Consider the following 57,671-nt stretch of genomic DNA (forward strand, 5'->3'; position numbering starts at 1 on the left):
ATCGCACTCATCGTCGCTACCACTTGCGTCGTCGAGCCCGAGAGATCTTCGCAATCGCTGATTAGGATCGGCGATTTCTCAGTCAGTATCTCATCGGCGTCACGCGAACGCGGCAGCGACGCCGATAACGGAGAAGGCGCGCTTTGTGGCGAGAAACAGCGGCAAACGCGATCAATTCCCAACCAACGCGTAAGAAGGACGCCGTGAAGAGAAGGCTCCCTCAGCCACAGTATTCGCCAACCCGCCGACAAAGTGCTCTGTCCCCACGTTCTGTCTCGGCCTCCAACAACATGCGGGAAAATTACAGGGTCATTTCGCGATTGACAGCCAATTCGTTTACCAGGCCCTGGGAGAACGTCCTCGCATACCGCCGCAGCCACTTCGGGAACCAAACCCGGTCGCTCTCCCCCACGCCATCGGCAGACGCCACCGCGATCTCAAACTTCCAAAGTGTCATCAGAATGATCCTTCGAGTTAGCGAGCTTGCTTTTGCGGCCCGAGAAGACTATCGTCAACTACCACCACAGCGGCCTGCGGGGTATGGGGCAAACACCCCCACTCACCCAGGTCGTATTGGCAAAATTCCCGAATACGACCCTACTGACAAGGGTTGAAGCTATTGTTCCGCTATTAAAGTTCACTTTTGAATGCTGTGGAAACACTCAGAACCGAAACCCGTACAGACATCGATTCAACTTGATGACGATGGATTCACGATCAGAGGGAGCAATGCGGCTCGCGTGGACTGGATCACCGTGTCGCGAATCGTCGCTTATAAGGTGGACCTGTGGGACGTCGATTTGATCTGCATTGCATTTACTTTGGAATCCGAGGAAGTTTCGATTGAAACAACTGAGGCGGACCATGGTTGGAAACCGATGATCGCGGAATTGGAAAATCGCTTTGATGTGAGCGACGACTGGTGGTCGAAGGTTGCGTTTCCGGCATTTGAAGGCAATTGGACGATCTTGTGGGCGCGGAGCCGTTGAAACGACTTGCATGCTACGATGCCTTCCAATGTTCAATAACTTATCATCGCCGTCTGCGAACCGGATGCGGAACCAACGGATGCACCGCAGATCCGGTGGTGCGTTACTTGGCCACCGCAACATCTCGCGCCGGATCGCGGTGATCCTTGCCGTTCCATCTGCAAGTATATAATCGATCGCACCTACCGAACTTGGGGATCCTATGGAAATTGATCTAAACGACGGTACTCTATTTGGAAATGACGCCGCCGAAGATGAAGCGACTGACGTTTTTAACGCTTACTTCTTGCCACGATCTGAAGTCACCGACTTCATGGACGGCACGATGCAATTTCGATTTCTCCGCGCCTATCGTGGTGAAGGAAAGTCCGCGATCATCCGTCATGTCTCACATGAGAATGCAGGGGTGGGAATTTGGGGTACAAAGGTTACCGGATCATCGATTTCGCCGAACATTAGTTCGGCAGATCCGAACGTCTGGAATCGGGAATGGCAGCGTTCAATCTTAAACTCGCTTGCTGCTGAGATCGGCCGCAACATTGGATTCGCATGGAGCGATGACGGAATGTCTTTGGTTGAGGAAGCGGAAAGATCTGGTTACAAGCAACGCTCCTTTGTCTCGTCGATTCTGAGGCGCTTAAAGATTGAGGGAGTACCCGAAATGATAGAGCCGACATCGTCGGCTCATGTTCCGCGCATTCAACGCTATCTCGACGGACAGGATCCGATATGGCTGTTCGTCGATGACATTGACGAAGACTTTCAAAATACTGATCAATTTCGACAGCGTGTATCAGCATTTTTTTCGGCTTGCAGGCATCTCGCAAATGCGATTCCGCAACTAGTAATTCGAACTTCCATCCGGCCAAATGTTTGGCGAATTCTTCGTGCACACTCAGAATCGCTTTCCAAGGTGGATCAATACGCTTTAGACCTCAACTGGACTGAAGGAACGATTCGCGGGATCGTTGCAAAACGAATTGAAGGTTACCTAATAAGAAACAATCGATCTGAGCTAATTTCCCGGTTCGAAAAGCAGAAAGGACGAGTGCGCGAGGAGTCACTATGCGAACTGGCGTTCGAGAACCCAATGGAATGGGGGTACAACCGTCAAACAAGTACGCCAAAGCACCGCCACCCATCAACGGTTCTTGCCACTTTATCCAGGCAGCGACCAAGGTGGTTGGTGGAGCTTTGTCGCCTATCTACCAAGAATCGGCGCAACAGCAAGAATGTCGTCAGTCTCAAGGATATCACGGGAGTTCTAAACGAATTCGGGCGGGAGCGAGTCGAGGATTTAGCCGCAGAGTATCGATCTGAGTGTCCTCAGGTTCAAGAAATTATCAACGCATTTGCGGACACAAGTGAAGATTTCACGACGGACCAGTTGATGAAGACGATTAAGGACCGCGTACTTAACGGCTTGCCTGTAAAGCTGGCGAGTATCGGCAAAGTCACGAAGCCGATGCAAATTGCTGGATTCCTGTACGAGATAGGATTCCTAACGGCACGTGAGGATCACAACGACGGGCGGTACACACACTACTCATTTGCGGAGCAACCTGAATTGCTGCACAACCGCACTAATGTCGACAGAGGGCTGTCATGGGAAATCCACCCAGTTTTCCGCCAGACCCTACGAGTCCGAAACTCCTCTGGAAAGCTGCGAAGATGATGGAACCATGGGTATCGGGATAGGGGCCCGGTTACCCGGGACCCCTCCCACACCACCTAGCATGCGGGACCGCACTAGGCGGTTCGTCGCTTCGGAGCAAGCTCATTCCATCGGTCTGTTGAAAGCGGCCAAATGAAAGCGGCCAAATGGGTCAGGCCTCTTTGATGAACGTTTCGCCCGATGCACTGGACTGAAACGACGCTTCACTAGGACAAGATTAAGGTGTCCGGCACAGACCAACCAGGCACTGCACCCGAGATGAGCATTCGAGATGAGCATTCGAGATGAGCATTGAAACGGTAGCCTATCGGTTACCGGTCCAACGTTGCTTCGCTCCGGCGCAGAGAAGCGGCCAAATGGGTCAGGCCTCTTTGATGAATGTTTCGCCCGATGCACTGGACTGAAACGACGCTTCATTCGAGAAGCGGCCAAATGGGTCAGGCCTCTTTGATGAATGTTTCGCCCGATGCACTGGACTGAAACGACGCTTCATTCGGACAAGATCAAGGTGTCCGGCACAGATCAACCAGGGACTGCACCCGTGATGAGCATTGAAACGGCAGCCTATCGGTTGCCGGTCCAATGTCGCTTCGCTCCGGTGCAGAGGTTTGCTTATACCCCAATCGGTACCGGACACCCTAATCTCGGACGGTACGGGACACCCTAATCGTCGGCCATGCTGGGACCTGCGACCCACGTCGGGGTCGACGTTCCACGACCAACGAGACGCCGTAGGCGGCGCTGCGCCGACCTACGGCTATTCTCTTCAACGCCTCCGGCGCAGGAAGACTTGCGGGGCTCAACAGCTCGTCGCCGCCTGTTGGTTACCCACAACCAGATCCCCTGTCAGCTTGTCTGACAGAAATCCTCGTTTTGTGATTAGAAAGATTGAGCGTTCACCGCACTGCCGTGTAGGCTTGCCCCGCATGACAGCAAAAACTGTCGGCTTGGTTTCCTGTCAGACAAGCTGACAGGGGAACGCGTGTCGACGTCGCGGGCTTCTAATTTCAAAACATCGCTTCCCGTGTGACAAGCACACGGGGGAGCAGACTTATGGGGAAACGACTCGTCGCCTCCTGGTCATTACCCACAAGCATTCCGAAATCTAACCCCGGACTCGCGTCCGAGGCTACAACCTGCCACCGCTTGGGACGTCGATTTAATTATTGCATAATTTGTAGGTAATTTCTCGGGGCCGAGCCAAGTGTCCTGAGTCCCGAAAGGGACGGAAGCACTCTGCCGGGGACGCAAGTCCCCGGAATACAGGAGAACAACGAGCCAAAGTCCCGAAGGGACGACAGCCAAACCGAAATGGGCGTGCTGTCTTGCCGCTGCTGTCGCCCCTACCGGGGCTGAGTCGGAAACTGCAGGCTGGACCGGGGACTGACGTCCCCGGCAGAGTGCTGCCGTCCCTATCGGGACTATACACAATGGCTGGCAAGCCCATGCCGACATCCAATGGACACGTCCGGTGGAAAAGCGTCAGTAATTAATGCGACGTCCCTCGCGGTTACGGAACGAAAGCAGCGCCATCCAATGTGACGTCAACGCCAACTTTTTTGACAGCCGCGGCGCAGCGCCCGCCCGTCTGCGGGCACTGGGGAGTCAATGCACTTCCCACTCTCACGCCCGCAGGTCAACGGCCATGGCTACCGATGCAAAACCAAGCGATCTCACTCCACCGCCTCCTCACCCGAATCAGTCCAAGTCGATACTTGAGCGGCTGATCGACAGCTTTTTACAGGAATCGAGCATCCAGTGGATGCTCGTGGTGGGGGCGGCGATCATCTCGGCGTCCTCTTTGATGCTGGTGACTCGCCAGTGGACGAGCCTGCCGGTCACGCTGAAGTTTCTCACGATCTTGGGTTACACCGCAGTAAATTACGCGGCGGCTGAATACTGTGGGCGGCGGATGCGGCTGCATACGACCGCGCAGGTGCTCCGCTGCCTGACGATCATCTTGATCCCCATCGGGTTTCTCTCTCTGGCCTGGCTGACCGGTGACGCGGTATCGCTGAGCAATTCAGCGCTGACGCTGTTGCTACTCGTTCCCGCGACGGGATTCATGGTATTCGCTGCGGACCGCATCTTTTCACACTGGTTGCACGGTCGACAGCACGCCTTCGTCGCTGCCTACATGATGCTGTGCCTGGCTGGTGCGATGCCGGTGATCAACACCACTTGGTTGGCCGTGTTGTTCTCAACCGGTTTTTGGTTGGTGATGACCATCGGGGTGGTCAAAGTGAACCGCCACGTTTTTTGGCTGACCGAGGAACAACGCCTACCGCGCGTCTTCGGCTTCCTGCCCATTATCATCCTGGCCTCTCAGTGCGTGGTCTTGCTACTGACGAAAACACTCGATGCGGTCCCGTTTCACTGGCTCGGCCTGGGGCTCGTGATGATGGCGGCGACCGTTCTGATGACGACGAAATCGATTGTGGATGTGTTCCGGCAACGCACCGGTGATCTGGTTCATCCGCTGCCCTGGTCGATCATGACGCCCCTGCTGGCCGGGCTGATGCTGACGGCAGCGGGTGTGCTGTTCTCCTTCCATGGATTCTCGTTTACCGGATCGGCCACGCGTGCCGTCGTGCCGACTGCAACCATCGCGGCGGGCTTGATGTTCACCATCGCCCGCGATACCCGCCACCGCAGTTTCGTCTGGGTCGGTTTGATCCTCGTCACCGTCGCCTATCAATCTTGCCCCACGTTGTTGGGTGATCTCGTCGGAGCAATGAAAGCGGGAGCGGCCTCGGCCGTTGACGAGGACCGGCTACCGATTGCGTTCTACGGCTTGACCTACCTGCCGCTGCTGATTGGATTCGCGCTGGCGAGCCGCTGGGCGGGCCGGCGAGGGCTGCGCGAGTTTCAGATCCCACTCAAGCGGTTTGTTAGCGTGGTCTCGGTGGCGTTGCTCGCGCTATCGCTGACCAACCTGAAGGCAGCCTTCATTGTCAGTGCGATCGGCTCCGTCGCGTTTCTTTTCGACAGTATCATGTTTCGTGATCGCCGGTTCATGCTGGCTTCGATCGGAGCCCTCATCCTTGCCGTCGCCTCAGCGGTCCCCTTCGCCGCTGCCATGGACCTCGCCGACCTCGGGTCTCGATGGTCGTATGTCGCCCTGGGCGTGCTCGGACTCGCCATGAGCAGCCTGCCGATGTTGGATCGTTTTCTCAGCAGCTCTTGCTTTGAGGATCGCCAACCGGTGGCCTGGTTCTCGATCGTCGGCCAAGCCATCTCAGTGACGATTAGCGTCCTCTCGATGGGAGCGATTCTGACCCGCGGGAGCATGGCGACCCTGCCCCAGCTCGATGCCCTCGATGGGGTCGTCCTCAGCGTCGTGCTGACGTCTTTGTGTGTCTTTACTCTACATTGGCGGAACTACCTCAGCGGGGTGTGGATGTGGGTGATCGCACTGACGTCGGTGGGACTCTACGCTGCGAAGCTGGTCCCCAGCGAGCCGGAATTTTTGGGCTGGCTCGCCGGCGGCACTGGCGTCATCGCTTTGGCTGCCTACTGCATTTTACGTCACCTGCGCATCGACGCATCCAACCAAAGGTTCTTGGCATACTCGACTCGCGAGATCAACTTTCGCTGCCCCACGCGGCTGGCGTCGGTCCTGCTTCCGCTAGCCGATCTGACGCTCGCGGTCTTTGCCACACTCGCGAGCACCTACTTCTTGCCTTCCCTGCTGTGGGCAACGATCACACTCGACGTCACTGTGTTGCCTCTGGGATGGGCGTGGGTCTGTGCCGTCATCGCGGTGGCTGCGATTCTGTTTCGCAGTTCACTGGCAACAGCGACAACCCTGTTCTTCGCTCCCGTCGTGGCGGGCATCAGCTTGGGCCTCCTGGTCCCACACTGGTTCCATTACGAAATGCTGCCGCTGGTCTATGCAGTGAGCTCGGCGATACCGCTCGCGTTGGCAGTGCGGAACGATCGTGTTAACCGTCCGTTGGTCCTCCGCCTCAGTTCCGCCTGGCTGGTGGTGATCGCGCCGCTGGCGATTGCCTATGTTTCCCCGCTCGTACTGGCCGGCTCTATCGTCGCGACCTTCACGCTGTTGGTGGTGTACCGTGACTTCGCCAAGGACCTGGCCAAACATCGGACTGGGTTAGCGATCCTGGCGAGCGTTCAAGGGATTCAGTCGGCATCCATGCTCGCTGGCTTTCGTGGATTCATCGTCGAGTTGCCCACCAGTCCCCTGCTGGTTCCTGCTTGCGTTTGGATGCTGGCGGCTGCTGTGATCGCAGTAATCGCGGTGCAGGCCAGTGAATCGAAGCTGGAGGCGGCGACGAGTCGCCATTGGGGGCTCGTCTTGCGAGTCTTCGCTGTCCTGTTCTTTCTCGTTTGCTTGGCATCGAATCAAATTGTAGGCTACCAACGAGCGATCATCATCGCATCCTTGATCGCTTCCGTGCTCGCCGAGGGACATGCCGCCCTGCGTCGACAAGTTGAAGGGCATGTGTGGGCGATGGGCGCCGTCGCCGGATTGATGGTGGCGTGGTTCCACTGGCACCAACAGATTTCCGTGCCCCACGGGTTGTTGCGGTTGCTATGCGTCGTCGCGGCAGCAGGATTGCTGACTTTCGCTCATCGCTGCAACAAGCATTCCCGCTTTCATATCTTTGTTCGCACCGCGACCATCGCGGGCCTGACCATGCCGCTCGTCTCGGCGGTGTGGAGTCTGTGGGAGACGGCTCACGGACCGACCGAACTGCTGATTGTTTTCGGCGCGGCGGCAACTTGGTTTGTCCATGGCCGCCTGCATCAGGCACGGCAGTACGTGGTGGGCGCTGCAGTGATGCTCAACGTTGGTTTGAGCACATTGTTTGCATCGTGGTCATTGACCGATCCTCAAATGTATCTGATCCCGATCGGATTGACCGTGATCGGGTTGGTCGAACTGCTTCGCACAGACATTCCCGAATCGGCTCACGACCCACTGCGTTACCTCGGCGGCCTGGCCATCTTGGTTTCGCCTTGTTTCGCCATCCTCGGTGGCAGTTGGTTGCACATCGCCTCGCTGATGATTTTATCCGTTTTGGTGATTTTGCTCGCAATCGGATTGCGGCTACGGGCACTGATTCATGTAGGTGCCGCGTTCTTGTGCGTCGACCTGGTGGCGATGGTGATTCGATCGACGATCGATCAACCCGGAATGCTCTGGGTGGTCGGACTGGCTGTCGGAGCATCGGTCATCGCGATCGGTGCGGTGTGTGAGCACTATCGAGAGAGCTTGCTCAGCCGCATCCGCATGCTCAGCGATGAGCTGGCGACCTGGCACTAAGGACAGCGTCAGCCGTGGATTCACTCAAGATTTCAGATTGATTTTACCCCTTCCCCTTTTCGGAGAGTTCCCATGAAATGGTTTTCCCAGTTTAGTTTGATCATGCGTTCGAACGTCACCTCGCTGTGCGAGAGCGTCGAGAACCCCGAGCGGATGCTGCACCAACTCATCCTCGACATGCAGGACGAACTCGCTCGTGTGAAGCGATCGGTGGCCGAGGCGATCGCCGATGAGATCATGATGCGAAAGACCGTCGAGCGCGAACAGGCCGAAGTGCAGGTGTGGTCCGACCGCGCCGCCGCAGCGGTCAAACGCAGCGACGACGAGTCAGCCAAGGCGGCGATCAAGCAGCAGATGGCGGCCAAGAACCGGGCCGACCAGTATGCTCGAGAGCACGCCGCCCAAGCACTCGAAGTTCACAAACTGCAGGACTCCGTCCGCAGCCTCGAAGACAAGATTCGCCAGGCCAAGCAAAAGAAGACGCTTCTGAGTGCGAAGTTGGCACGGGCCTCCTCGACGAACAAAATCAACTCGGTCATCGATCGAGCCGACAGCCAATCCGCCTTTGCCCAGTTCAACCGGTTGCAAGAGCGGGTCGACCGCGAGGAAGCCGTCAGCGAAGCGTGGCAGCGTCTCGATGGTGAACAGAGCGAATGCGACGACCTGCAACGACGCTTCGAGCAAGAGGAGCAGGAACAGCAACTCAGTGATGAGCTCGAAAGCCTCAAGGCGCGGATGCAATCAACGGATTAAGCAGGTCGAGAAAACCCATCCGCGTCACTCTTCTGAGCAGATGGCGATTTAGAAAATAGCCGGTGGTTTGAGCGTCAGCGATCACCACCGGGAAGGCCTAAGCAATACCAGGACATCTGCCATCGATCGTCCAGTGGCGATCGCTTGTCATGTTGACACAATCTGCGTCCATGCCGAGCCCCGAGACGAGGTCGCGTATCTCTGACAGATTCAATGCAGCGTGCAGCGACTGACGGAGCAGCTGGGGTGGCGAAATGCCAGCCACCTCGTTGTCTGCCGCCCCACCATGCAGCGCCACGAGCCGTTCGACCTCCGCATCGCTTTCCGGTCGCACCAAATCGCGAATGAACACTCGACCGCCCGGCCGCAGCGCGCGGAGGGCCAGCCGCAAGGCAGTTGAGGGGTCGTCGAGATGGTGCAGCACCGTGTTGCAAATCACGGTATCGGCCAGGTCAGTTTGCAGCGACTCGTCATCGCTCAAGTCCGCTTGCTCGAGCTGGATTCCTCGCAGCCGACCGGCGAGCTCAATCTCCACACGGGCGAGCTCGAGCATCTCGACGCAGTTATCCACCCCCAATACCTCAAGATCAGCGAGATCGCCTGCTTTGGTCTCCTCGACATACTCGCACAATAGGATCGGGATCAATGCGGGCCCACAGCCCAAATCGAGCACACGGGGACCAACGCCGCCGCCCTCGAAAAGATCGAGGACAAAACGGCGGTTGACGTCGCGGTGATCCATCTCTCGATAGATCTCAGCTTCCTGCTTCGGGTCATCGGCAGGCGGTTCACAAACTCGGCTGAGCATGGCGGAGTCACAGACTGGAAGAGAGGGTCGAAGGCGGAAAAAGAGAACAAGCAGACGCGCGGGCAACTGACGGCCCCCAATCAGGAGAAATGATCATTCGCCGGATCACTCCGCAGCCCCGAGCCTCACTCCGCAGGCGTGAGTTCTTTTCGCTTTTCAGCGATCAGGGCGAGCAATGCACGCTGCGGTTTCGCGAACTTATCGATGCCTTCGGCCATCAAGAATTCGTGCATCTTCGTAGGGTCGACTGCGGCATCAATCTCGTCGAGCACTTCCTGAGAGGGCATGTCGTCGACTTTGCGGGTGAAGCTAAGATCGCTCTGAGCGACAGCTTCATTGGTTTCGGGCGGATTGGTTTGGATGTCGCTTCCCGCGAGCGCCTCAACGTACTTCCAAGGCGGGTCCTTTGGATCCTTCGTTCCCGTACTGGCGAAGATCAGCTCCTGCTGCAACGACAAATCTTTGTCAGCCCAGAACTTTTCGTTCTCTTTCCAAATTCGCTTGGCATTGACCAATCCAACGAGCCCTTGAGCGGCATCGGAGAGCTGCAGCTTCTTTTGCGTGTAGACGTCAATTCGTGAGATGAAGATACTGTAGACCGACTTAAACGTCGCCGGATCAACTTTGCCCTGAGCACCGCGCCAGATCGCTTCGCGAGCGATGCGGTATTGGTCTGCGACGAACATCAACGTCACGTTCAACGTGATCCCGGCAGCAGCAAGCGGTTCAAGGGCTCGTAGGCCAGCCGGTGTGGCGGGGACTTTGATCATTCGGTTGGTATGTCCGGTCGCCCACTTTTTGCCCAGTTCAATGTACTGCCGGACAACGTCGTCCTCCTTCAAATTCAACGAAGGATCTTCGAGTAGGGGATCGAGTTCAAAACTCACCCAACCCGCGTTGCCGTTGGTTTCCTGATGAATGTCGGCGAACTTCGCCTCGGCCTCGCTGACCAATTGGTCCGTCAGTTCCCACGCGATCTCTTCGTCGGTCATGCCCTCAGCCAACAGCGCCCCCACCTGCTCATCGCGACTGCCCCCGGCGACGATGGACGAAATAATGGCAGGGTTACTGGTCGCACCCACCGCGCCGTATGCCAAGTTCTTGTCGACCTCGGTCGGCTCCACCGAATCGAGATACAACTTGGTGCCGGTGTCGATGAGCGATTGAAGTGGATTGGCCATGAAGCAACTCTTTGAGGGAAAGGGAGATTTCGAAGGATGACAAGCAATCCCGCGGGGGATGCAGCATACCGCTTTGAGAAGGTGGCGACAAATGGAGTCGGGGGCACCCCTGCGACGGAATACCTACAGGATTGGACTGAATAACCTGGCAACTATTGTGCCGATACGGCCGTACCAAGGCCGCAGACGTTGCGGGGTCACGCCCGACTTCGTCGCCGCCGCAAAGTCCTGGTCTAACATCTCAGCGACCTCCGCAACCAAGCCGCTGTGATCCATCGCTAACATCATTTCAAAATTCAGATGCAACGATCGGTTGTCGAGGTTGGTCGATCCGATCATCGCCAGATCATTATCGACCAAAACGCACTTTTGGTGTAGGAAACCGCCGGTGTACCGGTAAACGGCCACCCCGAGTGATTTCAGCTCGGATTCAAAATGGAATCCTGCCAAGTAGACCAGCCATTGGTCGGCGTCGCTGGGGACCAAAATGCGGACGTCCACCCCGCGTGCACAGGCCATCGAGAGTGAGTTGAGCGTGGTTTCGTCGGGCACCAGATAAGGCGTACTGATCCACAACCGATCCCGGGCTGCTCCCGCTGCCGCCGCAAACATCATCGTGGCACGGGCACGGGGGTCGGCGGGTCCGGTCGCACAAATTGCCGCCAAACCGGTCGCCTCTGCTGAGTCCTCCACTGAGTCCTCTGCAGAATCCCCCGCCTCCAATGAATCCGTTGCTGGCTCGTGGGCCCACTGCGCCTCGGACAACCCGGTCCGGCTCGCCCAGTAGTAATCCGATGCGAATACCGCTTGGATCTTCTTCACGATCGGTCCCCGAACGGCCACCGCCGTATCACGCCAACGTTCCACCCAACCGTGGTTGCCAAGGTATTCGTCGCCGATGTTGAGCCCGCCCACGACACCCCGCTGACCGTCGATGACGAGCAGTTTGCGGTGATTGCGAAAGTTCAGCTGAAAGCGATTGACCCACCCCTGACGGGTGTTGAACGCGCGAACGTCCACACCGGCGCCGCGCAGTCGACTCAGGTAGGACGATGGCAACTTCAAGCACCCCACCTCGTCATAGAGCAGACGCACCGTCCGTCCCGCTTCGGCTTGAGCGATCAAGGCATCGGCAAACCGCTTGCCCATCGCGTCATCGCGAATGATGTAGAACTCCGCGTAGACATAATGCTCCGCCGTGGCGATCTGATCCATCAGGGAACTCACGAAGGCCTCCCCATCAATCAACAACTCGAAATGGTTGCCCTCGCAGATCGGCGTGTCGAGCACGTCGGCGACTTGATCCAGCGGCGAGATCAACGCGGTCGTCCGTGCATCGGTCCGCGTCATCGTTTCCTGTTCGATCGCATTGAGCGAAGCCAGATGCTGGCGGCCGACATCCCGCACGGCTTCGCGGTAGCCCGCGAAACGACTGCGCGCGAACACCCAATAGGCAGGCAGCGTGAAGGCGGGCAACGCGAGCAATGCCACCGTCCAAGCCACCGCCGCTTGGCTAGTCCGGGTATTTCGAATCGCGTGCCATGCCGACACCACCGCCACCGCATGCAAAAAAAGTAACGTCAACGGGACCAGAATGCCCCACCAATGGGCAACCGATTCGATAGAAAACAGTGTCAAAACGGGCTCGCGAGTTCGATTGGGAGACACACCACTTCGTCTCCATCCTAGCCTTGCAGCCCCGCGAGGCAACAAACCGCTTGCAACCCAGACGATTACCGGCAATACTAACTGAGATCAATTCGCAATAAGCGGATTGTCATCGACGACGCAGCAAGCCACCGGCGTTCTTCGCCCCGCAGCCAGCCACGCTCGATCCGGCGCTCAAGAACCGTTCTTGAGTGCTGATCCCTCTGTTCCCGTGTGCCTATTTTGCTGGAGACACCTGATGTCCTGTCTGTCTATCCGTACGTCCACTCCCAACCAAGGTGTTGGGGTCCCGCCCACTGCCGCCCCACGGCGCGCCTTCACTCTCGTCGAACTACTCGTCGTGATCGCGATCATCGGTGTTCTCGTCAGCCTGCTGTTGCCAGCGGTGCAGGCGGCTCGCGAAGCGGCGCGGCGAATGAGCTGTTCCAATAACCTGAAACAGGTCGGTTTGGCGCTGCATAACTATCACAGCAGTTTCAATACCTTCCCCGAAGGCTCGCGGCTGAGCAACTTCGTGGGCCCGTTGACCGCGATCCTACCGTACCTGGAAAACAGCAACACGTACTCGCAGTTTGATTTCAGCCAAAGCTATTCCACGCCTCACAACCAAGAGGTTGCCGCCCAATCGATTGCCACCTACCTCTGCCCATCGATGAACATGCCCCGTGAGGTCCCCGACACCAGCAATGGAGAGACAGGCGGGCCGTCGAGCTACCTGGCCTGCGAAGGCACGGGAGCCTACATGGCCAAGGCCGATGGCATGTTCGGGTTGAACTGGGGCGCGTATGGGTACAACAACCCTGCAACCGGTTTTCGCGATGTGATCGATGGCACGAGCTCAACGATCGCTTATGGTGAAACGACCTACGACATGCGGGACTACCTCTGGCCATCGTCCGCCCCGTCGGCAGGCGATGTCAAATGGGGGACCGCTCGCTGGGTCCTTGGTTACCCGAACGTTTCGCTGGGAACCTCCCTCAAAGAGCTCAATGTCCACAACGCCGCGAACAATGGTGGGTTTCAGAGCATGCACCCCGGCGGCGTGCACTTCCTCTACACCGATGGCAGTGTGCACTTCGCCGGCGAGTTCATGGATCGCACGCTGCTGAATTCACTCGCCACCCGCAACGGCCAAGAAGTCGTTGAGGACGCGCCGTGAAGCTCGCATTTCTCGTTTCCCTGTCCGCTGCAACAGCTATCATGAGTGGATGCAGTGAACCAGCGTCGCCGCCGACGTTCGCGGTTTCCGGCCACGTGTCGCTCAATCGCAAACCGCTCAACGAAGGCGTGATTCGATTTATCTCCCCAGAACGTAGCGGTGATGTCACCACCACGATCCAAAACGGCGAGTACCATTTTGACCAACCCTCCGGCCCCACTGCGGGCGACTTTGACGTGGTCGTGACCCCAGTCACGCCCGATTTGTCTGATGCTCAAAAAGCGATCGAGGCAGGCGAGCGCGACCCTCTCCAGGTTCGCGCCGTCCCCGCCAAGTATCAATCCCCCGGTGAACTCCGTGCGACGGTCGCACCGGACCAAGAGAACCAGTTTGATTTCGAACTCCGTGGACGTTAGTTCCGTCCTTCCTTTCCTCCATCCAACTTCCCCCCCCGTGGAAACTCTCCCATGAATAAACGCTATCTGCTCCTCCCCGCTGCCCTGCTCGCGGCAAGCGGCGTATTGACTCAGGCCGCCCAGGCTCACTTCGCCTGGCTAGCGACCGACAGCGACGGACACGCCGTGATGTGGTTCGGCGAATCGACCGATGACCGCACCTACCCGATGCCCGAAACGATCCAAACCATTGAGCTTCATAATGATTCCGCTCAATCGGCCATCGAGACGAAGCCAGTCGACGAGAACGACTTGGTCGGTATCCAAAGTGTCGAAGCCATCGACGCTGATTCTGAATTGATTGGCACCGCAACCTACGGCTTGTACCACGGCACGAAACTCACCTACCACGTCGAGCACCTGCCCCAAGCCGATCCTGCCGCATGGCCTGAACAAGCGAGAACCGGCGCGGCCCTGCAAACCATCATCCGTCCTAGCGACGAAGGTGGCGTCAACGTGACCGTCCTACAGGGCGGCAAACCGCTGGCGGACACCGACGTCAAGCTCTACGGCGAAGCAGGGCACGAGGAAGCGGACCGAAAAACCGATGAGAAAGGCAGCGTTCACTTCTCCGCCGACGAAGTCGAATCGGGACTCAATGCCGTCATCGTGGGCTATTCTGATGACCAAGCGGAAGGCACACTCAATGGCGAGTCCTTCACCAGCACCACTGACTACCTAACGGCAACTTTCCGCATGCCCGCTGCTTCCGACGAAGAACCTGAAGAGAAAGAGGAATCGAAACCGGAGCCTCAAGTCGATCCCAATAGCAGCGCGACGACGGGACCAGCCAACCTGCCCGAACTCCCTGAGAATCTAACCAGCTTCGGCGCTGCCATCGCTGACGGGAAACTGTACGTCTACGGCGGTCACACCGGTGGCGCCCACTCGTATTCCAAGGAAGAACAGTCCGATCGATTCTGGAGCTTGGATCTCTCCCAGGGCAAAGACGGCCAATGGAAAGAACTGCCAGGCGGCCCCACCCTGCAAGGCTTGGCACTCGTCGCCCACAACGGGAACCTGATCCGGATCGGCGGCTTCTCCGCCGTCAATGAAGAGGGCGAGGACCACAACTTGCAGTCCCAAAACACCGTCACGAGCTTCGACCCGAAGAAGCAGGCATGGACGAAATTGTCCGACCTGCCCGCGCCTCGGTCGTCTCTTGATGCCGCCGTTCTCGGCGACAAAGTCTACGTCATCGGCGGCTGGAACCTACAGGGCGACAGCGATCAGAGCGAATGGCACGACACCGCTTGGTCACTCGATCTCAGCGATTCGTCGGCGAAGTGGCAACCACTTGCCGAGCCCCCGTTCGAACGCCGCGCCCTCAGCGTCGCAGCCCATGACGGCAAACTCTACGTCATCGGTGGCATGACATCGGACAACGAAATTACCACCGACGTGGCCATCTACGACCCCGCCACCGACTCCTGGAGCGATGGCCCCGAACTACCCGTTACCGGCATGTCCGGCTTCGGATCCTCCGCCTTCGCCACCGGCGGAAAACTGTACGTCACCACTATGGGCGGATTTGTCAGCGAGCTTTCCGAGGACGGCAAGACCTGGCGCACGATCGCCAAAACCGAGCGGGAACGCTTCTTCCATCGCATGTTGCCATCGAGTGACCACGAACTGCTGATGATCGGTGGCGCCAGCATGGAAGTCGGCAAGTTCGGCACGATCGACCGTATCGAAGTCAAGTAGCCGAGTCGATTGTCGCTCGGCTCTCCGAGCCGAACGCGGGCGAGCGATTTTATTTGATTGCAAAGCAATTGTTTCAGGCCGGAGGCCGACACAACGTCTGCCGTTGCGGCGTGTTGATTTAGTCCGCGTTCTACCGGCAGTGGTGACCGGGGTAACGTTCCAGCAAATCGCCACCAAACTGCTCGCCCAGAACAATAGTCCCAAGCTACGAATTGCGTCGAGCAACTAGCGCGTCGGCAAATCCGACACGACCACACCCTCGATCGAAGGCACCTTCTTGGCGGCTTGCATCAGCACCTCTTGATCCGCTCCTGTGGCGATGAACCGACACGCGCTCGATTTCAACGCGGGCAGAATCTCACCATCGGGTTTCAACAGACTCGCCAGCGGCGCGACCAGCAAATCTGCCTGCGGTGAGACCGCGTCGATCTGCTCGTCATCCAGCTCACCATCTGGGCTCAAAATCTGAGCGACCCGTACGTTCACGTAGGGATAGTATTCGCGAAATGATTCGAGTGACTCTCGATCGGTGAACGCAACAATGCAGGAATCTCGCTGTCCCACGTATCCTTTGGTATAGCACTCGCTGGCCATATCCGCGTCGAGATCGGTTTGGTCGACGACTAAAAAGATTCCTTGCCGCTGACGATTTCCGAGGTTCGATTGACGGACACGGTTGATCGCTTGGCCAAGCGTGAGATACCCGAGATCGGATAAAGCATCCGCATCCGGTATGGGATCGGGTAACTCCTGATCGGCCGGGCGCACCATCACGCGTCGGTCGTCAGAAAGACATAGGTTCATGAGCACCCAGCCGTCTTCACCGGCCTCATCCGCATCCGAAAAAACCATCATGGGTTCCCTCGAGCGGGCAAACTGAATCGATGGCACCGCGAACGACTTCCGATTCGCAGCCATGATCTTGGTCGCTTCGCGATCGTTGCGTGCTGGATCTTCACCCATCTCGGCGGCGCGATATTCGTCAAATACTTTGCTTTGAACGGCCCGCACGTGTTTCTCAATGGTCAACAACTCGTCGGCATGCTGAAAGTCGCCTTGATCGACCGCGATGTTCTCCAGACGCTGGAGGATGCGTTCGACGCTGCCCGCCATACCGCCGAACATCAATCGGTTGGAGTCGATCAGGTGCAATCCAACACCGACGAACGCGCGGAGATAACGCACGTCCTCCTGGGGAGATAACCGATGTGAGTCGTGCAAGATTGCGCTGCCAAGATGGCGAAGCGCTGCCTCGGAAACGGAGGTGCCACCGTCAATGGCAAGAAGCTGGAAGAACAAGTTCTCGATCATGCTTCGCCACATGAACGGACTGACCGGTTTGCCAGCAAATTCAGCGGCTTCCTCGGGCAGGGACTTGGGGAAACTCAATTGAAAATCAACTGGCCAAGGTTCCTCGGGCACCCGGCAGCCTGGTCGTTGGTTGCCCTCTTCCAACGCTTCGATCACTGCCACATCCAACGGATCACCCTGGTTCGCCGTTCGCATCAGCACAATCGCCTTGGCGTAGAACGGCAGTGCGTTGTCCGGTTCTTGCTCTGCCCACGCATCGATCGCAGCGAAGGCGATTTCCCTGTCTGAACTTTCCGCGAGTCTCGCCCATGCGGCGATCAAGGATGGATCGAGAGAGACAGCTTCGAGGAAGCACGCCTCAGGCGACTTCACAACATCGGTGTTCGATTCGTCCTTGGCACGTTGTTGGAGTCGGTCGCTGATCACTTTTGCGTAGCTTCGTACGCTTCGCATTTTTTGCTCGAGAACAGGATCGGCAAGCTCGGAGTCGTCTGCGCCCGGTTCGGCTAGCTTTTTCAGCGTCTCACTGATCTGGCGAGTGATCCGCGTTCGGTCGGCAGAATAGGCGCCGAACCGTCCCCGCCAATACACGACCTTGGCAGATTCAGGATAGGCTCGGGCAGCGGTTTCGAACGCGGCTTGCGGATCCCGGGGCTGCATCGTTTCGAAGTCAACGATCGACCAAATCGCCTCGGCAACTAACTGGTCTGCCGAGCCCATTGCGGTTTCCCGCGTGTCTGCCTGCTGCGCAGACGCTGACAGGAGAGGAAAGAGCGCGATGAACGCGATAGCCGTGCGTCGGCAGATCTTAGCCATGGAGATTCCTCGGGAGACCACACGTGAAAACGGACGAGTACATCAGCTCAGACGGGCGGAGCCGTCTGGCTACATAGTCGACCGACGGCTCCGACCGTCGCGAGCAAACCAGCACTCTCTCACCCAGCTCAGACCGGCGGAGCCGTCTGGCTACATAGTCGACCGACGGCTCCGACCGTCGCGAGCAAACCAGCACTCTCTCATCCAGCTCAGACGGGCGGAGCCGTCTGGCTACTTAGTCGACCGACGGCTCCGACCGTCGCGAGCAAGCCAGCACTCTCTCATCCAGCTCAGACGGGCGGAGCCGTCTGGCTACTTAGTCGACCGACGGCTCCGACCGTCGCGAGCAAACCAGCACTCTCTCACCCAGCTCAGACGGGCGGAGCCGTCTGGCTACATAGTCGACCGACGGCTCCGACCGTCGCGAGCAATCAGCACTCTCTCATCCAGCTCAGACGGGCGGAGCCGTCTGGCTACATAGTCGACCGACGGCTCCGACCGTCGCGAGAAACCAGCACTCTCTCATCCAGCTCAGACGGGCGGAGCCGTCTGGCTACACTAACCCAATGGCTTCTCTGATTCCACCTGCACGATGATCAGCACGTCGCCGGCAGCGAAGCTGTTCATGGGGCCGCCGCTTGCCCCCGGTTGGCTGGAGAGGTTCCCTGAAATCGAGAGCACCTTCACGCCGGTTTTCCGGATCCAGCGATTGATTTGGCGTTCGAGTTCAGGCAGATCGTTGTCGACGCCTTTGAACAGTTTGATTTGCTGCACAGTTCTTTCTCTCAGTCGATATTGTCAAAATCTTCGAAATCGTCAAGGTCGTCGTCTTCCTCGTCGAGATCATCACCGGCGGTATTGAGGCCAAACTCGGCACTGATCTCATCATCGATCTCGATCTCATAGTCGTCATCGAGTTCTTCTTCGAAATCGTCGTCGAAGTCATCGTCGAAATCGTCTTCGTCAATGTCATCGAATTCGTCGATATCGTCCTCGTCATCATCCAGGTCGTCGCCGAACCCAACGTCGTCGTCCTCGTGATCGTCGTCATCGCGATCCGATGCATTCTCATCATCGTCGTCGTCATCATCGTCGTCGACCATCAGCACGGGAGAGGGCATGAACAATGGTGCTCTCACCCCTGGCAGAGGGCTCGCCGCGGTGAGCTGATGGACATCGACGAGGGGAGATTTTGGCTGGATCGTGACAGTCATGTACGGTCAATCAACGCGGAAGTCTAGAGTAGGGAAAGTGGCCAGAGCAGGCGGAGGACGGCAAAACCCATGAATCGGTTCAGGCCATCCCGGTGTCGCGACACCATCGTAGTGGACCAGATCAGGAGAATTCGGGCCAGATCCCGGAACGTGGATAGGTAGACAGAATAAATGGATTGCGGAGAAAATGGCGGTTGCGGAGAATTTATCCGCTGTTTGGGCATTTCTTGCGACACCTCGACACCATGCCGATCATTTTGCTAACTGGTGCAATCATCACAAGCCGCCCGCACCGGAATTTTGGCATTTTCATCAATTGAGAGCTCGCACCGCCATGGATGGTGAATTTCAGACCCGCAACTTGCCCACAGCCACGGCCGCCCGCCCGGTTGGCGAAGCCACAGTAGCCCACCAGGCGTTTTTCTTGTTCATGCTGATCGCATGTGGCGGCGGCTTGCTGCTCATCGCGGGCTGCGCCTCTCACCAATACGGCAAACTGCTCGCCAATGACGATAAAGACATGGTCGGCAGCCATGAGGCAGGCGCAGCGACCTGGAATCCCCTGGTCGACTCGTCCGTCGCCCAGCTACTGGGCCGCTGCCCACCGGTCTCGCCGCCGACATCCATGGGTGCCCCCTTCGCCGAGGTTCCCTACGCGGACGCGTCGGCGACGCCCGCAGCCACCGATGCGGGCACACCCGCGAAGATGGCCAGCCACAGTGTACCGGGCGACCTGCCGCTAACGGGACCTGGGACAGAACTCCTCCCGGATGCTCTCGACCCCAACTACCCCACCCAACTCGTCACCGGACCGGCTCGAGTTTGTTTCATCGGAATTGAGAACAAGAGCGCCGAGGAATTGGTCGATTTCAAAGACCAACTCTATGAACGGATCGATTCCCAGATCAACGAGAGCAGCTCTTTCCGCAGCATCAGCCGCCGCCTGATCGATGCAGCCTTGATCGAAACGCGACTGCGTCCTGACTCGCTCTTCCTACCAGCCAATCGCGCCGCGTTCGCCGCAGCACTGGGCCGCCAGGGCACCCCCGTCGACTACCTGCTCTACGCCACGATCACATCGGGCACGACCGACCGCAACAAATCGACCCAGCGCGACTACTTACTGACCCTCGAAATGGTCAATTTGGAAACAGGCGACTACATCAAGGAATCGTCAAAAATCCGCAAGGGCTACCACAAAACGCGAGCCGGAAACTGGTGGAACTTCGGCATTTTTGACCAAGCCGATGGCTAGAGTTTCCACCGTGACCGGTCAACGCGCCCCATCAGCTCAGACGGGCGGAGCCGTCTGGCTACATAGTCGACCGACGGCTCCGACCGTCGCGAGAAACGAGCACTCTCTCCAACCCAGCCAAACGGCCAGCACTGCTCAAGTCGTCGCGCCAGCGTTGAACCCACCGCCAGAACCGAGCAATCACGCCAAAGCTCAGACGGGCGGAGCCGTCTGGCTACATTGTCGACCGACGGCTCCGCCCGTCGCGAGAAACCAGCACTCTCTCCAACCCAGCCAAACGGCGAGGACCGCTCACGCCGTCGTGCCAAGGTTGAACCCACCGCGAGAACCGAGCGATCACGCCAAAGCTCAGACGGGCGGAGCCGTCTGGCTACATAGTCGACCGACGGCTCCGCCCGTCGCGAGAAACGAGCACTCTCTCCAACCCAGCCAAACGGCCAGCACTGCTCAAGTCGTCGAGCCAGCGTTGAACCCACCGCGAGAACCGAGCAATCACGCCAAAGCTCAGACGGGCGGAGCCGTCTGGCTACATAGTCGACCGACGGCTCCGACCGTCGCGAGCAACCAGCACTCTCTCCAACCCAGCCAAACGGCCAGGACTGCTCAAGTCGTCGTGCCAAGGTTGAACCCACCGCGAGAACCGAGCGATCACGCCACAGCTCAGACGGGCGGAGCCGTCTGGCTACATTGTCGACCGACGGCTCCGACCGTCGCGAGCAACCAGCACTCACTCCAACACAGCCAAACGGCGAGGCCTGTCGACAGACCTCCCCTCCTACTGAGCTGTTGCCTGCTGTTGAGCATGCTGCTTTCGTCGGGCTGCGCCACCCAGCTGGCATCGATCGATTCCGCTCGCAATGCGTTCGTGACCGGAGATCTCCACACGGCGGCGGCGATGCTCGGCGAAGTCGCCGAGTCGAACAGCCGCTTTGCGGACCCCGCTCGGCTGGACCTAGCCGTCGTTCAGCTCGCCTCGGGCGACGTTGACGGGGCCACCGAAGAGCTCCGCAGCCTGCGTGATCGGTTTGACGAAACCAGCGAAGCGGCCGCAATCGGTGGCGGGGGCGGGGGGTTGCTGACGGGCGCCAAGACCCTCTCGGGTGAGGCGCTGTCAATGGTCACCGACGACACCGCTCGCGTCTTCAAGCCTGCGGGCTATGAAGAGGTAATGATCCGTACGATGCTGTCGATCTGCTCGCTCGCTGGGGACGGCATGGACGCCGAGAGCTACATCAATCAAGCCTCGATGCATCAGGAGAAGTGGCGGAAGGTAGCCGACGCGCGTCAACGCGACTTCTTTCCCGATGCACTCGAGAGCACGCCTCACCAAGAACTCGCCCTGGCGCCGTATCTGAGGGGCGTCCTGCGAGAAGCCACGCATCATGATTTTGACGATGCGCAGCGCAACTACCGGCTCGTCAGTGCCATCAAACCCGATTTCCGGCCAGCCCAGGATGACTTGCAGAGGGCCACGGTGGGCAACCATAGCCAGCCCGACCATGGAGCCTTGTACGTGTTTGCGTTGGTCGGCCGCGGGCCGGTCTTGGCCCCCAAAGACGCACCGGTGACCTCCGCCGCGATCTCCATTGCATCGGTGCTGATGTTTCATGGTGAGGACAAGAACGACGATATCACGCGTCTTCCCAGGATCACCAGCGTCAAAGTGCCCACTGTCGTCGTGCCACCTTCCCCCATCGCCGCGGTCGCCGTCACCCGTTCGCAAGCTGCTGGGCCGCCAACTGTCGGGCCAGCTGTCGGGCCACAAGATGCTGGGCCAGATGGCTCGGGGCCACTCCCATCCGGCCCATTTCAGATGCTCGGGGCGACTCAGTCCCTGACGGACGTTGCTCAGATGGTGCAGACCCAGGCGGCAGCGGAACAGCCTTGGACGATCGCCCGCAGTTTCGCCCGCCAGGCCAGCAAGGAGCTTGCCGTGAGCAAGGCGCGCCAGAGCCTCGGCCTGACCGGCGGCGTCGGCAGCGCGTTCCAGTTCGCTGCATCAACCGCCTGGACGGCGACTGAGAAAGCCGACACTCGCTGTTGGGGGTTGCTACCACGCGAGATCCAAGTTCTCCGGGCCGAACTCCCCGTGGGCGACCATCCCATTGAACTCGCCCCGATCGGCGCCGACGGATTCTCGATCGGCCCCCAGCGATCGACGACGGTACGGATCGCTAACGGCCGCAATACCTACCTCGTTGTCGTCGCGCCCTCAGCCAACTTGCACGTCGTCGAGTAAGCCGCAGCGGCGCTGAAGCGAAAGAGTCGAAAATGCGAGGTATTGCGAATCTCCCGACCGGACAACCGGCAAAACTCGCCGTGTGGGCGCTATCGATCGCGACCCACCGCCCCGGGTAGAAAATTTTGCGGAGTGCCCCAGCCAGGCTGAACTGGTGGCGCCCGACCGCCGATACCCTCGCTATCGGTCGCCCGACCCAGCCCCTGCGGCAACGAGAATCAGACGATAACCGCGTCAACGATTCTTGTGCAATCGAGCGGCCGAGACCCCCACGACGCTAGGATGGCCGTGGGTACATCTCTCAAGGTAGCGGCCTCCCCAAGCTGCTGGGCTCTTTTTCGAAAGTTGTCGATGATCGGTTTTTCTCTCCAATCACTGGATTTGTCGCGGATGCGGCAGCAAGTTGAAACGAAACTTTGTGAATTGGGAGCACTCGAACCGCGGGAATTCCCGCTCACCCAACGGGAAGTCGTTCGCCGTGGTGAGACCTGTGCCATCTACTTCTGCCTGCACGGCCCCCGCAGCGTCAAATTGACCGCCATCGCCGACCTCAAAACCCGCTCGATGGTGTACTACGGCAGCGACGGAGTCCGCCGGGAAACCATCCGCTGGGACGCCCTGGAAGACTGAATTCTCCCACTTCACAAGGAATTTCCCGAAATCATCGAGATCCTCGGTTGTCGATGATCCCCCGGTAACGCTATGATCCTCGCTTCTCACGAGAGAGATTGTGGCCCGAGGTGCGTCAGCGACGCGGCCCCGCTACCCACAATTCACTTTCAGACAGTCCTCAAACGGAGGCGAATTTCACATGCATAAAATTCCAGACGAAGGGTTTACGAAGCGGACATGGTAAAGTTATTGGTGCGAGATCGGGAAACGATTCAAGAGGCAGTACGACGGTTCAGAAAGCTGGTAGAACGCAGCGGTATCAAGAAAGAGATGCGCCGCCGCGAATTCTATGAAAAGCCCAGCGAAACCAACCGCCGCGCCCGCTTGCGTGCCGAACGCCGCAACAAACGCACCCAACTGTTGGCCCGCTAAAGAAACTACTAGCGATTAGCCATGGGTTAGTCAGCCAGTAAACAAGAAAAAAGCTAAAAGCTAATAGCTATCCGCTAAAAGCTTCTGAGGGCGATTAGCTCAGTTGGCTAGAGCGCTTCGTTTACACCGAAGATGTCGGGGGTTCGAGTCCCTCATCGCCCATTCTCAGCCATCGACAGCCTCAGAACCGCTGGCACCGCATATTCACGGTGTTTCCAGCGGTTTTCGATGCGCTGACGAGGCTCTGCATGCTCCCGGACACCGCTGGCGACCGTGGGCTCGGTGAGCCGTTCGTAGCCATCACGTTTCGAACAGAACGGCAATCGGTAAATATGTGCGAGCATGATATCCAAATTGCCTATCAGGCATTTTTGGCACGCAACTACCACAAGCGTCGCATCAGCGAGGTGCAGCGACTGCAAAGGTCGCTCTTAACGTGAATCCGAGCCGGTACTCGCCACTGGCCTTAGTGGATCATTTGGACTTCTGTTGATTACCCGCAAGTCGTTGTACGCCGGAGGCGTTGAAGAAAATAGCCGGTGGTCGAGCGCAGCGAACACCACCGGAAACGTCGAGAAACACGCGTGCCAACCCCGAATGGCGTTGAAGATCATCCACGACGAGGTCTGCGCCCCACTTCGGGGTCGACGCTCCATCTTCCACGAACAACCACTAAGGTTCTTCTCGGAATTGAGTGGCAGGCATCTAGGATGTTGGATTTTTGAGGATCGCGGTAGGGACGGCTGTTGCCAGCCGCCCCCCGCACAGATCCGTACGTGAGCCTTGACTCATACGGCTCCTCCGTCGGGTCAAACGATCGCGACACATCGTGTCGCTACCTGTCGTGATTTCCACTTGGATCTGCGTTTGGCGCAGTCGACCGAAACGACACCAAAGTGAGAGGGACCGACCGCCTCGACTCGCTGCTGAATCACCCCAGCTGGCTTGCCGATGTAACGGGCCTGATTGGATTTTGACGATTTTGACGAACGTTTCTTGGTGGCGATTGCCATATCGGAGTTCCTTGATTGAAGGGAAAGTGAATTCCTTCAATGAAAGCACTCAGAATGCGCCCCTGGTAGTTTTTTAGGCTAACTTGGGGACATACCAGGCATGGCTCTCGTATCCAATGATCGTTCAAAAATGCGTCCCTGATGAACAAACGCTCGCCAGGGACCGACAACACCATTGGCGTACCGCTTTTGCAGGGAAACGCTGGCGACCGAGAGATCCCTTGCCAAGCCAGCACCTCTGCAGAGCTCGGCTCCGTTTCTCCCGGCAGTGCCAGTCTAACATTGATAATCACATCCCACAAAGAAATCCTTGGATACGGGAGCCATGCCTTGAAAACCTCGGGCGCACGCTTCCGTCGGATGATCCTAAATGCCTCGCCCACGACGATACGGATTGGGGGACACCGAGCGGTTTCCCGCTCCGTTTGATAGACTGTAGTAGCCCGCTACCACTCTGTTCGCAAAAGAGTCCGTCATGCCCACTTCCACCGAACCTGCTACGCGGGAAACACCTGGACCGCAGGAAACGTCTACTCCCCAAGAGACTTCGCAGCGAATTTCGCCCCATGACGTGGTGGATATGCGACCGAGCCGGTTTGACTTGACCTCAGGTTTTTTCCTGACGCTGATCCTGTTTTTGGGCGTGATCGTCTCTCTGTTGTTTTTGCTCTGGACGCTCCATCGCTGGTCTTCGCAGTCCGAAATCCGGCATTCACCGCCCGTTCGGACAACGTTTGTCGACGCGGGGAAGTCTGGTAGTGCCAACGACTTCGATGTTCCCAGTGAATACGAAGTGCAGGAGCTCACGGCACCCTCGGTGCACGAATCATTGATCGCAGCAACCCATGCAGCTGGCCCGACAGCGGCGTCGCTGGAAGAGATCGCCAATCGACGCGAGAACCTCGGCACGAGTGGGCATAGTGGTCCAGTTGGTGCCGAAAGTCACGCCGATGCGTCAACTGGGCCCGGTATCATTCCCCGCTTCGAACGCTGGCAGTTGAACTTCGCGGCGCCCGATCGAGCAGCCTACGCGGCCCAGCTCGACTATTTCGAGATGGAGCTAGGAGTCCTTGGCGGTGGGATCCAAGGCATCGACATGGCGTCGAATCTTTCGACCGATCCGCGTGCTCAGCGCCGAGACGATACGCAGAACGAAACGCGTCTGTATTTCATGTGGACAAAGCCCAATCGTCTGAGCGGTTTCGAGCACGCGATGTTGGAACAAGCGGGGATCGAGTTCCAGGGCCGCATTGTGGTGCGGTTTATTCCCTCAAGCTTGGAAAACGAACTGGCTGTGGTCGAGCTAAAGTATGCGATCCAGGCGGGCCACGAATCGGTGGCCGATATCGCCAAGACCGTTTTTCAGAGCGTGTCAGTTGCGGATGGATTTGAGTTCCAAGTCGTCGATCAACGCTATCGCTGATCGGCGGCCCCGAGTCTTGCAACCCACACGGCTCGCCTTGATCTCAGGACGGGCGAACTGGTAAACGGAGGAAGTTTCACGGCGCACCCGCATCGCGCCGCAGTCTCCACCTCCGTCCCGTCTGCATTGACCCTGGTATGAATCCAACGCATCCTGTCTCGACAAACGCTCCCGCCCCGAGGACGCAGCCGCTCTCAGGGCCATCGGCCAGCGATCTGGGGACGCCAACCGGTGAGCCGCAGCCCCCGGGGATGGCCGATGCTACGTCGGATTTGATCTCCCACATGACCAAGGGGGATTTCTCGGGGATTGCGGATTACGCCACGACGTACCTGGCGCCTGCCGTGTTTTCGGCGGGACTTGGGCTGTTTGTGATCTTCATCGGCTACATGATCGCCAAGTACCTGATGCGAGTGATCAGCCAACCGGTGTGCCGCCGGGTCGACGAAACGCTCGGCAAATTCATTGGCAAGATGGTGTTCTATCTGATCATGCTCGGCGTGGTGGGGGCTGTCTTGAGCAAGCTCGGCGCGCCCCTGGGCGGGCTGGCGGCAATGTTGGCGGCTGCTGGATTTGCGATCGGCTTAGCGTTCCAGGGCACTTTGAGCAATTTCGCCGCGGGCGTGCTGATGCTCGTGTTCCGCCCGTTCAAAGTGGGTGACTTTGTGACGGCGGCCTCCGTTTCGGGGAAGGTCAACGAGATCGACCTGTTCACAACCACACTCGACACGCCAGACAATCGCCGCATCATCGTCCCCAATAGCTCGATTGCGGGCGGCACGATCGAGAACATGACGCACCACAAGCATCGGCGTGTCGAGGTGCTCGTAGGCGTTGACTACGGGGCGGACCTGCACGTCACGCGTTCGGCGCTGCAGCAGGCGATCGATCAACTCGCCGAGCATACGGTCCAAGGCGATGACCGTGGCGGCGCCGTCGTGCTGGCCGGTCTCGGTGACAGTGCGGTGCAGTGGAAAGTTCGCTTGTGGGTGTTGGCGAAAGATTATTGGCCACTCAACGAAGCCTTGATCGCAGCGGTGAAGACACAGCTCGACGCGGCGGGCGTGTCGATCCCGTTTCCCCAGATGGACGTCCATGTCAAATCGTCCAGCGACTCGATTCTCGCGGGACCGGGAACGACGGCCGCCAATCGCGTGCGTCCCGCCCGACGCGCCGCCGATCGATTGGCGGGTTAAGGTTGGGGTGCCGATGGGCTAGCGGTCGCTTTGATCACTCCCCCATACAGATCGCCATCGGTTCGCCAAGGATCGCCTCCTCCGTTGCGTCCGGAGAGCTGTTCGTGAAAACCCTTGTCGATGAATGTTTGCTCGAGCTCGTCCGTTTTTTCGAGACAGGCAAAGAGGTAGTCTCGCTCAAGGTCGACATTGGGGGCGGTGACATGGGTGATCTGCCCGGTCGTGCGACTCAAGCCCACCCGTTCGTCATAGACGGCTGCGCCAATCCATTTGGGGCGACCATCGTCGCTCAGGGTCGGTGTCTTCCAAAGCCGCACGTGGTGTCGGTGCCGAGGGTTATCACCGACGGGTTGCTCGAACGCAAAATCTTCCTTTCGCCCGTATAGGAATAGACTGCTGACCGGGGCTGCATCATCAGGACGCGATAAAATGGTGTCGGCAGCGATTTTGACATCGCTCTCGATGCCCAAAGCCGCTGCGGAAAACCAATCTGCGGCCTTCATGATCGATAGGAGCTCGCTCTCGGTGCCGATCAGGGCCACATTCAAAGGGTCGCCGGGATGGTGATCTCCGGTTTGGGTGACCCGCGGAACGTCATCGAGTTTGGGGTCGATCCGGGCATAGCTGTCCCAGAACAGCGGAGCGATGAAGTACGCCAGGATGACCCATGCGAATCCAAGGCCGATAAGCAAAGGCAACAAGCGTCGAGGGGAGATCCGAGGACCAGTTTTCGGAGACAATTTCGATTCCTCAGAACAATGGGTGAAGGCTCAGCGTCTTCGCTCGGCACATTTCCAAGAAAACGGATCGCGAATACGGGTGCGCTGAAATTATCATGATCCAGCCTCCCCAACAACTCGCTCGCCTGACCGCAAGCTGGAAGCTTACGTCACTTTTGTTCTCCCGATGCTTACTTGGCGAACGAGAGCACCCCGTCCCAATCCGCAGGTGCGACGCGGTGGTGTTGAAGAATTTGTTGCAATAGGACGTCCTTGGGGCGATCCCAAGCTGGGAGTGCGTGAAGTTGTTGATAAGCTTCGTCCCAGCGGCCTTCCGCAAAGGCGGCAAAGGCGGTGCGAGAAAGCTCCAGCTCGGATGAGCTGAGCTGCGGTTGATTCTCCAGCGGAACAATCAATTGATAGATCTCGACGGGGGTTCGCGTACCCGCGGCGCGAACGCGGCCGAGCGTCCGCAAGCGGAAACCGTCAATGGAGACACCATCAGCTGCACCGGTGTTTCCGATGGTTGCCGAAGCATCGGTGCTTGCAGATGGAGAGACGTTGTCCGGCCCGAGCAGATGTTTGGCTGTCGCGTGATCGACAATGATCTCGACCCCGAAAACTTTCGTGAGTCCCTCCAGGCGACTGGCTAAATTCACGACTGGGCCGAACGCCGTGACTTTGACTTGATCGACGGTGCCGATCCGTCCGGCAACGGCACGTCCCGAAGCGATGCCGATCCCGCAACGGAATTCCGTTTCGCCACGGGCGTAGTCGCGGCGGATATCGGCGGCGGCCTGAGCGGCCGCGGCACTGGCGGCGATCATGGGGTCGGTGCCATGCGGCAGGGGCAGTGGCCAGCCCCAGAAGCCCATTGCTGCGTCACCATGAAAATCGCCGATGACTCCCTCGGTATTGAGGATGTGTTTGGTCATCACGCCTAACGCGGAGCTGACCTGTTCCAGCAAGACGAGGAGTTGTCCACCGTGCATTTCCGAGGTGCGCGAAAATCCTCGCAGATCGCAGAACATCACCGACAGGCTGCATTCACGCGGTTGCAGCCAGTTCTCCGAGTCCGTACCGGCGATGGCATCGAGAACCACAGGAGCGAAGAACCGCCGCATCGCAGCATGGCGTTGTTGGAACTGGTTGGCTTGGCGGATGCCCGACACCAGCGAACCGACGACTTCGGCAAACTTGACATCATCGCTGAGGCGATCGACAAGTGTCCTGGAGTCGCTCGCCGCCCGCCCGCTCGTCATCGCGCCGGCGCGACTGCCAGCGACGTAGAGCGCCCATCCCCGGCACGCATCGCTTCGCAGCGGAACGCAGAACGCCCAGTCCACGTTCTCATTCATGGTGTAGTCGGAGGTCGCTGCTGCGGACGCCTGGGGATTGTCGGCTGGTCGAGCGAGTGAGTTTTCCCAGAGATGCAAGACGCTATCTCGACGGCGCAGTGTGGCGTTGACGAGTTTGGCACTGACATCGTGAGAGCTCGATTGGCTGTCGCGGACGTCGTAATGCAGAATCTCCATGGCAGCAGCAGCTGCCGCTGGGGGGACTGTCTGAGGATGGGGCTCTCGCTCACCGTCGCGGACGATCGCTACCGCGGATGCCGACGGTGTCGCCCGCAGCAGGACATCGGTGACTCTGGCAAAGAGTTCCTCATCGCTGACGCTCCCTGCGACGAGGTCAGGAAGACGCGCCAACAACTCGATTCGGGCTTGAGAGTCGTAGAAACTTCGTTGACGCAGCACCGACTCGGCGAAGGCCATCTCAGTTACCTCGGTACCCGAGGGAGACGCCATGTAATCCGGTGTCGGTGCGGTCGACTCGAAGCCTGCGTCAGCGGCTCGTGCCAACGCAGGTGACACCTCGTTGGGTGATGAATGGGCGGGGGCGGCCCCGCGACGGGTGGTGGGAGTTCGCGGTTCGACAGTGAATCCTGGTCGGCGGGCGAGCGTGAACGTGGTCTGGCCGATGACAAAGTGCTCGCCGGGGACGACCACGAAGCGGTCCCGTGGTTTCCCGCGGTAGAAAATCGGATTGCGAGATCTTGGGTCACGGGTGACCTGCAGCCGGTCGCCGCTGAGAGGTTTCAAGATAGCGTGGTGCCGCGAGATCGATGTGTCCCAGAGCACCGCCCATGGGATCGCGGCAACATGGCGTTTTTGCCGTTGCCCCGGAGCGGCGACGGCCTGTTCGTCAGTACTCGGCGATGAATCGTCGGGGGAGGCAAGCTGATCCGGCGGCGGGGACGACTGGGGTTGCCGACCGAGTAAAACATCGCGACCGGCGGCGATTTCGGGGAGGCCGCGACGCCAACGACCTGTCTCGTGGGCGCTTTCCTGCGATCCTCGTGCTCCTTGCGCAATCAGGTCTGGCATGGGTTACACCGCCTCGGGCGCCTCGTCTGCGATGGGCTTGGCATCGTGTTTCTCCATCAGTTTCAGGTACAGCATCAAACCATATTGGATGTGCTCGCGAGCTGCCGTTGCGGCCGCATCGGGCTCATGATTGGCGATCGCGTCCAAGATGGCCTGGTGTTGGGTGCAGGTTAGATTCATCGAGTCGGTATCGTGGATGTTTTTCCGGATCCCGAAGACGCGAATCAACGCATGCGATTGGGTTGCCGTTTGCACAATCGCTCGATTGCTCGTTGCCTCGAGCACGCACATATGAAACGCATAGTCCGCCCTGTCGAATTCTCGCTTAATTTCACGACTTGCGATTTCGGTGCCCGACTCCGCTTGTTCCTGGCAGGCGGCGACCATCTTCGTCATCTCGGCAGCAATCGCAGCGACCTGGTCCGCGTTGGCCTTGCGGGCAGCGATTGCTGCGGCGCCGGGTTCGATGATTTCGCGGACCTCGTAGATTTCGAGCAGTTCGTCGTGCCCGAGTGCGCGGACGACGGCACCGATTTGCGGAACCAGTTCGACCAGGCCCTCGTTGGCCAATCGACCCGCGGCCTCCCGGACCGGCGTGGCGCTGACGCCGATTTCTTTGCCGATGGGACCGTAGAGCAGGCGGGTGCCCGGCTCATAGTCCCCCGAGATCAGCCGATTCCGGAGGTATTGATACGCACGAACAGAGTGTATTTCTTGGCCCATGGCGTCTCTCATTTCCTGAATATCTTCGCTGCGTATCCCGCGTCTCGTTGCATTCGCTTCGAGTGGGAACCCCCTCGATTGTACCCGAGGCAGAAGAAACCGACATAGGGCCCGCTAGGAAGCCGAATCTCTTCGCAGGTCGCGGCGTGGCGGATTCCTCAGGGCTGCGAAATGTCTCCGCCAGGCTGCTTCGACGTAGCCGTAATCTGCCCCAGGGGCAATTGTTTTGAGCAACTCCAAGACCGCTGGGTGACGCACAGATGTGGTCCTCGTGAACGTTTGGGCGCCTTGGCTCAATCCCGAAACACCGTTGTCACCAAAACCAGCTTGTGTGCCGCCGCTGCCAACTTGGATTTTGGATTGCTTCTCGGTGACCAGCGCATCGACATAGTTGAACGCCAGTTCAGGATCGGGGAAAAACGTCAACGCTCGGGCGGCGGCTTCGACCTGGGAAGGGGATGTCGAACGAAGCAGGGGTGCGTAGGTAGCGACGGCCGACGAGGCGCCGTACTGGGTGAGCTGACGCAGCGATTCCTCGCGGAGCAACTCGTCCGATTCATTGAGTCCCATTTCGACCAGTGTGGAGACGGCGCCTGAATTGTGAAGCCGCCCGAGTAGTTTCACATAAACCATTCGAAGGCTCCGCAGATTTCCTTTGGAGTTTCGCGAACGCAGCAATTCCGCAGCGATCGCCTGGGTCGCTGCCGGGTCTTCAATCGCTTGAATCTCAGCCATGGCTTCGCTGTCGCCGCGGATGGCATTGTTGTGCAATCGGCGAAACTTGCGAATCCATAACTTGCTCTGCTTGTCCGCCTCGTCGGCTTGATTGCGACTGGCCAAGACCTCGGGCAGCACCCAGCCTCGTTTGGCACGGATCAAACCCTGGTCGCGACGAAGTGCTTCGGCACTAATCCACCCGCTCTTCGTGTCGTGACGGATGTATCCGAGCGCCGCTCGGGCGAAACGATGGTCTGGGTCGAGTTCGATCGTGCGGGTGAGGTGATAGCGGTGCTGAGGCAAGAGCGTGTTGAGTTTGCACCAATGGGCGAGTTTGAATTGGGCTTCGGCATCTTGCCCGGCCGCCGCTGCCCGCTGGCGATACTCCTGCAGATCGGCGGCCACGACGGTTTGCCGAACATGGGTGCCAGCGACGGCGATAGCGAGGTCGTCATCGACTCGGACAACTGCATGGGCGGTCGAGCCATCAGGCTTCTTGGCGGCTTTGACTTCACCGGTCAACTGACCGCCGCCGGAGAGTTCGACTGTGCCTGCCTGAGCCGTGGAGCATGGCAATAGTGTCCCGGCACCCCCGGCCACCAGCACTGCAAAACTCAGATGAACACCGAAAATCCGGCGAAGGGGCGCACTCAACATAGGAAACTCCATCGACACAAATTGCAGACACACCTCCATTCTACCCCAACTTCGATGATTTTGCTCACGATCGCTGCGTCACCCTACCTCCGGCAAGGGGGGGCTGGTCTTCGCCCGCAAGACCGGGAAAAACCAGATCGATAGATTCACCCTCTCCGGGGCCATCTCCTGCTCAGATAGGCTGTCCCGGCGGGCTGGAGGCATGTTCTCCCCCTCGATCGGTTGCCAGCGAACGGAAATCGGCTCAAGCGAACTCGGATGGCGGTCGATGGAGATACTTGACCATCTAGGTCAGGATTGTATCCTTATCGCAGCCCGAGGTCGAAGTATCCTGTTGTTTTCAGGTTTTTTCCTCGCAGTCGGCTTTCGCCCGTTCTTCCTTGTCACTGAGCAGTGTCACCGTGACCCTTGATTCGTCATCACCGAAACCGCTCTCGGTCGAGGAATCGGCTGGAGCCGCATCGGCGGCCCGGAAAGCGATGAAACTGGACGAGCAGGGCATCCCGCTGGTCGGTGGCGCTCGGGTTGCCGATCCGCCACTGGAACCTACGCCGGAATTTCTCGCCGAGCTCGCCCGCGAGAGTGACTCGTTGGAAAACGAGTCGCCGCAAGCCATCCTCCAATGGGCGGTGGACCGGTTCGCTCCGAACTTCACCATGGCGACGGCGTTTGGTCCCGAGGGCATGACCATCATTCATATGTTGGCGGGCATTGCACCTGAGACCCCGGTCTTCAACTTAGAGACCGGCTATCAGTTTCAGGAGACGCTGGAGCTACGCGAACGGGTTCGCGAGCGATACGGTATGACGGTGGAGTACAAGTACCCTGAGCTGACGGTCGAGGAATTCGAACGCAGCAATGGCGGCCCAATTTACGCGACCGATCCCAATCGGTGCTGTTTCGAGCGGAAGCTTCGCGTTCTGCACGAAGCGGCGCGAGGTTGGCACGCGTGGGCCAGCGCCATTCGCCGCGACCAGAGCGAAGATCGCGCGAAGGCGCCGATCGTCGGTTGGGATCGAAAGTTTCAGCTCGTCAAGATCAGCCCGCTGGCCAATTGGAGCAAGCAGCAGGTGTGGTCGCTGATTATGGACGAGAAGATTCCCTACAACCCGTTGCATGACCGTGGGTATCCCAGCATCGGTTGCCAACCCTGCACACGTTCAGTGATGGCGGGTGAGGACGAACGGGCCGGTCGTTGGAGCGGTTTTCAGAAGACCGAGTGTGGTCTGCACAATTAGAGTCCACGATGGAATTTCCAACCTCGGTTCTGCAGTCGGCTCCGGCGCGTGAAGCGATTCGCATTGTCGATCGACTGCGGGACAATGGTTTTCTTGCCGTTCTCGCTGGCGGCTGTGTTCGCGATGCGCTACTCGGTCGCACGCCGAAGGACTTTGACGTTGCCACCGAGGCGACACCGGACTCGGTCCAGCGTGTTTTTGGGAAGCGGCACACGATTGCTTTCGGTGCATCTTTTGGTGTCATCGGTGTCATCCCTCCCCGCTCGAAGGACGGTTCGAGGGAATCGCTGCCGCCGACGGAGGTGGCTACTTTTCGCGCCGACGGTACCTATAGCGACGGTCGGCGCCCGGATCATGTGACCTATGGCACGGCGGAAGCCGACGCAGCTCGCCGTGATTTCACGATCAATGGGTTGTTCTACGATCCCGCGGAGGACGCGATCTTGGACTACGTCGACGGGATTGCTGACCTGCAGTCAATGCACCTGCGGACGATTGGTGAAGCCGACCGACGCTTCGACGAAGATAAACTGCGCATGCTTCGCGCTGTCCGATTCGTGACGACGTTGGGGTTGAGCGTTGAATCGGCGACGCTCGCTGCCATTCATCAACACGCCGACAGTTTGCGCGTGGTCAGCGGCGAACGAATCGGCGCCGAGATGCGGCGCGTGATGTGCCAAGGTGATGCCGGTCGCGGTTTGCAGTTGTTGGTCGACACGGGGTTGTCTCGCCATGTTTGGCCGGGGCTCGATGCGATGAATTGGGCCAAGCTCCGATCCTGCTGGCAACGCTTGCCTGAAATCACGTTTGAAACCGCGATGGCGACAACCCTGTCCGTTCTCAGTTCCGAGGCCGCGGAGGCCCAGGCCAGCCTGAAATCGTTGGCCCGTCGTTGGAAATTGTCCACCGTGGAACAACGCGCCATTATCGCTGCGATCGAGTGGGCGCCTCGGGTTGTTCAGTGTGTCGACGAGCCCTGGTCGAACCTGCAGCCCATCCTGGTCAACCGAGATGTTGACGTCATTGTCGCTGTCGCGCAAGCGATTGCGGAGGACGGGGCGGGGATCTCACGGGCACAACGGGAGTTGCAGCGGGAACCGGCAACCCTCAATCCCCCGCCGCTGCTCAGCGGCGATGACTTGATCGAGATGGGCCTGACGCCCGGCCAAAACTTTCGCACGTGGCTTGCCGAGATCCGCCGCCTGCAGCTCGATGATCGCTTGTGCACACGCGAGGATGCTGTGGCCTGGGTGCGTCAGCAAACCTAGTGGTTTGACGGCGAGTGGTTGTACGGCGAGTGGTTTTACGGTTCGAGCGTGAATCCAACTTTGATGGTCACTTGCCAATGAGCGACCTTGCCGTCGACGATGTGTCCGCGGGTTTCAGTCACTTCAAACCACCGCATGTCACGGACGGATTTGGCCGCGCGGGAGATCGCGTTGGCTGTAGCGTCTTCGATGGAATCGGGCGACGAGCCGACGAGTTCGAGCTTCTTGTACACATGGTCTGACATTAGGGGCTCCTGGGGTGCAAATGGATACTAAGACGACCCACCGGCGACGGGTGAGTATGAGGGTGGTTCGGACGGGCCTGCGGCTGCGAAGATTGAGTGTTCAACCAACGATGTTATCAGGTTAGCTGCGTGAGCGCCGTGTCCCTTTCCGCGATTGTCCTTCACGCGGTTGTTTTGTGAAGGAGGATGGTGACGAGTACGGACGAGTCCTCAATCGCTTCGACAGCATGCAGTTCGGCGGCATGGAGAAAAAGCAGATCGCCGGCGAGCATTGTTTGTGTCCCACTCGGAGACGTGAACTGGATCGCACCCTCGAGGCATTGGACTGTGATTTCTCCCGGAGCTTTGTGCTCTGCAATCTTTTTTCCTGCTGGTAGAACCAACCGCAGTGCTTCGATGTTGTCCGTCTTCAGCAACGCCTGAGTCTTACTTTCTTGTAGTTTGTCGCCGAGAGGACGAACGTCAATGATTTCGCCGGCCTGGGCGTGTGGGGTCGCCATGCGTGTATCCAGAAAACGAGAGGGGGGCGGATCTGCTGGGGATGGTCCCAAACGATGGCTCGATTCTAACACCTCAGCGCAGCGACTGCACGCACACCATCAGTCGCCAGGGCATGGTCTCTGATCTCGACGTCGCGTCGTCGTCCACGAGAGTGGCAGTTCTGGCAGGCGTCGGATTTGGTAGAGTGACTCCATTTTCTTCGCCGTCTTCTTTTCTCTTACGAAAGAACCTTCTCATCATGAAAGACCCATGGATCGAAAATGAGTGGGATGATCTCTGCGAGCGATTGCAGGAATGCGCCGCTGACATGGATTCGACCGCGGACGATGAGGTGACGTCCCGGCAAGAGGCGGCGTCGGAATTCGTCAGTTCGGACCCACCCACTCGCTACCCGGAGTTGTTGCAGCGGGTTGCCGAGGCCGCCGGTCTGGCGATCTCATGGCAGTCAACGTCATGACGACGCCGGCCGGGCGATCGCGGCGTGGAGTTGCTCGAGCACCGCAGCGGGGCTGAGATCGTTCTGCTGGCAGACGTACCTCAGCGACTTGCCCCCGCAACTGATATCCATATGCAGTCTACCGAACACGGCGGTCGTTTCGGGGTGTTCGATGATCCATTCCGGGATGCTCGTATCGAGATCACACCAGACGCTGTATGGTTCGGTCATGGGAAAAGCTCAGTCCTGGGCAAACAGCCGATCCACGATCGAATGCATGTTTTCTCGGAACCCAGCGAGCGTGGCATCGTCGAGAAGTTCCGAATGATCGCTTTTGACCATCGCGGCAGCTAGCGGTTTGTGCTGCCTCCAATCGTCGAGAGTGAAGTTGCGGATGTCCACGTAGACGTCCGAGAGGTTGCTCGTCTCCTTCGACACCATGAAGACGCCGTTCTGTCCCCGGACGAGATGAAAATGCATCGCGTTGTAGATCAGAGCGGCGCCGAGAACGACGCCAGAGAAAAATTTCAACATTGCACATTCCTTCGTAAGTTCAAGACAACTTCGCGGCCGCCGCCTGGTCGACGTAGAAACAGGTATCCTCCGCGTCGACGTGCGACACGGGGTAGTCGGCAAACGCTCCCTGTTTGTTGATGACCTCCGCCAACACGTCTGCTTTCCCGGCCCCAGTAACGAGCACGGTTACTTTCTTCGCTGCGTCGAGGACGCGGCCGGTCAGCGTGACTCGCTGTTGGCCGGATTGTGGGTGCGTGGCGACTTCACAGACCTTCGGTGACTTCAGAAATTCGTTTTGATGAGGAAAGATGGATGCGGTGTGCCCGTCATCACCCATGCCGAGGATAATCAGATCGAACTGCGGATTGCCATCCCGGTCGGCTGGCACAATCCGCTGGATCTCTTGCTCATAGCGGTTGCATTCCTGCTCCGGTGAGGCTTCCCCCTTCACGCGGTGAATATTTTCACCGGGAATCGAGATTCGGTCAAACAGCAATTCTTTTGCGACCCCGTAATTGCTTTCGGCATCCTCGGGGGGAACGCAGCGTTCATCGCCCCAGAAAAATTCGATACGAGACCAGTCAATCTTGTCAGAGAATTGATCCGCCCACAATTCGAACAGACGTTTCGGTGTGCTGCCACCGGATAGGGCCACGGTGAGAGTGACCCCCGGCTGAGCATCCACCCAGGCAGCGAAGTCGGCTGCGAACGCTGCCGCGAGAGCGGTCGGATCGGCAAAAAGTTTGGTTGAAACGGCCATGTTGTTTAGTCGGAAGAAAGGAAAAAAGCGGATGTACCCCCCAATCGCAAGCTGGCGTGGAGTATAACGGATAACCCTCCAAATCGGTACGCCTGCGGACTGCCCCGTCGCAGTGGGGAAGGATGCTTCCCAATGGAACCAGGGCACCGTGTCCCCACGCAGCGTTTTCGCGGCCGCGTGCCGATTATTTTATCTCAATCCAAGAGGCTGTTACGTTGAAATTGCATTGGTTCATGGCGATCATTCTGCTTCTTAGCATCGCTATCTGTAGCACAGCGCAAGCCGCAGAGCCCGCGGTAACATCGGCAGCCTCACCGCTGAAGTGGAAAACGCAGCGTGTGCATGATGAGTTCCTCGGGGAAGGCGCCGCAGCGGGCGATCTCAACGGTGACGGCGCGATCGACCTGATCGCGGGCCCGGTTTGGTATGCCGGTCCCGAGTTCACCGAGCGACGCGAAATCACGGCTGCGAAGGTGTTCAGCATCAATGGATATAGCGACCAATTTTTCTCGTTCGTGATCGATGCCAATGCAGACGGTCATTTCGACGTGATCTCGGTAGGGTTTCCTGGCAAGGCGGCGACGCTGTACCTCAATCCGGGCCCAGAGCGACTGAGCGAGCACTGGGAAAAACGAGTCATCGCTCCTCGCGTCGCCAACGAATCGCCCACTCTGGTGGACCTCATCCCGGGCGGGTTCCCCGAGCTCGTCTGTGTGCGCGATCGGGCTTACGGTTACTACCACGCCACCGATGACGCGACCGCGCCATGGCAATGGGTAGCGGTGTCCGAACCGGGAACTGCGATTGAGCCATTTGGTCATGGACTCGGTGTGGGTGATGTCGACGGCGACGGCCGACTCGATGTCATCGACAAGCAATACTGGTGGAAACACCCTGGTGAGGCGTCCACGCATGCTCTGTGGCAGCGTAACACTTGGTTACCCGAACCCTATGGTAACGGTGGTGCTCAGATCTACGCCAATGACCTCGATGGTGATGGCGACGCTGATATCCTGACGAGCAAGAACGCTCACGGCTATGGCATGGCCTGGTTTGAGCAAATGCCCGATGGCAAGTTCACACGGCATGACATCTCCAATGAATCGTCGGTGGAAAATCCCTACGGTTTCGCGGTCTCGCAGCTCCACGCGGTCGAAATGGTCGACGTCGATGGGGACGGCGTCAAGGATATTGTGACGGGCAAACGATACTACGCTCACCAAGGCCACGATGCGGGCGGTCTCGAGGCGCCCGTGGTGGCGTGGCTGCGCTGCGTCCGGCACACCAATGGCTCAGTCGAGTTCGTTCCGCAGATCATCCACGAGCGTTCCGGGGTGGGCGTCGAAGTCCTCGCGACCGATCTCAACGGCGATGATACCGTTGATATCGTCTCTGCAAACAAACTCGGCCTGGCGATCCATTTTCAGCTGCCGCCCGAAAGTGAAGGGTCCTCGACAGCATTGACCACCGAACGCTGGCTCGTGGAGAAAACCCCGATGGATCAATACATCGACGGTTATGAGGCGGAGGACGCCGCGAAAAACATGCAGGTGCCACCCGGATTCACGGTCGATCTGATTGCCAGTGAACCGGAATTGGTCCAGCCGATCGCGATGTGCTTCGACGATCGCGGACGGATTTGGATGATCGAGGGTAACACGTATCCACGCAAAGCCCCAGCAGGCGAAGGCCGGGACCGGATCTTGATTCTCGAGGATGCTGATGCCGATGGGAGTTTTGAAACCAAGACCGTTTTCGCTGACGGTTTGAATCTGGCCAGCGGGATCGCGGTTGGATTCGGCGGCGTGTGGGTCGGTGCGGCTCCCGAACTCCTGTTCTATCCCGATGCCGATGGCGACGATGTGCCCGATGCGGAGCCCACAGTGCTACTCGATGGCTGGGGGTACCAGGACACGCATGAAACTCTCAATAGTTTTCGATGGGGCATGGACGGATGGCTCTATGGTTGCCACGGCGTCTTCACACACTCCAACGTGGGGAAACCAGGGGCGACCGAGGCGGACCGAACCAAGATCAACGCGGGGGTTTGGCGATACCATCCGACGCGGCACGAATTCGACGTGTTTGCCCATGGAACGAGCAATCCGTGGGGTGTCGATTACAACGAAAACGGCGACTGGTTCATCACCGCGTGCGTGATCCCGCACCTCTACCACATCATCCAGGACGGTCGATACTTTCGTCAGGCCGGCTCCCATTTTGATCCCTATACCTTCGATGACATCGAAACCATTGCCGATCACTTGCATTACGGCGATGGGACCTTTGCATCCTCGGCCGGTGGCAAAGTCAATCGCGAACTTGTCCGGCGGACCGAAAACACAACGTCGTCGGTCGGTGGTGGGCACGCTCATTGTGGATTGACGATCTATCAAGCCGACGAGTTCCCGGCGCAGTACCGTGGTGAGCTGTTCTTTCACAACCTTCATGGTCACCGCATCGTTCGCGATCATGTCGAGGAATCGGGTTCCGGCTACGTTGGACGCCACCGCCCGGACTTCGCCATGTCCGAAGACCACCGCCAGATCGGTGTCGGCATGATGCAAGGTCCCGATGGTGCGCTGTATACATCCGATTGGCACGACCCTCAGACCTGCCACAATCGATCTCCAGAGATTTGGGACCGTACCGACGGGCGTTTGTTTCGAATTCGCTATGGCGACGTTCAACCCTTCCAGTTCGATCTCGCCAAACGCAGCGACAGCGAGTTGGTGCAATTGCTCAAGCATCCCAATGCGTTCTACGCGCGCCACGCACAACGCCTTCTCCACGAGCGAGCCGCAGCGAAGATTCTCGATCAGGGCGCCGTCGACGCGTCTTTGGCCGAAATTTTCCATTCCGATGCCCCGCGACTGCACCGCTTACGCGCGATGTGGACGATGTCGCTCATCGGTGACACCAGCGTGTCCGAACGTCTCAAACAGCTTCGAGATCGCGACGAATACGTTCGCGGTTGGGCGATCCAACTCTGTGGCGAGTCGGCCGATCCTATTCCCGCCGAGTGGATGCAAGAGATGGTGTCGATGGCCGCAGCGGACTCCAGCCAAGTCGTGCGGCGGTATCTCGCTTCCCTGTTGCAGCGGTTGCCCGAAATACAGCGATGGGACATCGCGGAGCGGTTGGTAGCCCATCACGACGACCATCGAGACCACCAGTTGCCGTTGCTGCAGTGGTACGGCATCGAACCTTTGGTCCAGGTAGATCCTGTCCGTGTGATGAAGATGGCCCGCCGCAGCGGAAACGCCATGCTGAAGCGTTTCGTTATCCGTCGCATGGCCGTCTCCGATGTCGGCCGCGAATCGCTCGTGCAGCTGCTCGGTGACGATTCGGTGGCCGGGCGACAAGCCATCAGCGAACAACAATTAATTCTCAACGAGCTGCTGTCGACGGCAAAGAGTCGCAGCGGTGTGGAGATGCCTTCGTCCTGGCCAGTGATCGCGGTGACGCTCCGCGGAAAAAGCAATCCTGCGATCGGATCGCTCATCGACGCGCTCGGGATCCAGTTCGGCGACGAGTCTGCCTTCCCGATGTTTCGCGACGTGCTCGAGGATACTTCCGCCAAGGCTGCCGACCGGTTGGAAGCACTGCGGCTACTCTCTCAAGCCAAGGATTCGAAGCTGCCCAGCGTGCTGGTTGGATTGGTTGATGATCCCGATCTCGGCGGCGACGCGATTCGAGCTTTGGCGCGTTACGAAGACCGGGAAATCAGCGGGAAGCTGATCGAGCTCTATCCGGATTGGCCGGCAGCGAAACAATCCGATGCGCTGCATGCCCTGACGGCTCGGCGAACCTCCGCAACGGCTTTGGTCGACGCCATGGAATCAGGCCAGATTGATGCCGCCAGTGTGCCGGCCTATGCGATCCGCCAGATCCTCGCGGTTGCCGATAGCGGAAACCGTAATGCTGAGGACGAACTCACCAGTCCACTGGCCACCCGGCTGGAAAAGGTCTGGGGCCAGATAGGCTCGACCTCAGCCTCGGCTCAAGCCGATTTCGCTCGCTATGAAAAAATGCTCACTGCCGATTTCCTCAGGAAAGCCAATCGGGTCGAGGGCAAGAAACTCTACGAAGTCAATTGCGGAAAATGCCACCGCCTGTTCGGTGAAGGTGAAGCGATCGGCCCAGACTTGACCGGCGCCAACCGCACAGACGTGAAATACTGGCTCGAAAACATTCTCCAACCCAACGCCGTGATCGGCAAGGCTTACCAGATCACGACGCTGCTGATGGATGACGGCCGCGTTGTCAGCGGAATCATCCAAGACCGGAATGAAGACGCTCTCACCGTGCAAACGCCGCTCGAGCGGATCGTGTTGGCAGTCGACGAGATTGAGTTTGAGAAGGCATCGAATGTCTCGCTGATGCCTGAAGGTCAGTTGCAGCCCATGTCACCCGAGCAAGTCCGCGATCTATTCGGGTACCTGATGAGCCCCGGCCCAGCGTTGACCCGTGATGGGGCCGTTGAGGCGGAGTCGATGATCGACCAAAGCGTGGTGACCGAGGGGCACGTGCGAGCGCAAAACATGGCTGCGTTCCCAGATCGTTGGTCTGGAGATGAACAATTGTGGTGGACCGGAGCCAAGGTGGGCTCGGAGCTAACGCTGTCGGTCGCGGCACCAGCGTCAGGCCGATACGATGTCACGCTGCTGCTGACGACGGCGCCCGACTATGGCACCATTGAAGTCACCCTCGGCGACCAGCCCGCACGCAGGGCCGATCTGTACCGATCTGAAGTCAAGTTGGCTGAGCCGATTGTCTGGCAGGACGTCCCACTGAGTTCGGACAAGCCGTTCCCCTTAGTCATCCGCGTCGCCGGCGCGAACAAACTGGCCATCGCACGCTACATGGTCGGAATCGACGCGATCACGCTGGACCCGGTTGGGGAGACAGGGAAATAGAGATTCATCGTCTTGATTGGCCGAACACCGGACACGCACGTTTCGAGGCGTCGATTGCGTTCGGATCACGCTTCGCGGCGTGATCGAGTGAACGTCCAGAAGACGCTCGCAGCGACCACTAAAATGCGGCGTCACCTGCATTGCCGCTCGTGCGCTGCCGCTGGGGACGGTTGGCCGTTTTCGAGGGATTGAGATTTCGGCCCAATCACTCGTCGATCGTGTCAACCGGTTGCAGCGAACAGGGACGTGATTGGGTGATCGATCCTGCTGAAATCGACGAGCCAAATACGCGAGAAAAACGCGCTGCCCACCCTGCGGTTGGGCAGACATATCGAGACGCACGCCGTCGTGTTCGCTGCCGCAGCGGCCGTGGTCGCCTCGATTGTCCTGGCGTGCTTTGCCGTGCTCTTCCAGGGGGCTGATTTTCCACAAAAAACGCGGCGTCTGATTGCTCAGCCGCCGCGTCGTCGTCGTTGGTCAGTGCTGGTGCTAAGCGACTACTCGCTCACAGCTTCCTTCACTGCGTCGGCTGCTTCGGCCGTTTTCTCTTTGGCAGCATCAACTGCGTCGCCAGTCGCTTCCGCAGCAGCATCAACGGCATCGCCAGTCGCTTCCGCGGCCGACTCGGCTGCGTTGGAAACATCGGTAGTGACATCGTCAGCCGACTCATCGCATCCAGCAAAGGTCAAGCAGCAAGCACAGATCGCGACACCAAAAATTCGAAACATCATCATTTTGCCTTGGGTGAAAACGTCTACCAAGAACCTATCCGAAAGCGAGCGATCCACTCGCTCGCGCAGTGGAAGTGACTCTCTTTCGGATAGGTTCTCAATCTAAAAAATCGCGGTGTCTGTCTTGCGATAACCATGGAAACAACTCCCATGTGCACAGAAGGACACTGCGTGTCGCTATTGTGACTTGTTCACTCAGGGTCGATAGAGGGGCCTCGAGATTTCTGCCGGAATAGGATGCCGATCCCTGGTAAGGTGGGTGTGATCGCCTCAGTGTCGCCAGCAGGGGAGATGCGACGCCTCTGGGGCAGCCGGCTGGTTGGCGGACCAGGCTTGCGCTTTTTGCCTAATCGGTACCGGTTGTCATCGGCGGGGGCTCGGCGAGCCTGCACGGTGTGTTCAGCTCTCGGGCATCGGGCGTTTCATGTGTTCGTATGCGTTCGGGGTCGCCAGTCGCCCGCGGCGGGTGCGAACGAGCAATTCGCTGCGGAGCAAGAAGGGTTCGACTTCGTCCTCGAGCGTGTCGCCGCTGACATTCATCGTGTGTGCGATAGCATCGAGTCCCGCGGGGCCGCCTAAGAACACTCGCATCAAGGTATCGAGATAGTTGCGGTCTTGTTTGTCGAGACCGAGATTGTCGATTCCGATCATGTCGAGAGCGTCACGGGTGACGTCGCGGCTAACCTTCCCACCCGCTTTACTTTGAGCATAGTCACGCACCCAGAGCAAGCGATTGTTCGCCAATCGCGGCGTGCTACGCGAGCGGTCCGCAATCACACTGGCCGACGGATCATCGACCTCGATCGCTAGTTTCTTCGCATTGCGATGGACAATCTCGGCCAACTCACCCCGGGTGTACCAGCCCAGATGCTCGCGGATTTGAAAGCGATCCCGCAGCGGCGCGCTGAGCATCCCAGCGCGCGTGGTCGCACCGATCAATGTGAAGGGCTTGAGTTCGAGGTTGAGTGTGCGAGCGTTCACACCATCGCCCAAAACCACGTCGATACGGTAATCCTCCATCGCCGTGTACAAATATTCTTCGACCGCCTTGGGCACGCGGTGAATCTCATCGATGAAGAGCACCGAGCCCTCGGAGACGTTCGTGAGGTAGGGCAACAGATCCTTGGGAGCCCGCAGTCCGGCGCCGTTGGCCATCTGCACCGACGTGCCCATCTCGGCAGGGATCACGGTCGCAAAGGTGGTCTTGCCGAGCCCGGGGGGGCCGTCGAACAGGATGTGCCCCAGCGGTTCGCCGCGCGATTGAGCCGCATCGATAGCGATCCTCAACCGTTCGATCACGTCTTTTTGACCGACCATCTCGTCCATCCGGTGCGGTCGCAACTTCCCGTCGCTCTCGCCTCGTCCGGCCGGCTGATCGCCAGGATCGGTCGGCGATCCCGTAGAACCGCCCGAGGAAGGCGGCCCCGAAGGTGGCGCGCCGGCGGCCTCTGGCTGAGCCGATTCAGGCCCGCCAGACGGCAACTGCCCCATCGCGTTGCCGCGCCGCTCAGGATCGGATTGTTGGTAAATTGCTTCGCGTGCCATCGTGAATTCCAAACTCTGTCGTAGCGAGAGCCGTTAAAGCCCTCGTCGTCCACCCATCCTACGCCTACGCGCATCACCGTTCACTGTAACGCCTCAGGGGCGACCAGCGGTAGTTCAGTTAAGAACGCCCCAGACACAAAATCGCCCCATGTCCGATGATCAGCGAGCGATGACGGAACCGCTGTGAACACGAGAAACCCAGCCAAAACGCTGGCCTTTCGGCTCGTCCGACGGAAGCGTGCGCCCGAGGTTTTCAAGGCATGGCTCCCGTATCGAAGGATTTATTTGTGGGATGTGATTATCAATGTTAGACTGGCACTGCCGGGAGAAACGGAGCTGAGCTCTGCAAAGGTGCTGGCTTGGCAAGGGATATCTCGGTCGCCAGCGTTTCCCTGCAAAAGCGGTACGCCAATGGTGTTGTCGGTCCCTGGCGAGCGTTTGTTCGTCAGGGACGCATTTTTGAACGATCATTGGATACTAGAACCATGTCTCAAAAAACCTTCCGCTGTGCTCTGCACATGCTTCCGTCGGATGAACCGGTCTTTATGGAGTGAATCAACCGAAAACCACTCCCGCCGGGACGACACACGAGGGGACGGAACAACGAGGGGAGAGACCACCCTCGAAAACTGACTGAAAGATATCTGAGGGAAGTCGTGTGAAGTACTCGCAGGTGCTTCGTGGCTGGCAACTCAGAGGCGACTCACTACAATTCAGCAAAAAGGCAGCGTGGGTGGATGGATCGGTGTTCGATTCCGCTAAATCATTTCTGCCAGAACTTGGCAATTTTATTTTGAGAGACGTCTGTGGACTTTCCGGTAATCGTAACAGCATTCTATGGAGCTTTCGTCGTTTTTGGAGGAGTCATGGGCTATGTCAAAGCCTCAAGCAAGGCGTCTTTGATCGCCGGAAGTATCACCGGCGGACTCCTTTTGCTCTCAGCGTTTCTGATCGCGAGAGGCATCACCGCCGGGGCAATTCTAGGGATCATTGTTTCGCTACTGTTGATCGGCCAGTTCGGCGCGTCGTTGCGGAAGAAGTTCAAGGTAATGCCAAACCTGCTGGTGGTCGTGCTGGGGTTCATCACCGTCGTCACGCTCGTTTTCAGTTTGTTCAACTAGGTACCACCGTGGGCGGCGATGCGCTGGCCTTCGGCTAATCTCTCTAATCTCTGACGGGATACTCGCTGGTAATCAACAGCCTTCGAAGGGTTCATCCACGCTCCTGGCAAGAACACGACCATTGAACGGCGACGAGTGAGTGCTCGGATACAGCTACCGCCAACTCGCAGGTCTTTCCCGCTTCAAGAGATTTTCCAGGCATTCTGTGCTGAGGCAGCCTGCTATCAAGCAGCCGACCATTTCGAACCGGTTTCGGTGGCAAGTTCTCGGCTCCCACGATGGAACAGACCAACCGCCGCGCTGCCGCAAAAAGTGAAAGCCTTTCAAACCGCAAAAAAAATCCTAGCAATCGACGCATCGACATTTCCAGCGGTAGCTATCGGCGGACAAGGCGATAAGGAGATCCAGATCTGCGGAATTCACCATGGCTTGGGCTGGCTCGGCAGTGAAGTGCAGTCACGTCGAGCTAGCGAGCAGACATCGATTGTCTCGATGAATGGGCGGGAGGCATTGTGGGACACCTCGGCGATGTACTTCTGTGATGAACGAACCGTCGAGTACGCTGGGTACCACGCGATGGCGCCCCATTTGCTCTGGAAGGGGCTCGGAGCATGCTGCTCGTTCGAGCTGCGTATCAGAGCGATTGCCGGCACCCATTTCGTGACGAACGCACAAGCAAGATCATGATCCGTACACACATCGACGTCTCTCTTGTCGCATTCGACGAGCCATCGACACTCACGTGTCGAACGGCGGCACGCCGGTCACCCCAGGCGGAGACGACGAAGTCATCACATCATCAACGACCATCAGAACCGAAACAATATGCGCATCGATAACCTCGTGCTACCAATCTTGCTGGCCAGCTCTATGACGACCGTTGCAGCTGACGACGCGAAGCTCGCTCCTGCTCCCGAGGGCGCATTCACAATCGCCGTCATCCCCGACACGCAGGCTTATCGTGGACAAAAGATAAAGTCTGACGAGAATGGCGACGAGGTCGTTCGCAATCCAATCTTCCAGACAATTACGGGGTGGATCGTAGAAAATCGTGAGCCTCAGAACATCGTTTTCGTCAGCCACGTTGGGGACATCGTCGACAAAAACGTGCCAGAACAATGGGCGGAAGCTCGGCAGTGCATGGATCCGATTCATGGCGTCATCCCCTACGGCATGACCGTCGGAAATCACGACATGGCCAGTAGTGGCGACTCGTCGCTGTTTCAGAAGCACTTCCCCGCATCGCGTTTCAAGGACTTTGAGTGGTATGGTGGCTCGTTTCACCCCGACCGTCCTGATCCAGCGGTCTCCGGCAATAACGCGAATAGCTATCAGAAAATTCGCGCAGAGAATATCGACTTGCTATTTCTACATCTGGAATGCAATGCGCCGGATGACGTGCTGGCATGGGCAGACGAGATCATGGACAGCCATCCCATGCACCGAGTGATTGTCACCACACACATGGATCTTGGCCCGATTGCGCGTCCGAAAACGAACCAAGGATACATCAGCGATCCGAAGGGACGGATGAATTGGAAAAAGCGTCATGCAAAACGAGGCAACACAGCCGTGCAGATGTGGGAGAAGTGCTTCAAGAAGCACAAGAATTTACTGTTGATCTGTTCTGGCGATCAAAGGCGAAGTCAGACGATGCACGTTTCCGCCCGGGGAGATCACGGCAACGTTGTGCATTCGTGTCTGTCCGACTACAGCAGCGATGGTTCTGTGCGGCTTTACCGTTTTCTTCCTCAGGAAAACCGAGTCGATGTGATTACCTACAACGCCGACCAAGGTGATCTGACACGAACAACGACGCTCGTTCCGGACGAACAGGAGCATCAGTTTTCGTTTGCGTGCTCCATGTAGGCGTCACCGAAACGTTTTTCATGACTCGGCGACTTCCAACTCCGGTTGGAAATTCATCATGCAAAAAAGTGTTCGCTGCGATGGTGCCTCCGCTTGACCCTCCTGTCATTCATCGCCCAAGCGGACGTCGCGGAAGCCGAAACGCCTCGCGTTTGGCAAGCGATGAGGGGTTGGGACGGGGGCCGGAAATAGCAGTTTCTTAGGGCCGCGTTGCTGTGCCACTCAACGTTGGCTGCCGCCGCATGGGGAAGACTTTCGCCGACGATACAGGTTCTCACTCGCAACAACCGCCGCTTTCCTTCAGCAGTTTCGCACGCAGGGAGTCGGTCTTCAACTCGGGAACGTCGTTGAAGCAATCAGCGAGGCAGTCATACAGTTTCTGTTGAAAACAGGATCCGGCGGGAGCTAGCGAATAGTGCGACCATTGGCCATCCTTGCGGACGTCGACCAAGTGAGCTTTCCGCAGATACGCCAGGTGCCGCGAGACCGTTGGTTGGGGGAGCTGCAAGATCTCGACGAGGTTCCCCACGCAGATTTCACCATCCACCAAAAGACGCAAAATCCTTAGCCGCGTGCTATCAGCAAACGCTCGAAAGACGGTGTTGACTTGGTCTCCAATTTGCCCCAATGGAACAGTCGACCTATCGTCCAGCGAATATCGATCCGTCGTGGTACTCATCGCCGATGTCCTTTCCAGATGGTTGAACGGCGGTCGCGTCGCCCCGAGCGCCATGATGTGTTGTGTCACAGCATTGTAGCCGGGGGGCCGCGACCAGTCCAACCGAAGTGTTGACCAAACTAGGCTGCGTCAGCCTGCTGCAGCGACGCGCGGTCATCAATGATCTTTCCATCGCGAAGCTTCAAGACGCGTTTGGCTCGCTCGGCAGCAGCGGGGCTGTGCGTCACCATCACGATCGTTCGACCTTCGCGATTGAACTCCTCGAAATAGCCAATCACCTGCTCGCTGGTCTCGGGGTCCAGGTTCCCCGTCGGCTCATCGGCCAGGATCACGGCCGGGTCGTTGGCGAGCATTCGAGCCAACGCGACCCGCTGCTGTTGGCCGACACTCAACTCGTTTGGCTTGTGATCCAAACGATCTCCCAAGCCTACTCGCTGTAGCAATTCGGCAGCTCGCTCACGCTGCTCGGCCGCTGCGGTTCCCGACAGGTAAAGCGGGACCTGCACATTCTCTTGAGCTGACAGGTACGGGATCAGATTGAAGGTCTGAAACACAAACCCGATGTTTGCCTTTCGCATTCGAGCACGACCGTCCGCATCCAAATCATACATCGACTGGTCGTTCAACATCACTCGCCCCGAGGTAGGCGAAAGCATCCCGCCTAACATCACCAGCAACGAGCTTTTTCCGCTGCCGCTGGGCCCGATCAACGAAACAAAATCACCTTCGGGGATCTCCAGGGTCGCATCGTCCAGTGCCACGACTTTCTGGCGGTGCATTTCATAAGTCTTCGTAACGTTCTGCATCGACAACATGATTCAAACTTCCTTAAATGACGTGACGGGGTCGAGTCGGGCCGCATTTCGCGCGGGGAAATAGCTGGCCAACAAGGTTGTGCCGACGGAAATTCCAATCGCCCATAAAGCGAGCACAGGCATCGGCAGCACGGGAACATTTGCCAGCCGAGGCCCCAATGTGACAGCCAGGGTCGTGCCGAGCACAAATCCACCCACTCCACCGGCAAATCCCAACAGCAACGCTTTAAGCAAGAAAATTCGCAAGATCAAATTTGACTCCGCCCCCAACGACATCAACGTTCCGATCTCGTGGCGGCGTTCGTACACATTTGCGAACATGAAGTTAGCGATGCCGGCGCCGCCGATCACGACAATGATCGCCACAAAGATCATCGATAGTTGCGCCATCATGCCATTTATTTTGGTCTGGGTCGCGACCACCTGGGTCACTGTCACAACTTTGGCATCGGGCAGCAGCTTGTTCACATTATCGACCAATCCAGCTGAGATTTCTTTGCAGCAGCCGACGATCTCGATGCAGCTGACTACAGCCTCTCTGTTGGACATGTCTTGCACGGTGTGCAGGTGAGCGAAGATCCGAGAATCGTCCACTGTTCCTGTCTCGGGCAGCACCGCGACGACCGAGAACTGCTTGCCCATCAGCTCCAAGGACTGGCCTTCCTCGATCCCCAGAGCTGCTGCGGTATCTGCGCCGATGAGCGTTTGGTCGGCTTCCAAGTCATCGATGACTCGATTTCGTACCAGCGTCTTTTTGTCTTCGGGTTCGGCCGGAGCGCCCATATCGATCGCTCCACATCCGATCGGCCGCGAAAAGATTCCGGCGCCGCCCCAAGCGGCCTTGGCTTGAAATTCACTCTTAGGCAGAATGCCGGTCAAGGTGAATTCACGGCCCTCCAATTCCACCGGGACGCACAGTTTGGGCGAGAGATTGTCGACGCCAGCTAGGCTCGACATCGTCAACCGCAACGCATACTCCTCGGGAATGGTTTCGTTGTGCATGTCGGCTGAGTAGTAATCCTCAAGCGTCACGGACTTCGGCAGAACCAACACGTTGGCTCCCAAACTGTCCATCTCCCTCGCCACGGCCATTTCGGAATAGTAGGTGATGTTCTTGATAGCGATGACCGTCGTGATCCCCAACAGGATCCCAACGAAAATCGTGATCATCTGGCTCTTGCGCTCAAAAAGCTCACGCCAAACGAGTTCCTGAAGGTTCATCGAGTTGTCTCCTTAATACTGATAACATTGTCTGGTTGCCTGCGGCACGACGCCCGGGCAATGGGGGCGTCCGATCGTCGTGCGCTGCAGAAGGTGATGGATGTCTACTTCTTTGCCGGAGGGCAATTCCCGCCGGGGCAACATTCCTGGCCCGGTGCGCAGGTCCCATCGGGACCACATTGGCCACCGGGGCAGCAGGCAGAACTCAGTTCGGTCAATCGCTCGACGATCTGAGCTTTCGTTGCATGCTCGGCGAACGTCGCCACGCGTTGGCCGGGAGGTGTCAGGACCACCATCACCCCGTTTTCACTTGTCGAGTCAATCTCCAAAGACTGCAGGAATTTCCGTTCGGCTGAGTCCGCTGGGTCGACCTCGACGATCTGCGTCGAAGCAGCAAAACGTTTGTCCAGCGTCAATTCCTGTGCACCTTGAAAAGCGTTGGGACCGGTCCGGTGCTTCACGCACAGCAACACGGTCTTGCGATCCTGCATCGCCTTGAGACAGGCAGCGGTCCCATGGCTGACGATCGCCTCTCGCAACTGTTGTTCGCTGAAGGAGACTGGCAACCCCGCCGTCACTGCCCCGTTGGGAGCGATCGCCAAGGCCAACGGCATCGGCGCGCGGCTGACCCCAAACTGCTTCACGATCGCTGCGTTGCTTGGATCGGTGATCTGCACGCTGATCGCGTCCGCCTCATCCGCCATCCGACCAGTCGCCTCTTGAAAGATGCCCTGCATGGATTGCGTGGGTTGGTCATTCTGTTTCCAGAAGTAGACGAACAGGTACTTCCCCTGACTGGAGGCTGTCTCCATCGCGGTAACAGCAGGGCTGGCTGAGCCCGCTTTCGCCGATGTGAATTGCTGAGCTTGAACCGACGTCGGGGCCGCGAAACCGATCGCTGCCATGGTCAAAGCGACGGTCACTTGAACTTGCAAGTTCCTGCGTTTCATCTGAATTCCTTCGCGTGTTAGAAATGAAATCCCCACTGGAGTAAGGGGGACGAGCCGACGCGGCTGCCGTTCCACAGCCGTATATTCGCCTAAGCGAATGCTAGAGGTATATTCGCCTCTGCGTCTATGCGAGGTCCAGCCAATTTTTGAAAAAGCGGGTGACAGGTGAGACCACGCAGTCAGGCTCAGCAGCGGAGAACCCCTGCAAAACCTGTCATTTGCCGGATCAACCCGAGTTCATTCGTTGTGGAATCCGCCCAGATACTTCCACCGTCTACATCGGCCAGGAAGTACCTGGCTCGGCTGACTGGACTGCCGACGTCCCCCCATTTCGCGACGCCGTATCGTGCTACCCACCAATGGCACGGGGTGAGAGAAAGGGAAACGGGGGCGTATAGATGGGTGGGTTTTATGACCCCCTCTCCCCTTTTTCAGATTCGCCCCAAGGGGGCAGTCCTATGATCGTCCCAGGCAACGCCTGGGGGGGTCTGATGTTGGTAATATGCTCTAAAATTAGGTTAAGTTGTTTTTCTGCATCAGTCGTCACCCCACATTTCTCGATAGGCATTGGCGTAAAACGCAGCCCCGGTGAGGTTGATTGTGGAGTAATAGCGGCAGAGGCGTTTGTAGGATGGAAAGGCCGAGTTATGGGCACAGGCATCCAATGTTTGATCGAGCAAACGCTCGATCTGGGCAATGTCCTTGGAACTGGAGTCGATCAAATCGTTGACGAGGACGTCGCACTCTGCAGCCGCCCGCATGTGCAGTGTGTTCAATTCGCAGGCGACATCACGAATGGTGTCGTAGCTTTTATCAATAGGATCGGTCTCGCCCATTGTTAGTACTCCCACGTTTCATGTCGCACTGGAAGCTCGTTGAGTTGTTGGCGTAGGTGTTCCCAATTTGAGAGGTGCAAGTCCATCAGGGTTCGGAAGCGGGCGTTGTGGGTGGGCTCAATGATGTGGATCATCTCGTGAACGACGAGATATTCCAGGCACTCGGCAGGTTTCTTGGCGAGGTCTGTGTTCAGGCGGATGGTGCGGGCGGTGTGGTTGCAACTGCCCCACTTCGTTTTCATACGACGGATGAATAGATCGTTGACGGTGGCGCCGATGATCGGTTCCCATTTGGCGATGAGCGGCGTTGCGGCTTCGCGAACTTGGTCACGATACCACGCTTCGAGGATGGCGTGGCGTTTGGCTTCGTCGGTGCCGGGGCGGACGTGGAGCTGGATGGCTTTGTGGGTTAGCTCGATGTGTGGTGGTGCGTCAGTTTCGAGAATGCTGAGTTGACGGCGTTTTCCCCAAACGTAGTGACTTTCAGCTTCGAGATATTCGCGGGAGGTTTCGCGGTCTTGGGCGCGGAGCTTACGCTGCTGGTCTTTGATCCAGCCGATTTTTGAAATTGCGTAGACGCGGATCGTGTCGAGGCTCATGCGGTGTGGCGCCGATATCCGGACGTGACCGGATGGCGGCATGACGCTGAGGTGGACGTTCTTGATGTCCTTCATTGTGACGTCGGCGTCGAACTCGCCGAGATTGATACGGTGAGTCATCGGACACCGATCCAAATTAGCCGATGGGCGCTTGCCCCGGTTTTCACCCTCGAACGCGAAGCATTCCAATAACCGGGGCTAGCGCCCATCGGCTGATAGAAAGTGCTGATACCCTGCATCGGCTCAGTATTCCTTCTGAGCTTTGATGATGCTGAAGATGCGTTCGACTTCACTCTCGGTTTTCAGAATCTCGTACAGAGCGGCTTTGATCACGCGCTCGCGTGCCTGGACGCCGCGCCAGCCGTTCGGACGGACGGAGCGTACGGCAGAGTCGATTTCAAGTGCCAAATCGAGGGTGCTGCCAAAACCCGCTCGCGTTTCGTGGGCGGCGTCCTCGGTGCCATCGGTAGACGGTTCGTCGGGCAAACTGCTGAGGTTGTTGTAGAGTGCTCGCTTGCCCGGTGTATCGAGCTGATGCGGTGTCTCTTCCGACTGCCCCGCCTGCACCTTCGCAGCAATCGCAGCGATTTTCTTGAGGTACTCCTCGTAGTCGATCGCTCCCGCCTTGCGTGCCGCGATCACTTCGTCCAGCAAAGACGACATTTTCTCAAAATACGCGGGGTCGTTGAGTTGCTCCTCGATGATCTTGCTGCGAACGTTGTTTTCGATCGTCTCCGCGACGGCGGTCTTGTTTCCCGACATCTTACCGAGCCTTGCCGCGATCGCGTCGGCGATTCCTGTTTTAACAATCAGCTCCAGCAACCCCAGCCCATCGAACGGCGATATCTTTTGCGGTTCTTCGGCTTCGATGTAGGTGTCGATCAAGTGCCGCATATCGGCTTCGTAAGTTTTCAGGTCTAAGAACTCACCGCTCTGCTTCTTGATGATTTCACGAAGATCGACCGCATCTTTGAGCGTACCCCCGATCCGAACTTGGTCGGCCTCGGTGTAACCGGCTGCGTCCATTTCGTCCTTGATATTGGCGTAGGCCCGAACGAGCGACGCGACGGATTTGTAGAGTGCCGAACGTTGTGGCTCGCGTTCCTTCAAGTCGGTTGCAATTTCGGCGTTGCCGCAGAAGTATCGCATGTAATCCAGGTCCGCCTTGGGCGGCTCAACCGGTTCGCAAAGCAGCTTGAAGGCTTCGATGGCATCATCGAGCCGCTGCTTGCCCGTGGTCAGGCGATCTTGCAGCAGGACATCCGGTGATACGTCGCCATCCCCAGGATCAAGCTCGGAGGCGTAGACGGCGATCGCGTTTTCAACTTTCTTGAACAGATCCATGTAATCAACGACGACGCCGTTGACCTTGTCCTCTCCGTCGAGCCGGTTGGTACGGCAGATCGCTTGGAACAATCCATGGTCTTGCATTGACTTATCGATGTAGAGATACGTGCACGACGGCGCGTCGAATCCGGTGAGCAATTTGTCGACAACGATCAATAGCTGCATGTTGGCGGGTTGCTTGATGAATTTGGCCTTGGCGTCCTCTTCGTAAGTCTCCGTCTTGTTCATCTTCGGACGGGGTTGAACGTTCTTCAAGAGTTTCGTGTAAGTGTTGTAAATCGCCTGTTTCTCGGTCTCGGTATTCGCCCCGGTTTCTTCGAGAGTCACATCGCGGGCGAGCGGGTTGTACGACGTGATGACGGCGCAGCGGCCTTTGAACGGTGTGTTTTGAAACAGTTCGTAGTACCGGCACGCCTCGAAAATACTCTTGGCAACCAGGATCGCGTTGCCGCGTCCGTCGGACAGTCGAGGCCGAACGCTGAAATCGAAAGTGATGTCTTCGACCACCCGTTTCAAACGATCGAGCGAGCCGAGTACCTGCTGCCGTGTGCCCCAATACTTTCGCAGCTCATCCTTCTGCCAATCGTTCAGTCCCTTGGTTTTCGCATCAAACCAAGCGTCGATCTTCGCGATGCTGCGAAGTTGTTGGTCGATGTCTCGGGCTTCGTAGACGAGATCGAGAACCACCTCGTCCTCGACCGCTTCGTTGAACTTGTACGTGTGGATGTAGCCGCCGAAAACTTCGTTGCTGGTTTGCTTGTCCTTCTTCAGTAGCGGCGTGCCCGTGAATCCGATGAAAATCGCGTTCGGCATCATCGCCTTCATTACGCGATGCAGCTTGCCACTTTGCGTCCGGTGGCATTCGTCGACGAACACGTAAATGTCGCCGATCGTTTTTGACGGACTGCCTTCAAGCTCTTTGATGTAGTCGTCGAAATCATCGGCATCCCCTTTTCCTGTGGACCCGCGTCCAAACTTATGAACGAGCGAGCACAGCAACCGGGGCAGCGGCTGCGATAGCTGGCGCATGAGTTCGCTGCCGGTGCCGGATCGGACGATCTTTTCCCCGGCATCGGTGAAGACGCGTTGGATCTGTTTGTCGAGAGCATCCCGGTCGGTAATGATCGCGACACGGGCATCCGGGTTGTTTTCCAAAATCCACTTGGCCAGCATCACCATCACGATGCTCTTGCCGGATCCTTGGGTGTGCCAAATGATGCCGCCTTTCCGCTGCCGCACGTGTTCCTGAGCGGCTTTGATCCCGAAGTACTGATGCACGCGGGGAAGTTTCTTCACGCCGCCGTCAAACAGCACAAAATCGAACATCAGTTCGATCAGACGTTCTTTGTTGCACATCTTGCGAAGATACTTGTCCAGCTTGTAGCCGTCGTTGTCATCCTCATCTTCCTTCCACGATAGAAAGAACTTCTCGCCCGTACCGACGGTGCCGTATCGAAGCCCCTCGGTGTCGTTTCCGGCGAAGACAAACTGAATCGTGCTGAAGAACCACTCATTGAATTCAGGTGATTGGTTCGAGAGGTTTTGCCGGATGCCGTCACCGATGCTGACGCGGCTGTTCTTCAGTTCCAAAATGGCGATGGCGATGCCGTTGACGTACAGCACGAGATCGGGACGGCGTTCGAAGCCGACCTTCAGCGTCACTTCCTCAGCGATGTAGAAATCGTTGTTGGCGGGGTTCTTCCAGTCAATCAACTGGATCGTCTCGGATGGCTTGCCCGCTTCGGTCAGCGTGCTGATGCCGTACCGAAGCAATTCGTAGACAGCCTGATTGTTGCCGTACAATCCACGGCTGTTGTGATCCGCAGCCGTGCGAAGCCGATGGATGACGGCGTTGACTTGCGATTGTGTGTAACCGGCTTTGTCGATCAAGTAGCGAGCGAGATACGTTTCTTCGATATTCGAATTGCCGCCGCGATCTGACCAATCCCCCAGGAACTTATACCCGAGTTCATCTCGGAACAGTTTGATCACACGATTCTGCGTATTTCTTTCGGGCTTGCTCAGATTCATTCGGTTTGTCCTTTCACGGCTGAATTGATTTGCTGTTCGAGAATGCGTAGCCCATCGCTCCCCTCCTCGCACGTTTTCCGAATTGCCTCGTGAACCCAGCCCGTGACGCGGCGGCTGTCGTGCAGAACTTTGCTCCTGCGATCTTCCGGCAGCCAACGTCGGATCTTCGCAATGACGCTATCGTCCACGTGTTCCGAACCGAGCGATTTCAAGCCGTGGGTGATCACGGCGGTTTCGTCACACTCGAAATTCATCTCCTTGGTTGCTTTGTGGACGAAGCGGACTTGAGTCGAACCGATCTCGTAAGTTCGCGTAGGACCATCGGACTGGAAGACGTATCGGGCGGGAACCTGAGTCGACACCCTCATCAGGTTCAACGCCGACGCTCCATCCGGTTGGATGCGCCAGCCGAACTTGCGGGCCAGTGCTCGCGAAACCTGATAGATATCGGGTCCAAGAGACTTGTCCAGCAGCTTCGAGTAATCGGGGAAATCGTAGATCCCTCGGATCACTCGGCGGATCGTTCCTTCCCGCTGCAACCGCTCGAGTGCCTTGTCGATCGCGTCGCGGCTTCCGATTCCGGCGAAATCTACGTGAGAAAACGCCCAGCTTCGCCCGTTTCGGCGAATCTTCGCAAGTGTCTTCGCTTGAATACTTTGTGTCATCTGAACGGCGTTCTCCCTGTCGGAAAAAATAGCCTTTTTTCCGACAAAAGCAAGCGGCGGAGTTGCAGGGTGGTTGCATTCAATCTTCGACGGGCACCGAGTTCAGAATCTCCAGTAAGAACTTGAAATCGTATCCAGGGTAAAGTCGCGTTTGACGGACCGTTGTGTTTGATCAGAGTGATTGCTAGTCGACGAACCTAGCTTACACTCTCAGCAACACGGATTTTGATGCGTTCACCCTGCGCACATGCGGGTTCGAGTCGAGTAGATATTTCGCGGATGGACTACTGCCACTCATTCTTGGTTCTCTCAAGAACTTGATTGGCAAACCGATTGAGAAAAAAAACATGTCCTTCCCATTTCACAAATTCTCGAAAGTGCCCTGCGTGTCCGCAACTGTGGGCGGAATTTGTCGACATCACGAACGCGGCATGGTTCGCTCCCCCCCCTTCGGCTTCGGGCTGCGTCGAGATACACTGATGCGAGTAGGCCATGGATTGGGAGGGACCAAACGTGTCACGGCAAATCAAGAAGATGAAGGTGGATGAGCGAAACTGCTGGTGAGGATGAATCCCAAAATGATTTGTTGGACAAAACGGTACTGCATCTACGGGAGCACTGGTCGAGAATGCTCGCAATTCCAGCAGGCATCGGGCTGGCCGTGCAGTGGCACTGGGCGACCGTTACGATCGCCGGAGCCTGTTTCGTTGCCGCTGAAGTCGGAGGCTGGAAGCGCAGCGTCGAAGTTGCCAAACTGGCCAAAGGGATTCAGGATCGAGACAAAGAGGTTGAGCTGCTCAAGACTATTTGCGATCAGTCCCAGGCGGACTATTTCGATCTCTTGCGGGATCAACTCGTGATTCTCGCAAACGATACTCTTGGCTTCACCGACACTGAACGAATCAGTGTTTACAAGCACGACGGGGAAGCCTTCTTGATGCTTGGGCGATATTCGAAGAATCCAGCCTTCAACAAACGTGGAA

At 58.0% G+C, this 57,671-nt stretch carries 49 protein-coding genes, 1 tRNA gene and 1 pseudogene (1 of these 51 cut by a window edge); 23 read left to right on the forward strand and 28 right to left on the reverse strand.

Features of this window, described 5'->3' with window-relative positions:
- A partial coding sequence (locus tag CA85_RS25370) for a hypothetical protein (RefSeq protein ID WP_222435408.1) occupies positions 1–207 on the forward strand: 207 nt, incomplete at its 5' end.
- A gap of 94 nt (positions 208–301) precedes the next feature.
- Here the strand turns inward: CA85_RS25370 and CA85_RS24750 are convergent.
- Positions 302–457: a hypothetical protein gene (locus CA85_RS24750; RefSeq protein ID WP_186774762.1), complete on the reverse strand. Its 156-nt coding sequence runs from the start codon at positions 455–457 to the stop codon at positions 302–304.
- Positions 458–647: 190 nt separating this feature from the next.
- Here CA85_RS24750 and CA85_RS05645 point away from each other — a divergent pair, with 190 nt between their 5' ends.
- From CA85_RS05645 to CA85_RS05660, 4 genes are all read left to right on the forward strand, one after another.
- A complete protein-coding gene (locus CA85_RS05645; protein WP_146390300.1) occupies positions 648–989 on the forward strand; it encodes a hypothetical protein in 342 nt (113 codons plus the stop codon).
- 202 nt (positions 990–1,191) lie between these two features.
- On the forward strand, positions 1,192–2,664 hold the full coding sequence (locus CA85_RS05650) for a P-loop ATPase, Sll1717 family (protein ID WP_146390301.1): 1,473 nt from the start codon (positions 1,192–1,194) through the stop codon (positions 2,662–2,664).
- 1,645 nt (positions 2,665–4,309) lie between these two features.
- Positions 4,310–7,954 carry a hypothetical protein gene (locus CA85_RS05655; RefSeq protein ID WP_186774763.1) on the forward strand — a complete coding sequence of 1,215 codons (3,645 nt, stop codon included), beginning with the start codon at positions 4,310–4,312 and terminating at the stop codon, positions 7,952–7,954.
- A 72-nt stretch (positions 7,955–8,026) separates the two neighbouring features.
- The gene (locus CA85_RS05660) at positions 8,027–8,707 is read left to right on the forward strand and encodes a PspA/IM30 family protein (protein WP_146390303.1); all 681 of its coding nucleotides are present in this window, start codon (positions 8,027–8,029) and stop codon (positions 8,705–8,707) included.
- Positions 8,708–8,804: 97 nt separating this feature from the next.
- Here CA85_RS05660 and CA85_RS05665 read toward each other — a convergent pair whose 3' ends face one another.
- The 3 genes from CA85_RS05665 to cls form a co-directional block, all read right to left on the reverse strand.
- The gene (locus CA85_RS05665) at positions 8,805–9,515 is read right to left on the reverse strand and encodes a class I SAM-dependent methyltransferase (protein WP_146390304.1); all 711 of its coding nucleotides are present in this window, start codon (positions 9,513–9,515) and stop codon (positions 8,805–8,807) included.
- A 125-nt stretch (positions 9,516–9,640) separates the two neighbouring features.
- Entirely contained in the window at positions 9,641–10,696 is a 1,056-nt protein-coding gene (locus CA85_RS05670; RefSeq protein ID WP_146390305.1) for a transaldolase family protein, read from the reverse strand.
- A 123-nt stretch (positions 10,697–10,819) separates the two neighbouring features.
- Complete coding sequence (gene cls / locus CA85_RS05675; RefSeq protein ID WP_146390306.1) at positions 10,820–12,334, reverse strand: cardiolipin synthase; 1,515 nt, start codon at positions 12,332–12,334, stop codon at positions 10,820–10,822.
- Between the two features lie 268 nt (positions 12,335–12,602).
- Between cls and CA85_RS05680 the strand changes: the two genes are divergently transcribed.
- From CA85_RS05680 to CA85_RS05690, 3 genes are read left to right on the forward strand one after another with little or no spacing between them, the layout of a single operon-like run.
- Positions 12,603–13,523, forward strand: a complete 921-nt coding sequence (locus CA85_RS05680; protein WP_146390307.1) for a DUF1559 domain-containing protein — start codon at positions 12,603–12,605, stop codon at positions 13,521–13,523.
- Entirely contained in the window at positions 13,520–13,939 is a 420-nt protein-coding gene (locus CA85_RS05685) for a carboxypeptidase regulatory-like domain-containing protein (RefSeq protein ID WP_146390308.1), read from the forward strand. The genes CA85_RS05680 and CA85_RS05685 overlap by 4 nt, the downstream gene beginning before the upstream one ends.
- 51 nt (positions 13,940–13,990) lie before the next feature.
- Positions 13,991–15,682, forward strand: coding sequence for a Kelch repeat-containing protein (locus tag CA85_RS05690; RefSeq protein WP_146390309.1), 1,692 nt, complete (start codon positions 13,991–13,993; stop codon positions 15,680–15,682).
- Between the two features lie 225 nt (positions 15,683–15,907).
- Here CA85_RS05690 and CA85_RS05695 read toward each other — a convergent pair whose 3' ends face one another.
- The 3 genes from CA85_RS05695 to CA85_RS05705 form a co-directional block, all read right to left on the reverse strand.
- Positions 15,908–17,809, reverse strand: coding sequence for a hypothetical protein (locus CA85_RS05695; RefSeq protein ID WP_146390310.1), 1,902 nt, complete (start codon positions 17,807–17,809; stop codon positions 15,908–15,910).
- A gap of 558 nt (positions 17,810–18,367) precedes the next feature.
- Positions 18,368–18,583 (reverse strand): hypothetical protein, encoded by a 216-nt coding sequence (locus CA85_RS05700; RefSeq protein ID WP_146390311.1) that lies wholly within the window; start codon positions 18,581–18,583, stop codon positions 18,368–18,370.
- Positions 18,584–18,594: 11 nt separating this feature from the next.
- Positions 18,595–19,023, reverse strand: coding sequence for a hypothetical protein (locus CA85_RS05705; RefSeq protein ID WP_246112537.1), 429 nt, complete (start codon positions 19,021–19,023; stop codon positions 18,595–18,597).
- 430 nt (positions 19,024–19,453) lie between these two features.
- Between CA85_RS05705 and CA85_RS05710 the strand changes: the two genes are divergently transcribed.
- The 5 genes from CA85_RS05710 (at position 19,454) to CA85_RS05730 (ending at position 23,723) form a co-directional block, all read left to right on the forward strand.
- Entirely contained in the window at positions 19,454–20,278 is an 825-nt protein-coding gene (locus tag CA85_RS05710) for a penicillin-binding protein activator LpoB (RefSeq protein ID WP_391564843.1), read from the forward strand.
- An 802-nt stretch (positions 20,279–21,080) separates the two neighbouring features.
- Positions 21,081–22,517, forward strand: a complete 1,437-nt coding sequence (locus CA85_RS05715) for a hypothetical protein (protein ID WP_146390313.1) — start codon at positions 21,081–21,083, stop codon at positions 22,515–22,517.
- A 351-nt stretch (positions 22,518–22,868) separates the two neighbouring features.
- Positions 22,869–23,147 carry a hypothetical protein gene (locus CA85_RS05720; protein WP_246112538.1) on the forward strand — a complete coding sequence of 93 codons (279 nt, stop codon included), beginning with the start codon at positions 22,869–22,871 and terminating at the stop codon, positions 23,145–23,147.
- 219 nt (positions 23,148–23,366) lie between these two features.
- Positions 23,367–23,561: a 30S ribosomal protein S21 gene (rpsU, locus tag CA85_RS05725; protein WP_044256699.1), complete on the forward strand. Its 195-nt coding sequence runs from the start codon at positions 23,367–23,369 to the stop codon at positions 23,559–23,561.
- Between the two features lie 88 nt (positions 23,562–23,649).
- A tRNA-Val gene (locus CA85_RS05730) sits at positions 23,650–23,723 on the forward strand.
- On the opposite strand, the gene CA85_RS05735 is transcribed toward CA85_RS05730, so the two are convergent.
- On the reverse strand, positions 23,714–23,905 hold the full coding sequence (locus CA85_RS05735; RefSeq protein ID WP_146390314.1) for a hypothetical protein: 192 nt from the start codon (positions 23,903–23,905) through the stop codon (positions 23,714–23,716). The two genes, CA85_RS05730 and CA85_RS05735, sit on opposite strands and share 10 nt — an antisense overlap.
- A gap of 465 nt (positions 23,906–24,370) precedes the next feature.
- Positions 24,371–24,574 (reverse strand): hypothetical protein, encoded by a 204-nt coding sequence (locus CA85_RS05740; protein ID WP_146390315.1) that lies wholly within the window; start codon positions 24,572–24,574, stop codon positions 24,371–24,373.
- 475 nt (positions 24,575–25,049) lie between these two features.
- On the opposite strand from CA85_RS05740, the gene CA85_RS05745 reads away from it, so the two are divergent.
- Together CA85_RS05745 and CA85_RS05750 are read left to right on the forward strand one after the other, a co-directional pair.
- Positions 25,050–25,997 (forward strand): hypothetical protein, encoded by a 948-nt coding sequence (locus CA85_RS05745; RefSeq protein WP_146390316.1) that lies wholly within the window; start codon positions 25,050–25,052, stop codon positions 25,995–25,997.
- 137 nt (positions 25,998–26,134) lie between these two features.
- Positions 26,135–27,193, forward strand: coding sequence for a mechanosensitive ion channel family protein (locus CA85_RS05750; RefSeq protein WP_146390317.1), 1,059 nt, complete (start codon positions 26,135–26,137; stop codon positions 27,191–27,193).
- Here CA85_RS05750 and CA85_RS05755 read toward each other — a convergent pair.
- From CA85_RS05755 to CA85_RS05770, 4 genes are all read right to left on the reverse strand, one after another.
- Positions 27,190–27,891: an LssY C-terminal domain-containing protein gene (locus CA85_RS05755; protein WP_246112539.1), complete on the reverse strand. Its 702-nt coding sequence runs from the start codon at positions 27,889–27,891 to the stop codon at positions 27,190–27,192. The two genes, CA85_RS05750 and CA85_RS05755, sit on opposite strands and share 4 nt — an antisense overlap.
- A gap of 212 nt (positions 27,892–28,103) precedes the next feature.
- Complete coding sequence (locus CA85_RS05760; protein ID WP_146390319.1) at positions 28,104–30,299, reverse strand: adenylate/guanylate cyclase domain-containing protein; 2,196 nt, start codon at positions 30,297–30,299, stop codon at positions 28,104–28,106.
- A gap of 3 nt (positions 30,300–30,302) precedes the next feature.
- Positions 30,303–31,022 (reverse strand): GntR family transcriptional regulator, encoded by a 720-nt coding sequence (locus CA85_RS05765; RefSeq protein ID WP_146390320.1) that lies wholly within the window; start codon positions 31,020–31,022, stop codon positions 30,303–30,305.
- Between the two features lie 114 nt (positions 31,023–31,136).
- The gene (locus CA85_RS05770; protein ID WP_246112540.1) at positions 31,137–32,396 is read right to left on the reverse strand and encodes a HEAT repeat domain-containing protein; all 1,260 of its coding nucleotides are present in this window, start codon (positions 32,394–32,396) and stop codon (positions 31,137–31,139) included.
- A 479-nt stretch (positions 32,397–32,875) separates the two neighbouring features.
- On the opposite strand from CA85_RS05770, the gene CA85_RS05775 reads away from it, so the two are divergent.
- Positions 32,876–33,634, forward strand: coding sequence for a phosphoadenylyl-sulfate reductase (locus CA85_RS05775; RefSeq protein ID WP_146390459.1), 759 nt, complete (start codon positions 32,876–32,878; stop codon positions 33,632–33,634).
- 8 nt (positions 33,635–33,642) lie between these two features.
- A complete protein-coding gene (locus CA85_RS05780) occupies positions 33,643–34,902 on the forward strand; it encodes a CCA tRNA nucleotidyltransferase (RefSeq protein ID WP_146390321.1) in 1,260 nt (419 codons plus the stop codon).
- Between the two features lie 35 nt (positions 34,903–34,937).
- Here the strand turns inward: CA85_RS05780 and CA85_RS05785 are convergent, their stop codons facing one another.
- Positions 34,938–35,147 (reverse strand): dodecin, encoded by a 210-nt coding sequence (locus CA85_RS05785; RefSeq protein ID WP_146390322.1) that lies wholly within the window; start codon positions 35,145–35,147, stop codon positions 34,938–34,940.
- Positions 35,148–35,308: 161 nt separating this feature from the next.
- Complete coding sequence (locus CA85_RS05790) at positions 35,309–35,647, reverse strand: cupin domain-containing protein (RefSeq protein ID WP_146390323.1); 339 nt, start codon at positions 35,645–35,647, stop codon at positions 35,309–35,311.
- Between the two features lie 239 nt (positions 35,648–35,886).
- Between CA85_RS05790 and CA85_RS05795 the strand changes: the two genes are divergently transcribed.
- Positions 35,887–36,105: a hypothetical protein gene (locus CA85_RS05795; protein ID WP_146390324.1), complete on the forward strand. Its 219-nt coding sequence runs from the start codon at positions 35,887–35,889 to the stop codon at positions 36,103–36,105.
- On the opposite strand, the gene CA85_RS05800 is transcribed toward CA85_RS05795, so the two are convergent.
- Genes CA85_RS05800 through pgl form a run of 3 tightly spaced genes read right to left on the reverse strand, consistent with a single transcriptional unit; the run spans position 36,100 to position 37,360 of the window.
- Positions 36,100–36,315: a DUF542 domain-containing protein gene (locus CA85_RS05800; RefSeq protein WP_146390325.1), complete on the reverse strand. Its 216-nt coding sequence runs from the start codon at positions 36,313–36,315 to the stop codon at positions 36,100–36,102. The two genes, CA85_RS05795 and CA85_RS05800, sit on opposite strands and share 6 nt — an antisense overlap.
- A gap of 9 nt (positions 36,316–36,324) precedes the next feature.
- A complete protein-coding gene (locus CA85_RS05805) occupies positions 36,325–36,618 on the reverse strand; it encodes a hypothetical protein (RefSeq protein ID WP_146390326.1) in 294 nt (97 codons plus the stop codon).
- A gap of 19 nt (positions 36,619–36,637) precedes the next feature.
- Positions 36,638–37,360, reverse strand: a complete 723-nt coding sequence (gene pgl, locus CA85_RS05810; protein ID WP_146390327.1) for a 6-phosphogluconolactonase — start codon at positions 37,358–37,360, stop codon at positions 36,638–36,640.
- A gap of 215 nt (positions 37,361–37,575) precedes the next feature.
- On the opposite strand from pgl, the gene CA85_RS05815 reads away from it, so the two are divergent.
- Positions 37,576–42,279, forward strand: a complete 4,704-nt coding sequence (locus CA85_RS05815; RefSeq protein WP_246112541.1) for a PVC-type heme-binding CxxCH protein — start codon at positions 37,576–37,578, stop codon at positions 42,277–42,279.
- 497 nt (positions 42,280–42,776) lie between these two features.
- Here the strand turns inward: CA85_RS05815 and CA85_RS05820 are convergent, their stop codons facing one another.
- Positions 42,777–43,013, reverse strand: coding sequence for a hypothetical protein (locus CA85_RS05820; protein ID WP_186774764.1), 237 nt, complete (start codon positions 43,011–43,013; stop codon positions 42,777–42,779).
- Positions 43,014–43,409: 396 nt separating this feature from the next.
- Positions 43,410–44,555, reverse strand: a complete 1,146-nt coding sequence (gene ruvB / locus CA85_RS05825; RefSeq protein ID WP_146390330.1) for a Holliday junction branch migration DNA helicase RuvB — start codon at positions 44,553–44,555, stop codon at positions 43,410–43,412.
- Positions 44,556–45,361: 806 nt separating this feature from the next.
- Between ruvB and CA85_RS05830 the strand changes: the two genes are divergently transcribed.
- The 3 genes and pseudogenes from CA85_RS05830 to CA85_RS05840 all read left to right on the forward strand — a co-directional run bounded on the left by CA85_RS05830 (position 45,362) and on the right by CA85_RS05840 (position 47,545).
- Positions 45,362–45,676, forward strand: a complete 315-nt coding sequence (locus CA85_RS05830; RefSeq protein ID WP_146390331.1) for a TMEM14 family protein — start codon at positions 45,362–45,364, stop codon at positions 45,674–45,676.
- A gap of 81 nt (positions 45,677–45,757) precedes the next feature.
- Positions 45,758–46,195 (forward strand): annotated as a pseudogene (locus CA85_RS26280) (ISKra4-like element ISRma1 family transposase); the annotation flags it as partial.
- A 351-nt stretch (positions 46,196–46,546) separates the two neighbouring features.
- On the forward strand, positions 46,547–47,545 hold the full coding sequence (locus CA85_RS05840; RefSeq protein WP_222435410.1) for a metallophosphoesterase: 999 nt from the start codon (positions 46,547–46,549) through the stop codon (positions 47,543–47,545).
- Positions 47,546–47,819: 274 nt separating this feature from the next.
- Here the strand turns inward: CA85_RS05840 and CA85_RS05845 are convergent, their stop codons facing one another.
- From CA85_RS05845 to CA85_RS05880, 8 genes are all read right to left on the reverse strand, one after another.
- Positions 47,820–48,224, reverse strand: coding sequence for an ArsR/SmtB family transcription factor (locus CA85_RS05845; protein ID WP_146390334.1), 405 nt, complete (start codon positions 48,222–48,224; stop codon positions 47,820–47,822).
- Positions 48,225–48,343: 119 nt separating this feature from the next.
- The gene (locus tag CA85_RS05850; RefSeq protein WP_146390335.1) at positions 48,344–49,039 is read right to left on the reverse strand and encodes an ABC transporter ATP-binding protein; all 696 of its coding nucleotides are present in this window, start codon (positions 49,037–49,039) and stop codon (positions 48,344–48,346) included.
- Positions 49,040–49,042: 3 nt separating this feature from the next.
- A complete protein-coding gene (locus CA85_RS05855; protein WP_146390336.1) occupies positions 49,043–50,260 on the reverse strand; it encodes an ABC transporter permease in 1,218 nt (405 codons plus the stop codon).
- Positions 50,261–50,364: 104 nt separating this feature from the next.
- A complete protein-coding gene (locus CA85_RS05860; RefSeq protein WP_146390337.1) occupies positions 50,365–51,210 on the reverse strand; it encodes a hypothetical protein in 846 nt (281 codons plus the stop codon).
- A gap of 536 nt (positions 51,211–51,746) precedes the next feature.
- Positions 51,747–52,046, reverse strand: coding sequence for a hypothetical protein (locus CA85_RS05865; protein WP_146390338.1), 300 nt, complete (start codon positions 52,044–52,046; stop codon positions 51,747–51,749).
- 2 nt (positions 52,047–52,048) lie between these two features.
- Entirely contained in the window at positions 52,049–52,765 is a 717-nt protein-coding gene (locus tag CA85_RS05870; RefSeq protein WP_146390339.1) for a M48 family metallopeptidase, read from the reverse strand.
- 123 nt (positions 52,766–52,888) lie between these two features.
- Positions 52,889–56,023 (reverse strand): type I restriction endonuclease subunit R, encoded by a 3,135-nt coding sequence (locus CA85_RS05875; protein WP_146390340.1) that lies wholly within the window; start codon positions 56,021–56,023, stop codon positions 52,889–52,891.
- On the reverse strand, positions 56,020–56,688 hold the full coding sequence (locus CA85_RS05880) for a DUF6088 family protein (protein WP_146390341.1): 669 nt from the start codon (positions 56,686–56,688) through the stop codon (positions 56,020–56,022). The genes CA85_RS05875 and CA85_RS05880 overlap by 4 nt, the downstream gene beginning before the upstream one ends.
- Before the next feature lie 544 nt (positions 56,689–57,232).
- Here CA85_RS05880 and CA85_RS05885 point away from each other — a divergent pair.
- Positions 57,233–57,671, forward strand: partial view of a hypothetical protein gene (locus CA85_RS05885; RefSeq protein WP_146390342.1) — the 5' portion only. It continues 389 nt past the right edge of the window; 439 of the gene's 828 nt are visible here — the first part of the coding sequence; its start codon is at positions 57,233–57,235; its stop codon lies off the right edge, out of view.

The sequence above is a fragment of the Allorhodopirellula solitaria genome (assembly GCF_007859855.1).
GTDB lineage: Bacteria > Planctomycetota > Planctomycetia > Pirellulales > Pirellulaceae > Rhodopirellula > Rhodopirellula solitaria.

What these genes read in the sequence shown, in the direction of transcription:
- CA85_RS24750 (WP_186774762.1), bottom strand. Translation starts at nt 457, where the DNA reads ATGACACTTTGGAAGTTTGAGATCGCGGTGGCGTCTGCCGATGGCGTG.
- CA85_RS05645 (WP_146390300.1), top strand. Translation starts at nt 648, where the DNA reads ATGCTGTGGAAACACTCAGAACCGAAACCCGTACAGACATCGATTCAA.
- CA85_RS05650 (WP_146390301.1), top strand. Translation starts at nt 1,192, where the DNA reads ATGGAAATTGATCTAAACGACGGTACTCTATTTGGAAATGACGCCGCC.
- CA85_RS05655 (WP_186774763.1), top strand. Translation starts at nt 4,310, where the DNA reads ATGGCTACCGATGCAAAACCAAGCGATCTCACTCCACCGCCTCCTCAC.
- CA85_RS05660 (WP_146390303.1), top strand. Translation starts at nt 8,027, where the DNA reads ATGAAATGGTTTTCCCAGTTTAGTTTGATCATGCGTTCGAACGTCACC.
- CA85_RS05665 (WP_146390304.1), bottom strand. Translation starts at nt 9,515, where the DNA reads ATGCTCAGCCGAGTTTGTGAACCGCCTGCCGATGACCCGAAGCAGGAA.
- CA85_RS05670 (WP_146390305.1), bottom strand. Translation starts at nt 10,696, where the DNA reads ATGGCCAATCCACTTCAATCGCTCATCGACACCGGCACCAAGTTGTAT.
- CA85_RS05680 (WP_146390307.1), top strand. Translation starts at nt 12,603, where the DNA reads ATGTCCTGTCTGTCTATCCGTACGTCCACTCCCAACCAAGGTGTTGGG.
- CA85_RS05690 (WP_146390309.1), top strand. Translation starts at nt 13,991, where the DNA reads ATGAATAAACGCTATCTGCTCCTCCCCGCTGCCCTGCTCGCGGCAAGC.
- CA85_RS05695 (WP_146390310.1), bottom strand. Translation starts at nt 17,809, where the DNA reads ATGGCTAAGATCTGCCGACGCACGGCTATCGCGTTCATCGCGCTCTTT.
- CA85_RS05705 (WP_246112537.1), bottom strand. Translation starts at nt 19,023, where the DNA reads ATGACTGTCACGATCCAGCCAAAATCTCCCCTCGTCGATGTCCATCAG.
- CA85_RS05710 (WP_391564843.1), top strand. Translation starts at nt 19,454, where the DNA reads ATGCTGATCGCATGTGGCGGCGGCTTGCTGCTCATCGCGGGCTGCGCC.
- CA85_RS05715 (WP_146390313.1), top strand. Translation starts at nt 21,081, where the DNA reads ATGCTGCTTTCGTCGGGCTGCGCCACCCAGCTGGCATCGATCGATTCC.
- CA85_RS05720 (WP_246112538.1), top strand. Translation starts at nt 22,869, where the DNA reads ATGATCGGTTTTTCTCTCCAATCACTGGATTTGTCGCGGATGCGGCAG.
- rpsU (WP_044256699.1), top strand. Translation starts at nt 23,367, where the DNA reads ATGGTAAAGTTATTGGTGCGAGATCGGGAAACGATTCAAGAGGCAGTA.
- CA85_RS05735 (WP_146390314.1), bottom strand. Translation starts at nt 23,905, where the DNA reads ATGCTCGCACATATTTACCGATTGCCGTTCTGTTCGAAACGTGATGGC.
- CA85_RS05740 (WP_146390315.1), bottom strand. Translation starts at nt 24,574, where the DNA reads ATGGCAATCGCCACCAAGAAACGTTCGTCAAAATCGTCAAAATCCAAT.
- CA85_RS05745 (WP_146390316.1), top strand. Translation starts at nt 25,050, where the DNA reads ATGCCCACTTCCACCGAACCTGCTACGCGGGAAACACCTGGACCGCAG.
- CA85_RS05750 (WP_146390317.1), top strand. Translation starts at nt 26,135, where the DNA reads ATGAATCCAACGCATCCTGTCTCGACAAACGCTCCCGCCCCGAGGACG.
- CA85_RS05760 (WP_146390319.1), bottom strand. Translation starts at nt 30,299, where the DNA reads ATGCCAGACCTGATTGCGCAAGGAGCACGAGGATCGCAGGAAAGCGCC.
- CA85_RS05765 (WP_146390320.1), bottom strand. Translation starts at nt 31,022, where the DNA reads ATGGGCCAAGAAATACACTCTGTTCGTGCGTATCAATACCTCCGGAAT.
- CA85_RS05770 (WP_246112540.1), bottom strand. Translation starts at nt 32,396, where the DNA reads ATGTTGAGTGCGCCCCTTCGCCGGATTTTCGGTGTTCATCTGAGTTTT.
- CA85_RS05775 (WP_146390459.1), top strand. Translation starts at nt 32,876, where the DNA reads ATGAAACTGGACGAGCAGGGCATCCCGCTGGTCGGTGGCGCTCGGGTT.
- CA85_RS05780 (WP_146390321.1), top strand. Translation starts at nt 33,643, where the DNA reads ATGGAATTTCCAACCTCGGTTCTGCAGTCGGCTCCGGCGCGTGAAGCG.
- CA85_RS05785 (WP_146390322.1), bottom strand. Translation starts at nt 35,147, where the DNA reads ATGTCAGACCATGTGTACAAGAAGCTCGAACTCGTCGGCTCGTCGCCC.
- CA85_RS05790 (WP_146390323.1), bottom strand. Translation starts at nt 35,647, where the DNA reads ATGGCGACCCCACACGCCCAGGCCGGCGAAATCATTGACGTTCGTCCT.
- CA85_RS05795 (WP_146390324.1), top strand. Translation starts at nt 35,887, where the DNA reads ATGAAAGACCCATGGATCGAAAATGAGTGGGATGATCTCTGCGAGCGA.
- CA85_RS05800 (WP_146390325.1), bottom strand. Translation starts at nt 36,315, where the DNA reads ATGACCGAACCATACAGCGTCTGGTGTGATCTCGATACGAGCATCCCG.
- CA85_RS05805 (WP_146390326.1), bottom strand. Translation starts at nt 36,618, where the DNA reads ATGTTGAAATTTTTCTCTGGCGTCGTTCTCGGCGCCGCTCTGATCTAC.
- pgl (WP_146390327.1), bottom strand. Translation starts at nt 37,360, where the DNA reads ATGGCCGTTTCAACCAAACTTTTTGCCGATCCGACCGCTCTCGCGGCA.
- CA85_RS05820 (WP_186774764.1), bottom strand. Translation starts at nt 43,013, where the DNA reads ATGATGATGTTTCGAATTTTTGGTGTCGCGATCTGTGCTTGCTGCTTG.
- ruvB (WP_146390330.1), bottom strand. Translation starts at nt 44,555, where the DNA reads ATGGCACGCGAAGCAATTTACCAACAATCCGATCCTGAGCGGCGCGGC.
- CA85_RS05840 (WP_222435410.1), top strand. Translation starts at nt 46,547, where the DNA reads ATGACGACCGTTGCAGCTGACGACGCGAAGCTCGCTCCTGCTCCCGAG.
- CA85_RS05845 (WP_146390334.1), bottom strand. Translation starts at nt 48,224, where the DNA reads ATGAGTACCACGACGGATCGATATTCGCTGGACGATAGGTCGACTGTT.
- CA85_RS05850 (WP_146390335.1), bottom strand. Translation starts at nt 49,039, where the DNA reads ATGTTGTCGATGCAGAACGTTACGAAGACTTATGAAATGCACCGCCAG.
- CA85_RS05855 (WP_146390336.1), bottom strand. Translation starts at nt 50,260, where the DNA reads ATGAACCTTCAGGAACTCGTTTGGCGTGAGCTTTTTGAGCGCAAGAGC.
- CA85_RS05860 (WP_146390337.1), bottom strand. Translation starts at nt 51,210, where the DNA reads ATGAAACGCAGGAACTTGCAAGTTCAAGTGACCGTCGCTTTGACCATG.
- CA85_RS05865 (WP_146390338.1), bottom strand. Translation starts at nt 52,046, where the DNA reads ATGGGCGAGACCGATCCTATTGATAAAAGCTACGACACCATTCGTGAT.
- CA85_RS05870 (WP_146390339.1), bottom strand. Translation starts at nt 52,765, where the DNA reads ATGACTCACCGTATCAATCTCGGCGAGTTCGACGCCGACGTCACAATG.
- CA85_RS05875 (WP_146390340.1), bottom strand. Translation starts at nt 56,023, where the DNA reads ATGAATCTGAGCAAGCCCGAAAGAAATACGCAGAATCGTGTGATCAAA.
- CA85_RS05880 (WP_146390341.1), bottom strand. Translation starts at nt 56,688, where the DNA reads ATGACACAAAGTATTCAAGCGAAGACACTTGCGAAGATTCGCCGAAAC.